This is a genomic window from Streptomyces sp. STAM6, assembly GCF_054963715.1.
In genome coordinates this window covers 55,949-111,456 of record NZ_JBUEFZ010000010.1, presented here as the reverse complement: position 1 = coordinate 111,456, position 55,508 = coordinate 55,949, and the positions used below count along the sequence as shown (strand labels likewise).

At 71.1% G+C, this 55,508-nt stretch carries 52 protein-coding genes, 1 tRNA gene, 2 pseudogenes and 1 riboswitch (1 of these 56 cut by a window edge); of the genes and pseudogenes, 36 read left to right on the top strand and 19 right to left on the bottom strand.

Annotation, left to right across the window (positions count from 1 at the left end; translation table 11 throughout):
- The 4 genes from ACY34K_RS15085 to ACY34K_RS15070 all read left to right on the top strand — a co-directional run.
- On the top strand, positions 1–1,599 hold the 3' portion of the coding sequence (locus ACY34K_RS15085) for an MFS transporter (protein WP_462747080.1). 15 nt of this gene lie to the left of the window's left edge; only the last 1,599 of its 1,614 coding nucleotides appear in the window; the start codon falls outside the window, past its left edge; the stop codon is at positions 1,597–1,599.
- Between the two features lie 140 nt (positions 1,600–1,739).
- Positions 1,740–3,524 carry a DEAD/DEAH box helicase gene (locus ACY34K_RS15080; protein ID WP_462747078.1) on the top strand — a complete coding sequence of 595 codons (1,785 nt, stop codon included), beginning with the start codon at positions 1,740–1,742 and terminating at the stop codon, positions 3,522–3,524.
- A 683-nt stretch (positions 3,525–4,207) separates the two neighbouring features.
- Positions 4,208–4,849: an IclR family transcriptional regulator gene (locus ACY34K_RS15075; RefSeq protein ID WP_462747076.1), complete on the top strand. Its 642-nt coding sequence runs from the start codon at positions 4,208–4,210 to the stop codon at positions 4,847–4,849.
- 238 nt (positions 4,850–5,087) lie between these two features.
- The gene (locus ACY34K_RS15070) at positions 5,088–5,876 is read left to right on the top strand and encodes a YlbL family protein (RefSeq protein ID WP_462747074.1); all 789 of its coding nucleotides are present in this window, start codon (positions 5,088–5,090) and stop codon (positions 5,874–5,876) included.
- Here the strand turns inward: ACY34K_RS15070 and ACY34K_RS15065 are convergent.
- The 3 genes from ACY34K_RS15065 to ACY34K_RS15055 all read right to left on the bottom strand — a co-directional run bounded on the left by ACY34K_RS15065 (position 5,815) and on the right by ACY34K_RS15055 (position 8,490).
- Entirely contained in the window at positions 5,815–7,191 is a 1,377-nt protein-coding gene (locus ACY34K_RS15065; protein ID WP_462747072.1) for an MFS transporter, read from the bottom strand. The two genes, ACY34K_RS15070 and ACY34K_RS15065, sit on opposite strands and share 62 nt — an antisense overlap.
- Positions 7,192–7,249: 58 nt before the next feature.
- Positions 7,250–7,837 carry an ArsR/SmtB family transcription factor gene (locus ACY34K_RS15060; RefSeq protein WP_462747069.1) on the bottom strand — a complete coding sequence of 196 codons (588 nt, stop codon included), beginning with the start codon at positions 7,835–7,837 and terminating at the stop codon, positions 7,250–7,252.
- A gap of 173 nt (positions 7,838–8,010) precedes the next feature.
- A complete protein-coding gene (locus tag ACY34K_RS15055) occupies positions 8,011–8,490 on the bottom strand; it encodes an Lrp/AsnC family transcriptional regulator (RefSeq protein ID WP_462747067.1) in 480 nt (159 codons plus the stop codon).
- 121 nt (positions 8,491–8,611) lie between these two features.
- On the opposite strand from ACY34K_RS15055, the gene hppD reads away from it, so the two are divergent.
- Positions 8,612–9,757 (top strand): 4-hydroxyphenylpyruvate dioxygenase, encoded by a 1,146-nt coding sequence (hppD, locus tag ACY34K_RS15050; RefSeq protein WP_462747065.1) that lies wholly within the window; start codon positions 8,612–8,614, stop codon positions 9,755–9,757.
- 244 nt (positions 9,758–10,001) lie between these two features.
- On the opposite strand, the gene ACY34K_RS15045 is transcribed toward hppD, so the two are convergent.
- The gene (locus tag ACY34K_RS15045; protein ID WP_462747063.1) at positions 10,002–11,570 is read right to left on the bottom strand and encodes a tetratricopeptide repeat protein; all 1,569 of its coding nucleotides are present in this window, start codon (positions 11,568–11,570) and stop codon (positions 10,002–10,004) included.
- A gap of 98 nt (positions 11,571–11,668) precedes the next feature.
- On the opposite strand from ACY34K_RS15045, the pseudogene ACY34K_RS15040 reads away from it, so the two are divergent.
- Together ACY34K_RS15040 and ACY34K_RS15035 are read left to right on the top strand one after the other, a co-directional pair.
- Positions 11,669–13,033: pseudogene (locus ACY34K_RS15040) on the top strand (FAD-binding oxidoreductase); the annotation flags it as partial.
- Between the two features lie 94 nt (positions 13,034–13,127).
- Positions 13,128–13,508, top strand: coding sequence for a VOC family protein (locus ACY34K_RS15035; protein WP_462747061.1), 381 nt, complete (start codon positions 13,128–13,130; stop codon positions 13,506–13,508).
- Positions 13,509–13,511: 3 nt separating this feature from the next.
- Here ACY34K_RS15035 and ACY34K_RS15030 read toward each other — a convergent pair whose 3' ends face one another.
- Positions 13,512–14,009, bottom strand: coding sequence for an SsgA family sporulation/cell division regulator (locus ACY34K_RS15030; protein WP_462747060.1), 498 nt, complete (start codon positions 14,007–14,009; stop codon positions 13,512–13,514).
- A gap of 140 nt (positions 14,010–14,149) precedes the next feature.
- Complete coding sequence (locus ACY34K_RS15025) at positions 14,150–14,698, bottom strand: CchlQ (RefSeq protein ID WP_462747058.1); 549 nt, start codon at positions 14,696–14,698, stop codon at positions 14,150–14,152.
- Between the two features lie 260 nt (positions 14,699–14,958).
- Here ACY34K_RS15025 and ACY34K_RS15020 point away from each other — a divergent pair, with 260 nt between their 5' ends.
- Positions 14,959–16,356, top strand: a complete 1,398-nt coding sequence (locus tag ACY34K_RS15020; RefSeq protein WP_462747057.1) for an RDD family protein — start codon at positions 14,959–14,961, stop codon at positions 16,354–16,356.
- Between the two features lie 96 nt (positions 16,357–16,452).
- Positions 16,453–17,184 (top strand): RDD family protein, encoded by a 732-nt coding sequence (locus ACY34K_RS15015; RefSeq protein WP_462747056.1) that lies wholly within the window; start codon positions 16,453–16,455, stop codon positions 17,182–17,184.
- Here the strand turns inward: ACY34K_RS15015 and ACY34K_RS15010 are convergent.
- Complete coding sequence (locus ACY34K_RS15010; RefSeq protein WP_462747054.1) at positions 17,170–17,433, bottom strand: hypothetical protein; 264 nt, start codon at positions 17,431–17,433, stop codon at positions 17,170–17,172. The two genes, ACY34K_RS15015 and ACY34K_RS15010, sit on opposite strands and share 15 nt — an antisense overlap.
- A gap of 372 nt (positions 17,434–17,805) precedes the next feature.
- On the opposite strand from ACY34K_RS15010, the gene ACY34K_RS15005 reads away from it, so the two are divergent.
- The 3 genes and pseudogenes from ACY34K_RS15005 to ACY34K_RS14995 all read left to right on the top strand — a co-directional run.
- Positions 17,806–20,241, top strand: coding sequence for an immune inhibitor A domain-containing protein (locus ACY34K_RS15005; protein ID WP_462747052.1), 2,436 nt, complete (start codon positions 17,806–17,808; stop codon positions 20,239–20,241).
- Positions 20,242–20,479: 238 nt separating this feature from the next.
- The gene (locus ACY34K_RS15000) at positions 20,480–22,921 is read left to right on the top strand and encodes an immune inhibitor A domain-containing protein (RefSeq protein WP_462747051.1); all 2,442 of its coding nucleotides are present in this window, start codon (positions 20,480–20,482) and stop codon (positions 22,919–22,921) included.
- Positions 22,922–23,042: 121 nt separating this feature from the next.
- A pseudogene (locus ACY34K_RS14995) lies at positions 23,043–23,342 on the top strand (hypothetical protein); the annotation flags it as partial.
- Positions 23,343–23,685: 343 nt separating this feature from the next.
- On the opposite strand, the gene ACY34K_RS14990 reads toward ACY34K_RS14995, so the two are convergent.
- Positions 23,686–24,273, bottom strand: a complete 588-nt coding sequence (locus tag ACY34K_RS14990) for an isochorismatase family protein (protein ID WP_462747049.1) — start codon at positions 24,271–24,273, stop codon at positions 23,686–23,688.
- Positions 24,274–24,427: 154 nt separating this feature from the next.
- Positions 24,428–25,756, bottom strand: a complete 1,329-nt coding sequence (locus ACY34K_RS14985) for a nicotinate phosphoribosyltransferase (protein ID WP_462747046.1) — start codon at positions 25,754–25,756, stop codon at positions 24,428–24,430.
- Positions 25,757–25,839: 83 nt separating this feature from the next.
- Here ACY34K_RS14985 and clpS point away from each other — a divergent pair, with 83 nt between their 5' ends.
- The 7 genes from clpS to ACY34K_RS14950 all read left to right on the top strand — a co-directional run bounded on the left by clpS (position 25,840) and on the right by ACY34K_RS14950 (position 30,627).
- Complete coding sequence (clpS, locus tag ACY34K_RS14980) at positions 25,840–26,154, top strand: ATP-dependent Clp protease adapter ClpS (RefSeq protein ID WP_462747044.1); 315 nt, start codon at positions 25,840–25,842, stop codon at positions 26,152–26,154.
- Positions 26,154–26,732 carry a DUF2017 domain-containing protein gene (locus ACY34K_RS14975; RefSeq protein ID WP_462747042.1) on the top strand — a complete coding sequence of 193 codons (579 nt, stop codon included), beginning with the start codon at positions 26,154–26,156 and terminating at the stop codon, positions 26,730–26,732. The genes clpS and ACY34K_RS14975 overlap by 1 nt, the downstream gene beginning before the upstream one ends.
- Before the next feature lie 316 nt (positions 26,733–27,048).
- Positions 27,049–28,482: an amino acid permease gene (locus ACY34K_RS14970; protein WP_462747040.1), complete on the top strand. Its 1,434-nt coding sequence runs from the start codon at positions 27,049–27,051 to the stop codon at positions 28,480–28,482.
- Positions 28,483–28,606: 124 nt separating this feature from the next.
- A complete protein-coding gene (locus tag ACY34K_RS14965; RefSeq protein ID WP_462747038.1) occupies positions 28,607–29,029 on the top strand; it encodes a M67 family metallopeptidase in 423 nt (140 codons plus the stop codon).
- A gap of 120 nt (positions 29,030–29,149) precedes the next feature.
- Positions 29,150–29,266 (top strand): putative leader peptide, encoded by a 117-nt coding sequence (locus ACY34K_RS14960; RefSeq protein ID WP_462747036.1) that lies wholly within the window; start codon positions 29,150–29,152, stop codon positions 29,264–29,266.
- 132 nt (positions 29,267–29,398) lie between these two features.
- Entirely contained in the window at positions 29,399–29,677 is a 279-nt protein-coding gene (locus ACY34K_RS14955) for a MoaD/ThiS family protein (RefSeq protein WP_462747034.1), read from the top strand.
- On the top strand, positions 29,677–30,627 hold the full coding sequence (locus tag ACY34K_RS14950; protein WP_462747033.1) for a PLP-dependent cysteine synthase family protein: 951 nt from the start codon (positions 29,677–29,679) through the stop codon (positions 30,625–30,627). Before ACY34K_RS14955 ends, ACY34K_RS14950 begins: the two co-directional genes overlap by 1 nt.
- A 113-nt stretch (positions 30,628–30,740) precedes the next feature.
- Here the strand turns inward: ACY34K_RS14950 and ACY34K_RS14945 are convergent, their stop codons facing one another.
- Positions 30,741–31,205 (bottom strand): type II toxin-antitoxin system PemK/MazF family toxin, encoded by a 465-nt coding sequence (locus tag ACY34K_RS14945; RefSeq protein ID WP_462747032.1) that lies wholly within the window; start codon positions 31,203–31,205, stop codon positions 30,741–30,743.
- 176 nt (positions 31,206–31,381) lie between these two features.
- Here ACY34K_RS14945 and ACY34K_RS14940 point away from each other — a divergent pair, with 176 nt between their 5' ends.
- Positions 31,382–32,134, top strand: coding sequence for an MBL fold metallo-hydrolase (locus ACY34K_RS14940; protein WP_462747030.1), 753 nt, complete (start codon positions 31,382–31,384; stop codon positions 32,132–32,134).
- A 50-nt stretch (positions 32,135–32,184) separates the two neighbouring features.
- Here the strand turns inward: ACY34K_RS14940 and ACY34K_RS14935 are convergent, their stop codons facing one another.
- Both ACY34K_RS14935 and ACY34K_RS14930 read right to left on the bottom strand, forming a co-directional pair.
- The gene (locus tag ACY34K_RS14935) at positions 32,185–33,450 is read right to left on the bottom strand and encodes a PTS transporter subunit EIIC (protein WP_462747028.1); all 1,266 of its coding nucleotides are present in this window, start codon (positions 33,448–33,450) and stop codon (positions 32,185–32,187) included.
- A gap of 207 nt (positions 33,451–33,657) precedes the next feature.
- A complete protein-coding gene (locus tag ACY34K_RS14930; RefSeq protein ID WP_462747026.1) occupies positions 33,658–34,947 on the bottom strand; it encodes a PTS transporter subunit EIIC in 1,290 nt (429 codons plus the stop codon).
- 178 nt (positions 34,948–35,125) lie between these two features.
- On the opposite strand from ACY34K_RS14930, the gene ACY34K_RS14925 reads away from it, so the two are divergent.
- From ACY34K_RS14925 to rdgB, 4 genes are all read left to right on the top strand, one after another.
- Positions 35,126–35,359, top strand: coding sequence for a glucose PTS transporter subunit EIIB (locus tag ACY34K_RS14925; protein ID WP_054220943.1), 234 nt, complete (start codon positions 35,126–35,128; stop codon positions 35,357–35,359).
- Positions 35,360–35,432: 73 nt separating this feature from the next.
- Complete coding sequence (gene rph, locus ACY34K_RS14920) at positions 35,433–36,164, top strand: ribonuclease PH (RefSeq protein ID WP_462747025.1); 732 nt, start codon at positions 35,433–35,435, stop codon at positions 36,162–36,164.
- An 88-nt stretch (positions 36,165–36,252) separates the two neighbouring features.
- Positions 36,253–36,633, top strand: coding sequence for a hypothetical protein (locus tag ACY34K_RS14915; RefSeq protein WP_462747024.1), 381 nt, complete (start codon positions 36,253–36,255; stop codon positions 36,631–36,633).
- 8 nt (positions 36,634–36,641) lie between these two features.
- Entirely contained in the window at positions 36,642–37,244 is a 603-nt protein-coding gene (gene rdgB, locus ACY34K_RS14910; RefSeq protein WP_462747022.1) for an RdgB/HAM1 family non-canonical purine NTP pyrophosphatase, read from the top strand.
- A gap of 53 nt (positions 37,245–37,297) precedes the next feature.
- Here the strand turns inward: rdgB and ACY34K_RS14905 are convergent.
- Positions 37,298–37,381 (bottom strand) — tRNA-Leu (locus ACY34K_RS14905).
- Positions 37,382–37,417: 36 nt separating this feature from the next.
- A complete protein-coding gene (gene bcp / locus ACY34K_RS14900) occupies positions 37,418–37,885 on the bottom strand; it encodes a thioredoxin-dependent thiol peroxidase (protein ID WP_462747019.1) in 468 nt (155 codons plus the stop codon).
- 122 nt (positions 37,886–38,007) lie between these two features.
- Between bcp and ACY34K_RS14895 the strand changes: the two genes are divergently transcribed.
- The 3 genes from ACY34K_RS14895 to ACY34K_RS14885 all read left to right on the top strand — a co-directional run bounded on the left by ACY34K_RS14895 (position 38,008) and on the right by ACY34K_RS14885 (position 39,197).
- Positions 38,008–38,328, top strand: coding sequence for a DUF3618 domain-containing protein (locus ACY34K_RS14895; RefSeq protein WP_462747016.1), 321 nt, complete (start codon positions 38,008–38,010; stop codon positions 38,326–38,328).
- A 53-nt stretch (positions 38,329–38,381) separates the two neighbouring features.
- Positions 38,382–38,720, top strand: a complete 339-nt coding sequence (locus ACY34K_RS14890) for a GroES family chaperonin (RefSeq protein WP_462747014.1) — start codon at positions 38,382–38,384, stop codon at positions 38,718–38,720.
- A 45-nt stretch (positions 38,721–38,765) separates the two neighbouring features.
- Positions 38,766–38,838: riboswitch (guanidine-III (ykkC-III) riboswitch) on the top strand.
- A gap of 38 nt (positions 38,839–38,876) precedes the next feature.
- Positions 38,877–39,197, top strand: coding sequence for a DMT family transporter (locus ACY34K_RS14885; protein ID WP_462747013.1), 321 nt, complete (start codon positions 38,877–38,879; stop codon positions 39,195–39,197).
- A gap of 46 nt (positions 39,198–39,243) precedes the next feature.
- On the opposite strand, the gene ACY34K_RS14880 is transcribed toward ACY34K_RS14885, so the two are convergent.
- The gene (locus ACY34K_RS14880; protein ID WP_462747011.1) at positions 39,244–41,622 is read right to left on the bottom strand and encodes a transglycosylase domain-containing protein; all 2,379 of its coding nucleotides are present in this window, start codon (positions 41,620–41,622) and stop codon (positions 39,244–39,246) included.
- Between the two features lie 191 nt (positions 41,623–41,813).
- Between ACY34K_RS14880 and ACY34K_RS14875 the strand changes: the two genes are divergently transcribed.
- The 4 genes from ACY34K_RS14875 to ACY34K_RS14860 all read left to right on the top strand — a co-directional run bounded on the left by ACY34K_RS14875 (position 41,814) and on the right by ACY34K_RS14860 (position 45,210).
- Positions 41,814–42,614, top strand: a complete 801-nt coding sequence (locus ACY34K_RS14875; RefSeq protein ID WP_462747010.1) for an ABC transporter permease — start codon at positions 41,814–41,816, stop codon at positions 42,612–42,614.
- Between the two features lie 31 nt (positions 42,615–42,645).
- Complete coding sequence (locus ACY34K_RS14870) at positions 42,646–43,410, top strand: ABC transporter permease (protein ID WP_462747218.1); 765 nt, start codon at positions 42,646–42,648, stop codon at positions 43,408–43,410.
- A gap of 6 nt (positions 43,411–43,416) precedes the next feature.
- Positions 43,417–44,391: an ABC transporter ATP-binding protein gene (locus ACY34K_RS14865; protein WP_462747009.1), complete on the top strand. Its 975-nt coding sequence runs from the start codon at positions 43,417–43,419 to the stop codon at positions 44,389–44,391.
- A gap of 159 nt (positions 44,392–44,550) precedes the next feature.
- The gene (locus ACY34K_RS14860) at positions 44,551–45,210 is read left to right on the top strand and encodes a DUF1707 SHOCT-like domain-containing protein (RefSeq protein WP_462747008.1); all 660 of its coding nucleotides are present in this window, start codon (positions 44,551–44,553) and stop codon (positions 45,208–45,210) included.
- Between the two features lie 96 nt (positions 45,211–45,306).
- Here the strand turns inward: ACY34K_RS14860 and ACY34K_RS14855 are convergent, their stop codons facing one another.
- Positions 45,307–46,632, bottom strand: a complete 1,326-nt coding sequence (locus tag ACY34K_RS14855) for an SGNH/GDSL hydrolase family protein (RefSeq protein ID WP_462747006.1) — start codon at positions 46,630–46,632, stop codon at positions 45,307–45,309.
- A gap of 124 nt (positions 46,633–46,756) precedes the next feature.
- On the opposite strand from ACY34K_RS14855, the gene ACY34K_RS14850 reads away from it, so the two are divergent.
- Positions 46,757–48,094, top strand: a complete 1,338-nt coding sequence (locus ACY34K_RS14850) for a DUF445 domain-containing protein (protein WP_462747005.1) — start codon at positions 46,757–46,759, stop codon at positions 48,092–48,094.
- 279 nt (positions 48,095–48,373) lie between these two features.
- Here the strand turns inward: ACY34K_RS14850 and ACY34K_RS14845 are convergent, their stop codons facing one another.
- Positions 48,374–48,676: a hypothetical protein gene (locus ACY34K_RS14845; RefSeq protein ID WP_462747003.1), complete on the bottom strand. Its 303-nt coding sequence runs from the start codon at positions 48,674–48,676 to the stop codon at positions 48,374–48,376.
- Positions 48,677–48,984: 308 nt separating this feature from the next.
- Between ACY34K_RS14845 and ACY34K_RS14840 the strand changes: the two genes are divergently transcribed.
- Genes ACY34K_RS14840 through ACY34K_RS14830 form a run of 3 tightly spaced genes read left to right on the top strand, consistent with a single transcriptional unit; the run spans position 48,985 to position 53,449 of the window.
- Positions 48,985–51,459 carry a hypothetical protein gene (locus ACY34K_RS14840; RefSeq protein ID WP_462747000.1) on the top strand — a complete coding sequence of 825 codons (2,475 nt, stop codon included), beginning with the start codon at positions 48,985–48,987 and terminating at the stop codon, positions 51,457–51,459.
- Entirely contained in the window at positions 51,456–52,448 is a 993-nt protein-coding gene (locus ACY34K_RS14835) for a phosphotransferase family protein (protein ID WP_462746998.1), read from the top strand. Before ACY34K_RS14840 ends, ACY34K_RS14835 begins: the two co-directional genes overlap by 4 nt.
- Before the next feature lie 2 nt (positions 52,449–52,450).
- Positions 52,451–53,449 (top strand): aminoglycoside phosphotransferase family protein, encoded by a 999-nt coding sequence (locus ACY34K_RS14830; protein WP_462746996.1) that lies wholly within the window; start codon positions 52,451–52,453, stop codon positions 53,447–53,449.
- 8 nt (positions 53,450–53,457) lie between these two features.
- On the opposite strand, the gene ACY34K_RS14825 is transcribed toward ACY34K_RS14830, so the two are convergent.
- Positions 53,458–53,697: a hypothetical protein gene (locus tag ACY34K_RS14825; RefSeq protein ID WP_462746993.1), complete on the bottom strand. Its 240-nt coding sequence runs from the start codon at positions 53,695–53,697 to the stop codon at positions 53,458–53,460.
- A gap of 138 nt (positions 53,698–53,835) precedes the next feature.
- Here ACY34K_RS14825 and ACY34K_RS14820 point away from each other — a divergent pair, with 138 nt between their 5' ends.
- Positions 53,836–54,525 (top strand): hypothetical protein, encoded by a 690-nt coding sequence (locus tag ACY34K_RS14820; RefSeq protein WP_462746990.1) that lies wholly within the window; start codon positions 53,836–53,838, stop codon positions 54,523–54,525.
- 512 nt (positions 54,526–55,037) lie between these two features.
- On the opposite strand, the gene ACY34K_RS14815 is transcribed toward ACY34K_RS14820, so the two are convergent.
- The gene (locus ACY34K_RS14815) at positions 55,038–55,493 is read right to left on the bottom strand and encodes an excalibur calcium-binding domain-containing protein (RefSeq protein ID WP_462746988.1); all 456 of its coding nucleotides are present in this window, start codon (positions 55,491–55,493) and stop codon (positions 55,038–55,040) included.
- Positions 55,494–55,508: the final 15 nt, after the last annotated feature.

The window sequence follows — 55,508 nt, the reverse complement described above, 5'->3', positions numbered from 1 at the left end:
CCCAGCGATCCGGCCGGCAGAACCTCCCCGGCCGGTGCCCCCCCGACCGACCCGGCCCCCCTGACCGACCCGGCCCCCCCGACCGACCCGGTCACGACCGCCGACCCGGTCACGACGACCCACTCGGTCACGACCACCGACCCGGGCGCGACCCCCCACCCGGCCACCGCCGGCGCCCCGCGCGCCCCGCGCGCCGGTGGCGTCCTCGACCGCGAGCACCGCGCGCTGAGCGTCGGCATCGTCTCCGTCGTCCTCCTCATCGCCTTCGAGGCGACCGCCGTCGGTACGGCCATGCCCGTCGCCGCGCGTGAGCTGCACGGTGTCGCGCTGTACGGGTTCGCCTTCTCCGCCTACTTCACCACCAGCCTTCCGGCGATGGTGCTGTCCGGGCAGTGGTCGGACCGGGCCGGGCCCCTCGCCCCGCTCACCACCGGCATCTCCGCGTTCGGCGCGGGTCTGCTGCTGTCCGGCACGGCGGGCACGATGTGGCTCTTCATCCTCGGCCGGGCCGTCCAGGGCCTGGGCGGGGGACTGGTGATCGTGGCGCTGTACGTGGTCGTCAGCCGCGCCTACGCGGAACACCTGCGGCCCGCGATCATGGCGGCGTTCGCCGCGAGCTGGGTCGTCCCGTCGGTCGTCGGGCCGCTCGCCGCGGGGACGGTGACCGAACAGCTGGGCTGGCGGTGGGTGTTCGTCGGCATCCCGGCGCTCGTGGTGCTGCCGCTGGGGCTCGCCCTGCCGGCGATCCGGCGCATGGCGTCCGGGCCGGCCGGGCCGGACGCGCCCGCGGTGCCGTTCGACCGGGGCCGCGTCCGGCTCGCGCTGGGGATGTCGACGGGTGCCGGGCTGCTCCAGTACGCCGGCCAGGACCTGCGCTGGCTGTCACTGTTCCCCGCGGTCGCGGGCGCGGCGCTGCTGGTGCCCGCCGCCCGGGCGCTGCTGCCCCGCGGCACCCACCGGGCGGCGCGCGGCCTGCCGGCCGTGGTGCTGCTGCGCGGGGTGGCCGCGGGGTCGTTCATCGCCGCGGAGTCCTTCGTCCCGCTGATGCTGGTCACCCAGCGGGGGCTGAGCCCCACCCTGGCCGGTCTCTCGCTGGCGGTGGGCGGCGCGACCTGGGCGCTCGGCTCGTTCGTCCAGTCCCGGCCGCGGGTGGAGCCGTACCGCGAGCGGCTGATGGTGATCGGCATGCTGATGGTGGCGGCGGCCATCGTCACCGCGCCGACGGTGCTGATCCACCGGGTGCCGGTGTGGACCGTCGGGGTGGCGTGGGGCGTCGGCTGCCTCGGCATGGGCATGGTGATCTCGTCGACGAGCGTGCTGCTGTTGAAGCTGTCCGCGCCGCACGAGGCGGGCGCGAACTCCGCGGCGCTGCAGATCTCGGACGGCCTGTCGAACGTCCTGCTCCTCGCCGCGGGCGGCGCCGCCTTCGCCGCGCTGGGCGGCGGCGCGGTCGCGGGACACGCCGGAGCCGGACACGACGCGGCAGCCACGGCCGGCTCCCACCCGGTCGCGTTCGCGGCCGTCTTCCTGCCCATGGCGGTCGTGGCGCTGGTCGGCGCGTGGGTGGCGACGCGGCTGCGTGCCCCGGAGAAGTCCTGACGGGTCGTCAGTGTCCGGTGGTCCGGATGTGACCCGTGTCCCACTCCCCGAGGTCACGGCCTCGTCCGGACGGAGCCGCGCCGGGGCACCGGTAGGGTGGCCCGGTTGTCGTACGTAACCGAGAGCCCGAATCGGAGACCGTGACTACTACCGCCTCCCATCACCTCTCGCCCGCCTTTCCCGGCCGCGCCCCCTGGGGCACCGCCAACAAGCTGCGTGCTTGGCAGCAGGGCGCCATGGAGAAGTACATCCAGGAGCAGCCGCGCGACTTCCTCGCCGTGGCCACGCCGGGCGCCGGCAAGACGACCTTCGCGCTCACCCTGGCGTCCTGGCTGCTGCACCACCATGTCGTGCAGCAGGTCACCGTGGTCGCGCCGACCGAGCACCTGAAGAAGCAGTGGGCGGCCGCGGCGGCGCGGATAGGCATCAAGCTGGACCCGGACTACAGCGCGGGACCGCTGAGCAAGGAGTACCACGGGGTCGCGGTGACCTACGCGGGCGTCGGCGTACGGCCCATGCTGCACCGCAACCGCAGCGAGCAGCGCAAGACGCTGGTCATCCTCGACGAGATCCACCACGCCGGTGACTCCAAGTCCTGGGGCGAGGCGTGTCTGGAGGCGTTCGAGCCCGCGACCCGCCGGCTCGCCCTGACCGGCACGCCCTTCCGGTCCGATACGAACCCGATCCCCTTCGTCACGTACGAGGAGGGCAACGACGGCATCCGGCGGTCGTCGGCGGACTACACCTACGGCTACGGCAACGCCCTCGGTGACGGCGTCGTCCGGCCGGTCATCTTCCTCTCCTACAGCGGCAACATGCGCTGGCGCACCAAGGCCGGCGACGAGGTGGCCGCCAGGCTCGGCGAGCCGATGACCAAGGACGCGATCTCGCAGGCCTGGCGCACGGCGCTCGACCCGCGCGGCGACTGGATGCCGAACGTGCTCCGCGCGGCCGACCAGCGGCTGACCGAGGTCAGGAAGGGCATCCCGGACGCGGGCGGCCTGGTGATCGCCTCCGACCAGGACTCGGCGCGCGCCTACGCCAAGCTCATCCGCGAGATCACCGGGACGAAGGCGACCGTCGTGCTCTCCGACGACGCGGGCGCCTCGAAGCGGATCGACGAGTTCAGCGAGGGCGACGACCGCTGGATGGTCGCGGTCCGCATGGTGTCCGAGGGGGTCGACGTACCGCGCCTGGCGGTCGGTGTGTACGCCACGACGATCTCGACGCCGCTGTTCTTCGCGCAGGCGGTCGGGCGTTTCGTGCGGTCGCGCCGGCGCGGCGAGACCGCGTCCGTCTTCCTCCCCACCATCCCCACCCTCCTCACCTTCGCCAACGAGATGGAGGTCGAGCGCGACCACGCCCTCGACAAGCCGAAGAAGGAGGGCGAGGAGGACCCGTACGCCGAGTCCGAGAAGGAGATGGACGAGGCGAACAAGCAGCAGGACGAGGACACCGGCGAGCAGGACATGCTGCCCTTCGAGGCACTGGAGTCCGACGCGGTCTTCGACCGGGTGCTTTACGACGGCGCCGAGTTCGGCATGCAGGCCCACCCCGGCAGCGCGGAGGAGCAGGACTACCTCGGCATTCCCGGGCTGCTGGAGCCGGACCAGGTGCAGCTGCTGCTGCGCAAGCGGCAGGCCCGGCAGATCGCGCACAGCAGGCAGAAGCCCGCGGAGGAGGCGGACCTGCTGGAGCTGCCGGCCGAGCGGCGGCCGGTCGTCTCCCACAAGGAACTGCTGGAGCTGCGCAAGCAGCTGAACACGATGGTCGGCGCCTACGTCCACCAGAGCGGCAAGCCGCACGGCGTCATCCACACCGAGCTGCGACGGGTGTGCGGCGGGCCGCCGAGCGCCGAGGCCACGGCGGGCCAGATCCGGGAGCGGATCAAGAAGGTGCAGGAGTGGGCCACCCGCATGCGCTGACGAGGGCCGCGGTCGCGCCGCCGCGCGCCACGGGGCGGCACCGGGCGCGACCCGCGCCGCGGGAGCCACGGCCCGACCGCCCGCCCCGCGTGCGCGCCCATGGCCGCGGCTGACGCGGGCTGTCGTCCACGCGGGCCGCCGACGACCTGGACGCCGCCCCCGCCGCGGCCGCGGAGGACGCGGCAGTGGCCGGTCCCGCCGGCGCCCACGCGGGGCCGCCCGCCCCGGCGGAGCCGGCGGCGGCGAACGCGACGTGCCGTCGTCGCGACGTGCTTCCGTCGATGCGGGCCGGCTGACGCGGGCTGCCGTCGCCGTACGGGCCGGCGCCGATGCCGACCGCGTCGACAAGCGGCCGGGCTCGACCCGGTCGGAGTGAGGGGCGCACGGTCGGTGATCGCCCCTGGGCGAGCCGCGATCAAGCCGAGCCTGAAAGGCGGAAAAGCGGGCAATTTTGCTGTCCGTCGTGTCTTCACGCCCGGATTCTGGACGAGGTCTTCCGCTGAGCGGAGCCGCTCGCTACTGTCCCCGGCAATCGCAATGAAACGCCCCGTGGCAGCGCCGCCGCGGAGCGCAGCCGGTGCGCCATGGCCTGCCGGCGGCCTCTCCGTGCGTCGCCGATGGGACCGGTGCCGCATCCGCCGTTGAGAGTGTCCGCCGTCACTCACTCCGAAGGAGAGGGCGTCGTGACCGCGGAGACCTCCCAGACGCTCGACCGGGGACTACGGGTCCTCAAGCTGCTCGCCGACACCGACCACGGGCTGACCGTCACCGAGTTGTCCAACAAACTCGGCGTCAACCGCACCGTCGTCTACCGTCTGCTGGCCACACTCGAACAGCACGCCCTCGTCCGCCGTGACCTCGGCGGCCGGGCCCGTGTCGGGCTCGGTGTGCTGCGGCTCGGCCGTCAGGTCCACCCGCTGGTGCGGGAGGCGGCGCTGCCGGCGCTGCGCTCGCTCGCCGAGGACATAGGCGCCACCGCGCACCTCACCCTGGTCGACGGGGCGGAGGCGCTGGCCGTCGCGGTCGTCGAACCGACCTGGACCGACTACCACGTGGCCTATCGGGCCGGGTTCCGCCACCCCCTCGACCGGGGTGCGGCCGGACGCGCCATACTCGCCGCCCGCCAGGGCGCCCTGACCGACCCCGGGTACACCCTCACCCACGGCGAGCTGGAGGCCGGCGCCAGCGGTGCGGCCGCCCCGTTGCTGGGTGTCACCGGTGTGGAGGGCAGCGTGGGCGTGGTGATGCTGGCCGACGCCGTCCCCGAACGGGTCGGCCCCCGAGTGGTGGACGCGGCCCGCGAGGTGGCGGACGCCCTGCGCTGACGGCTTCGGGCGCCCGGGGGCGACGGTCCCCCGGCCGACCTGAGCCGACGACGGCTCCCGGGTGCCCTGAGCCGACGGTCCCCAGGCCGACCCGGGCCGACGACGGCTCCCGCGTGCCCCGGAGGGCCCGGGAGCGCCCGCGCACCCTCGCAGACCGCCGGGACGTCCGGGGTGTGCGGCCAGTGGCCGGATCCGGGCGCGGGGCGGGGTGCGGGCGGCGGGTCGGTAGATTGGGTGGGTGCTCTCCAGTCTCTCGCGTCCCCGTGCACTCGCCCTCTGCGGCCTGCCCGTCCTCGCGCTGCTCGGCGTCGCCGCGTTCGCGCCGCTGCCGTTCACCATCGCGCGGCCCGGGTCGACCGCGAACGTGCTCGGCGCCGAGAAGGGCCGGGAGGTGATCAGCATCAGCGGTGTGCCCGTCCGGAAGCCCAAGGGCGAACTGCTGATGACGACCATCATGGCGACCGGCCCACGGGTCGACGTCGATCTCGGCGAGGTCGTCGACGGCTGGTTCCGCGGTGACCGGGCCGTGCTGCCGCGCAGCTCCGTCTACCCTCCCGGCAAGTCCGACGCCGAGATCGAGAAGCGCAACCTCAATCAGATGGCCCAGTCGCAGAACAGCGCCATCACCGCCGCCCTCGGCTACCTCGGCAAGAGCGAGAAGGACGTCAAGATCGACCTGAGCCTCCCCGACGTCGGCGGGCCCAGTGCCGGGCTCTTCTTCTCCCTCGGGATCATCGACAAGATCGACGGGAACGGCGCCGGCGGCGATCTCACCGCCGGCCACACCGTCGCCGGTACGGGAACGATCAGCGCCGACGGCAGGATCGGCGAGGTCGGTGGGGTGTCCCTCAAGACGCAGGCCGCCCGCCGGGACGGCGCGACGTTCTTCCTCGTGCCCAGGGGCGAGTGCTCCGAGGCCCGGTCCGAGCTGCCCGACGGGCTGCGGCTCATCCCGGTCTCCACGCTCAAGGACGCGGTGTCGTCACTCCGGGCGCTGGGGCAGGGCACGAAGGTGCCGAGCTGCTGACCGCCGCCGTCCCCGCCCCGTCCGGGCCGTCGGTCCGGCCGTCCCCGGTCCCGTCCGGGTCGCCGGTCCCGTCCGGTGAGCGGTCCATCTCCCGCCAGCACGGGAAGACGACGGGCGTCAGGGTCGCCAGGAAGTAGACCCCGCCGATCACCAGGAGTGTGGGCACGAGCCCGGCGTTCTCGACGAGGTAGCCGGCCCCGACGCCACCGAGCGGCGTGGTCATCAGCACCCCCGCCGTGGTCACTCCGGCCACCCGGCTGCGGAGTTCGTCGGGGACGCGCTCGTAGATGATCGTGGTGAGGATCGGGTTCAGCGTGCCGACCCCGAGGCCGCCGACCGCCGCCGTGACCACCAGCGGCCAGACGCCGTCCGTGAAGGCCGCCACCACGTACGGCGGCGAGCCGCCCAAGAGGAAGCCCACCGTGTACACCACCCGCCGGGGGACGCGGTGCCCCACGGCCGCGTACAGCAGGGCGCCGAGCAGGGCGCAGCCGCCGAACACGGCGACGATCAGGCCGATGGCGGTCGCGCCACCCAGGTTCTCCCGGGCGTGCACCGGCAGCAGCACCGCACTCCAGCCCTGGTTCAGGCCGTTGGTGAGCATCACCATCAGCGTGATCGCGAGCAGCAGCCGGCTGCGGAGCACGAAGGTGTACCCCTCCCGCAGGTCGGCGCGGTAGCCCGCCAGGGAGACCGGTGCGGCGCCGCGCCGCGGCTCGGCCGCCGGCACACCGCGCACGCCGGCGAGGACCAGGAGGGCGGAGAGCCCGAACGTCGCGGCGTCCAGCAGCAGCACCGTCTCGGCGCCGACGAGCGCGATGAGGACACCGGCCAGGGCCGCTCCGGTCATCCGGGCGCCACGCGAGACCGCGTCGAACAGGCTCGCCGCCCGGGCCAGGGTGGTCCCCGCCCGTTCGGCGAGGTCGGGCACGAGGACGTGGCGGGCCGTCTCGCCGGGCCCGTGGAAGAGGCCGGTGACGCCCATCAGCGCGCACAGGGCCCAGAACGGCAGCCGCCCGGCGTGGTGCAGCAGCGGGATCGCGGCCAGCGCCACTGCGCAGACCAGGTCGGAGGCGACACTGATGCGGCGGCGGCCGATCCGGTCGATGACCGGTCCGCCGACGATCGCGGAGACCACCACGGGCAGGGTGGCGCAGAACGCGACCAGGCCGGCCCTGGCGGGGCTGCCCGTGGTCTGCAGCGCGAACCAGGGGACGCCGATGAGAGTGAGCGCGTTGCCGCTGATCGATATCGCGTTGGCCGCCAGCACGGTGCTGAGCGGACCGCGGCCCCGGGGGCCGCTCGGCGTGCTCACGCGGCACCCTCCGGAGGTAACCGCCGGGCTGTGTCGTGGTCGGGCACCGGAAGTCCTTTCAGTCGCCGCTGCGCTGGGGGAAGGCGTGCAGGTGGAGGCGTACGGTCTCGGCGCCCTCGCCCGGCTCGACCCCGACGTAGCCGTTGATCACGGCGTGCACCTTCTGGTTGAGCTCGTGGAGCTGCTGCGGGTTCAGCCGCAGCCGGTAGTCGCTCAGATCCGCGTTCCTGGTCCATTCCGCGGGCCACTCGCGCATCGCCGCGACCCAGCCGCTCAGCTCGCGGGCGTGCTGGCCGGCGACCTCGTGGAGGACGGTGTTCAGCGCGCCGCGCGTCTCGGGGTCCTCCTCGTCGTGCAGCGCCTCGTCGAAGTACAGGCCGCCCACGGCGGCCTTCCACCAGCGTTCGCGGCCCTTGCCGCGGTCGGGGTCGTCCTCGACGAAGCCGTAGGCCGCGAGCTGGCGCAGGTGGTAGCTGGTGGCGCCGCTCGACTCGCCCAGCACGTCGGCCAGTTGGGACGCGGTGGCCGGGCCGTGCCGGCGCAGGGCGTTCAGCAGGCGCATGCGCAGGGGGTGGGCGAGACCCCGCAGGGAGCGGGGGTCCACCAGACGGACGGGGAAGTCGCTCGGCTCCTCGGATTCGGGCATGCCCCGACCGTAGACTTGCAAAGGACACGTTGCAAGGCTTTCTTTGCAACGTGTCCTTTGTATTCTTGCCGAATGCTGTCCGGTGACCCCGCACCGTCGGCATCCGGTCGTCAGCCGGCCGGCGGGTCGTCACCGGTCGGCATCAGGTCGGCATCAGGTCGGCAGCCGGCCGGTCAGCGGGGCCGGGGGTCCGAGGCGGCCTGCTCCACCAGCGGGATCAACCGCAGCGGCACGGGGTTCTCCATCACGATCGCCGTGGACGCCCGCACGATGCCCTCGAAGCCCACGACCCGGTCGATCACCCGCTGAAGGTCCGCGTTGGAGCGGGCCACCAGCCGGCACAGCATGTCCCCGTGCCCGGTCGTGGTGTGCAGTTCCAGCACCTCCGGCACGCCCGCCAGGTGCGCCCGCACGTCCTGGCCCTGGCCCTGCTTGATCTCCAGCGTCGCGAACGCGGTGACCGGATAGCCGAGAGCGGCCGGATCGACCTCCGGGCCGAAGCCGCGGATGACGCCGTTCGACTGCAGCCGGTCGAGGCGTGCCTGGACCGTGCCACGGGCCACCCCCAGCCGGCGCGAGGCCTCCAGCACACCGATCCGCGGCTCGCGCGCCAGCAGCGCGATGAGCCGGCCGTCCAGATGATCGATCGCCATGGCCGCCTCCGAGTGGTCATCCTGTACAGATCGCCCGGACATTTTGCCCAGCCACTGTGCACCCTGACCAGTGGATGCACGAACTATTGCGCACCTTGTGGAACGGAGAGAACCTGCCGCCATGACAGAGACCATCTCCCACACGCCCGACACCGCCCGGCAGGCCGACCCCTTCCCGGTGAAGGGAATGGACGCGGTCGTCTTCGCCGTCGGCAACGCCAAGCAGGCCGCTCACTACTACTCCACCGCCTTCGGCATGAAGCTCGTGGCCTACTCCGGACCGGAGAACGGCAGCCGCGAGACCGCCAGCTACGTGCTGACGAACGGCGCCGCGCGCTTCGTGTTCACCTCCGTCATCAAGGCCTCCACCGACTGGGGCCGCTTCCTCGCCGAGCACGTCGCCGAGCACGGTGACGGCGTGGTGGACCTCGCCATCGAGGTGCCGGACGCCCGCAAGGCGTACGCGTACGCCGTCGAGCACGGCGCGACCGGGATCACCGAGCCGTACGAGGTCAAGGACGACCACGGGGTTGTCGTCCTCGCCGCCATCGCCACCTACGGCAAGACCCGCCACACGCTCGTCGAGCGCAAGGACTACGACGGCCCGTACCTGCCCGGGTTCGTGCCCGCCAACCCGATCGTCGAGCCGCCGGCCAAGCGCACCTTCCAGGCCATCGACCACTGCGTCGGCAACGTCGAGCTCGGCAGGATGAACGACTGGGTGGCCTTCTACAACAAGGTCATGGGCTTCACCAACATGAAGGAGTTCGTCGGCGACGACATCGCCACCGAGTACTCCGCCCTCATGTCGAAGGTCGTCGCCGACGGCACCCTGAAGGTGAAGTTCCCGATCAACGAGCCGGCGATCGCGAAGAAGAAGTCGCAGATCGACGAGTACCTGGAGTTCTACGGCGGCGCCGGCGTCCAGCACATCGCGCTCGCCACGAACGACATCGTGCACACCGTGCGCACCATGCGCGCCGCGGGTGTCCAGTTCCTCGACACCCCCGACTCGTACTACGACACCCTCGGCGAGTGGGCCGGCGAGACCCGCGTGCCCGTCGAGACCCTGCGCGAGCTGAAGATCCTCGTCGACCGCGACGAGGACGGCTACCTGCTGCAGATCTTCACCAAGCCGGTCCAGGACCGCCCGACCGTCTTCTTCGAGATGATCGAGCGCCACGGCTCCATGGGCTTCGGCAAGGGCAACTTCAAGGCCCTCTTCGAGGCGATCGAGCGCGAGCAGGCCAAGCGCGGCAACCTGTAACAACCGCACCGCACTTGTGGCCCCACGGACCCTGACCCGTGGGGCCACCCGCCGTTGGAGTGCCGATCACGGCCAGGATCAACGACGTCGGCGGGACGCGGGGCTTCGGCCCCCTCGACACCACCGACGACCACGAGCCCTTCCACGCCGACGGGGAGGCCCGGGCCCGAGGGCCCGGCCCGCGTACGCCGCTCACCGCCCGGTCGCACCGGCCCGCTCACGCCCGGTCGCACCGGCTGCCCGCTCACCGCCCGGCGGGCGGAGCGGCGCCGCGTCCGGCGGCCGCGTCCGAGCCGGTCGTGCGGGCCCGGTCCCGCTGCCGCGTCCCCTGTTGCTCGCGCCGCTGTTCCCGCGGCTGTGCCGCCCGCTGCTCCCGGGTGCCCGAGCCGGAGCTTTCCTCACGCGTGCCGCCCGACCGGCGCGGCTTCGTGCCGTAGACGTCCACCGGCCCGCCCTGCGGAGGCTCGCCCAGCGCGGTCAGCGCGTGCCTCGCCCGTGGCGCCAGCAGCGGCGAGAACTGCGGATTGATCCGCAGCGCCTCCTCGATGTGCCGGCGGGCAGCCCCGTACTGGCCCAGCTTCCGCTCGATCTCCCCGCGGTGGTACACGAACAGCGCGCTCCGCATGCCCTGCTCCGTCGCCTTTTTCGCGAACAGCAGCCCCTCCTGCGACTTGCCCGTCCGGTGCAGCGCCCACCCCAGGGCGTCCGCCACGTGCACCGAGCGGTGCCCCTTGACCCACTCGGCGAGCAGCCGCTTCACCGCGCCGGCCGGATCGGCGTGGTCCGTCTCGTAGCGGGCCAGCACCAGCGCCTCGTTCACCCCGTGCGTGCGCGCCTCCGCCGCCCGCGCCCGCACCACCGCGTACTGCGTCCGGGCATCGCCGTCCAGGCCCATCGACTCGTACAGCTCGCCCGCCTCCAGGGCGTACTCGGGCAGCGGCAGCGCCGCCAGCGCCTCACCGTATTCCCGCACCGCCTCGTCCTTCCGCCCCAGCGCCGCCAGTGCCCGCGCCCTCCCGGCCAGCGACGGCGGATGGTCCCGCACCACCTTCAGCGCCGCTCCGTAGTGGCGCAGCGCCTCCGCCGGTTCACCCCGCTCCCACGCCAGATCGCCCAGCCGCCCCAGGCACGCCGCCCGCTCCGCCGGGGTGGTCGCCAGCGCCACGGCGTCGAAGGCCCGTGCCGAGGCGTCCTCGCGCCAGCCGCGGTCCCGGTACACCTGGGCCGCCCGGAACAGCGCGGGCGCACCCGGACGCAGCTTCACCAGCTGGTCCATCGCCCTGCCCGCCGCCGCGTACTCACCGAGCCCGCTGTAGGCGTCGATCAGCAGCGCGTACGACTGCCAGCGCCGCGGCTGCTGTGTCCGCACCGCCTCGCCGTACCGCTTCGCCGTGGTGAAGTCGCCCCGCGCGTTCGCCAGCGTCCCCATGCCCAGCTGCGCGTCCACGTTCCCGCGGGCGGCCGGCAGGACCGCCAGGGACCGCTTCAGCGCCCGCTCGGCCCTCGGGTACGAGGCCGTGTCGCCCAGCCGGGCGCCCCGCTCCGTGTACGCCGCGCCCAGCACCGCCCACGACTCGTCGTCGCCCGGGTGCTTCCGCAGCCACTGCTCGCGGTCCCCGATCAGCGCGGTCAGCTCGGGCACCGACGCGTGCGCGCCCGCGCTCACCGCCGCTCTGGCCCGCGCCAGCGGGCCCGGCGAGGGCGGCGGCCCCTCCTCCGCCGGACCGCCCGGCCAGAACAGCAGCGCCGCACCGGCCAGCACCGCGCCCGCTCCCGCGATCAGCACCGTCTGAGTGACCCGTTCCGTCTTCATGCCGCTCACTCTGCGTCAACCGGGCGGGACACTCCCCGGACCCCAAGTCGATCGCCGGACGGGTTCACACCGATGGCCCCCGGTGCCAGGCTGGGATCATGGACGACCTCCTGGCACGACTCCGCGCGGGGCTTCCTGCCGAAGCCCTCCTCACCGACCCGGACATCACCACCTCCTACGCCCACGACATGGCGAGCTTCTGCCCGGCGGGCACCCCCGCCGTCGTCGTCCTGCCGCGCACCGTCGAGCAGGTCCAGCACGTCATGCGCACCGCGACCGAGCTGCGCGTCCCCGTCGTCCCCCAGGGCGCCCGCACCGGCCTGTCCGGCGCCGCCAACGCCTCCGACGGCTGCATCGTGCTCTCGCTCACCAAGATGGACCGCATCCTGGAAATCAGCCCGGTCGACCGGATCGCCGTCGTCGAGCCGGGCGTCGTCAACGCCGTGCTGTCCCGCGCGGTCGCCGAACACGGCCTGTACTACCCGCCGGACCCCTCCAGCTGGGAGATGTGCACCATCGGCGGGAACATCGGCACCGCCTCCGGCGGCCTGTGCTGCGTGAAGTACGGCGTGACCGCCGAATACGTGCTCGGCCTGGACGTCGTCCTCGCCGACGGCCGGCTGCTCTCCACCGGACGCCGCACCGCCAAGGGCGTCGCGGGCTACGACCTCACCCGGCTGTTCGTCGGTTCCGAGGGCAGCCTCGGCATCGTCGTACGCGCCGTCCTCGCCCTCAAGCCCCGGCCGCCCCAGCAGCTGGTGCTCGCCGCCGAGTTCCCCTCCGCCGCCACCGCCTGCGACGCCGTCTGCGCCATCATGGAGCGCGGCCACACCCCCTCCCTGCTGGAGCTCATGGACCGCACCACCGTCCGGGCGGTCAACCGGATGGGACAGATGGGCCTCCCCGACTCCACCGAGGCCCTGCTCCTCGCCGCCTTCGACACCCCCGACCCCACCGCGGACCTGGCCGCCGTCGGTGAGCTGTGCACCGCGGCCGGCGCCACCCAGGTCGTCCCGGCCGACGACGCCGCGGAATCCGAACTGCTCCTCAAGGCCCGCCGGATGTCCCTCACCGCACTGGAGGCCGTCAAGTCGGCCACGATGATCGACGACGTCTGCGTACCGCGCTCCCGGCTCGCCGCCATGCTCGACGGCACGGCCGCCATCGCCGACAAGTACGACCTCACCATCGGCGTATGCGCCCACGCGGGCGACGGCAACACCCACCCCGTCGTCTGCTTCGACCACACCGACCCCGACGAATCACGTCGCGCCCGCGAGTCATTCGACGAGATCATGGCGCTGGGCCTGGCGCTCGGCGGCACCATCACCGGCGAACACGGCGTCGGCGTACTGAAGAAGGAGTGGCTCGCCCGCGAACTCGGCCCCGTGGGCATCGAGTTGCAACGCGGGATCAAGCATGTCTTCGACCCCCTCGGCATCCTGAACCCCGGCAAGCTGTTCCAGACGGCCCCCAGGGCCACGGACCCGGGCCGGACGGCCGATGGTTCGGACGCCACGCCCCGCCCGGCGTGAAAGGACCGATGAAGGAGGAGCCGTGACCGCACGTCTTGACCACACCATCGTCCGCAGCAGCGACCGCTTCGCCTCCGCCCGCTGGCTCACCGAACTGATCGGCGAGCCGGACCCGAAGCCCTTCGGCCCCTTCGCGAGCGTCCCGCTCGCGGGCGGCGTCACCCTCGACTACATGGACGCCGGGTCCGACATCGTCTCGCAGCATCTCGCCTTCCTGGTCTCCGACGACGAGTTCGACACGATCTTCGGCCGTATACAGCAGCGCGAGCTTCCGTACTGGGCGGACCCGCACCACCACCAGCCCCAGCGGATCAACCACCTCCACGGGGGCCGTGGTGTGTACATCGACGATCCCGACGGCCACTCGATCGAATTCATCACCCACACGTACATGACCGACTGAGCCCTACGCGTTCCCGTCCTGTGCCTCACCGTCCGAGGGGTGCACGTCGCGCAGCCACAGCTCGTCCCGCACCCCGTGGGCGAAGGCCAGCAGTTCGGCCAGACCGTCGTCGACGCCGAGCCGCTCCGCCTCCGAGCCGGGCGGCACCACGCGCAGCGTCCGCTCCAGCCACGCCGTCACCTGCGTGGACGGAGCCTCCAGGAGCGCGTCGCCGTCCGGCGAGGAGAGCGCCATCAGGACGACCTCGCGCCCCTCGAGCTTCGTCGGCCAGACCCGGACGTCCCCGTGCCCGCTCGGACGGAAGACCCCCTCGACGAGCAGCTCGCGCGCGAAAGTCCAGTTCACCGGGTGGTCCGAGCCGATGTGAAAGGTGATGTGCACGGCGTACGGGTCGTTGGCGCGGTAGACCAGCCTGGCCGGCACCGGGACGCTCCGCTCGGGCGACAGCACCAGCCTGAGCTCCAGTTCACGCTCCACGACGATGTGCTCCACGGGATTCATGGGCCTGCTCCTTCCTCTCCGAAACGGGGCCTGGAGCGGCCCCGCACGGGTTAGAGAGGCGCTTCCCCCACCGTCATTACGCGGCTTTCACCGAGAACTTCTCATTACTTTCCGTGACACGGCGGGAACCGGACACGGCCTCACGGCCCGGCCGTGACCGCTCGCCGGCATACCGGGCACCGATCCGTGCCGTCCCACCCCTCCCAGCCGAACGCCGCGGGGGAGAGGGACTGCCCCTCCAGCTCCTCGCGCACCGCGACCCGGTACGCCCACACCGCACCGATGTAGGGGTGGTAGGCGTCGTGGAAGGCGGTCGACTTCAGCGAGGCACCGGCCGACACGACCCGCTGCAGGTCGCGGAGCCGCTCGAACATCACCTGGCCGGCGCCGGCGACCCCGTTGGTCGCCTCGAGGAACAGCCGCTCACGGGCCTCGTAGAGCCCCGCGTCGCCCAGGGCCGCGCGGCCGACCGACGCGACGTCCTCCCCGTCGGCCGGCTCCTGGGCGAGCCGCCGCAGCCGGGCGTGGCAGTCCCCGGCGGCGGAGATGAACGCGATGTACACCGCGCGCCTGCGGGCCCCGGCGGCGCCGTCGTCCTCGTGCCGGCGCCGCAGGTGGTCGGCGAGCACGGTCCCGGCGATGGCGATCGATCCACCGCTGACCGTCGCCACCAGCGTCCCCCAGTCCATGCCAGCTCCCCGCGGATTCCGACGATGATCGGACTACGGAGTTCGAATCTACAAGCGCCGGGGTGGCGAGGTCCTGCCTTTCGCTCGAACGCGGGCTTTCTCCCCGTCTCCTTCTTACGCCTCCGGCGTTCTTCGTTAGTGTCCTCCTTGGACAAGCGGAGGCCGGTCGAACGCCTCCTTGCCCGCGCCGGCGGGGAGGATCACCGACCCGGCGGAAGCGGCCGGGTCAACCATGCGGTGAACGAACGGAGTTTGGGGCAGTGGCTACTCCTCCTGGTGACAGCGGGAACGTACCCCGGGAAGGGTATTACCCCGATCCGTCCATTCCTGGATATATCCGGTACTGGAACGGTGCCGCCTGGGTGCCCGGAACGAGCCGGCCCGCGCCCGCGGACGGCGAGGCGATGCCGACACCGCCCGCCGGGGCGGCCCCCGCGCCTTCTCCGGCCCCCGCGCCCGCCCCGGCGCCGGCACCCGCAGTGGAGGAGACCGGCCCCGTCTTCTTCGACGAGGAGGAGGCGGCCGCCGAGGCGCGGCCCGAGCCCGCGACCGTCTGGCAGGCGGACGCCTCCCGGCAGAGCGGTTTCGGCGGCGACCGGGACCGGCGCGTGTCCTGGGGCTCCGAAGGGCCGGACCCGCGCACCCCGGCGGCCGACCCGCGTACCCCGGCGGCCGACCCGACGGGCGGCGCGCTGCCCGGCGTGCGGAAGGTCGAGCCGGACACGCGCGCGGCGAACGTGCCGGAAGGCACGATGACCATCCGCGCCCTGAAGCCGGAGACGCCCAGGGTGCCCACCCAGTCGCCGGCCCAGGCGCAGCCCCACGCGGCCCAGTCGCCGCGGGCCGACCGGCCCGCGGCCGCGGGCCAGGCCGCCACGGCCCCGGCCGCCCGTCCGCAGCCGTTCCCCGCCGCCCCGCAGCCGGGCGCCACCCGCCCGGCCGCCGCACCGGCCGCACCCGCGGGCCAGGCCGCACCCGCGGGCCAGGCCGCGCCCGCTCAGGCCGCGCCGGCGACCCCGGTGACGCCCGCCACCCAGGGGCCGGGCGGCGGCGCCGCCTCCTGGGCGCAGCAAGTCCACCAGCTGGCCCGTCCCGAGACGGACGGGCAGACGCCCGTCGTTCCCTGGAAGCCCCCGGTCAACGACCCGTTCCTGCAGGCCGCCCAGGCCCAGGCGGCCGCCCGCCCGGCCGGGCTCGGCAAGCGGCTGGCCGCCCGGCTGATCGACACCGTGGTCCTGGGGGCGGCCGTCGGCGGAGTCTCGTTCCCGTTCGTCACCAGGGCCGTCGACCACATCGACGGCAAGATCCAGCAGGCCAAGCAGTCCGGCGAGACGGTCACCGTCTGGCTGCTCGACGGCACCACCTCGATGTACTTCGGCATCGCGCTCGCCGCGCTGCTGGTGCTCGGCGCGCTGTACGAAGCGCTGCCCACGGCCAAGTGGGGTCGCACGCTCGGCAAGAAGCTGTGCGGCCTGGAGGTGCGTGACATCGAGGCGCACGAGCCGCCGTCCTTCGGCGCCGCGCTGCGCCGCTGGCTGGTCTACAGCGTGCTGGGGCTGCTGGTGCTCGGTGTCCTCAACGTCCTGTGGTGCCTGTTCGACCGCCCGTGGCGGCAGTGCTGGCACGACAAGGCGGCACACACCTTCGTGGCGGGGTGACCGCCCGCCGACCGGGCTGAGACTCCGTCAGACGGGTGTCCCCCGAACGGCGTGACAGCCGTTGCGGGCCCCTGCCGGCCGGGATGCACTGCCCACATGAGCAATGAACCGCCGTCGCCCGGTCAGCCCCCCGAGGACGATCCGTTCCGCAAGAAGCCGCAGGACGGGACGCCGCCCCCGACCCCGCCCCCGGGCGGCGGGCAGGCCGGCGGTCCGTACGACGGGGGCGGTCCTTACGGGAGCGGTGGCCCCTACGGCGGCGGCGGTCCGTACGAGGGCGGGCCCTACGGCGGCGGACCCCCGGGCGGGGGTTTCGGCGGGGGAGGGTTCGGTTACGGCGGGTCCGATCCCCTCGCGGGTATGCCGCCGCTCGCCGACACCGGCAAGCGGGTCCTCGCCAGGATCGTCGACTGGTTCATCATCATCGTGCCGCTCGCCCTCATCGGCATCCCGTTCGACATCTACACGCGGGTTTCGGACAGCTCCGACGTCGAGGACGTGTGGCGGACGAACGAGGGTGGCGACTGGGTCTTCCAGCTCATCTCGATCGTGGCGTACGTCGGCTACGACACCCTGATGACCCGGAAGAACGGGCAGACCGTCGGCAAGCGGCTGATGGGCCTCCGGGTCGCGATGCTCAACGACGGCAGTGTGCCCCCCACCAATGCCGCACTGCTTCGCGCCCTCGTGCTGTGGCTGCCGGCGCTGATCTGCTGTGCCTGCCTGTGGCCGTTGCTCCTGCTGATCCTGATCCTGACCGACAAGCCGTACAAGCAAGGCCTGCACGACAAGGCGGCGAAGACCGTCGTCGTGTCAACGACGCAGTGAGTGCGCCCGGCCGGATCCCGCGGAGCGGTCCGCCGCCGGGCCCGTGCGCGACGTCTCCGCCGATTTCGCCCGGGCGGCGCCGGGCAGCGGCACGGTCATCGCGACCAGCAGTCCGAGCAGGAGCGCCGCCACACCGATCAGTGCCACACCGAGGCCGGTGGTGGTGCGGGAGAGGAGCAGCATGGCGACGGTCGAGAAGACGACGGTGGCCGAACCGTAGGCGAGCTGTGCGGCAGTCGGACGCGGCATGACGGTTTCCGTCCTCGAAGCATCGGATGGTGGTGTCTCGCAACTCAGTCGCACTGCAAATGACTCTACGACGGTGAATGCCCGAGAGGAACCGGTAGTAAGCGTGACCTAACCCACGGTACCGGTGCATGGGGGGCGCACAGCATCACGGTCTATGCCAAATGGCCGGATCAGGGCCTCGGATGACGCGTTCCGCCGCCTGTTCCACGGCCTGCCCGCGGATCCGGGCGGCGGCGTCCGCGTATCGGACTGTCCCTCCTGCATAGTGCGCCACCCAGGTCGAGTCAAGGTCTGTCTTTTCATCTCAAACTCCGGTCGAATGGCGCCACTTGTGACGCGTGGCACATCACGTGCAGGGGAGGAGCAGAGCAAGTGCCTGGTAGGAAAAGCGTGTGGAGAGCGACGGCGGTGCTGGTGACGCTGGCCGCGACGGCGGCCACGGGGGCGGCTTCCGTCACCGCCCGGGCGGTCGAGCGGGCCCGGCCGGCCGCCGGTGGCGCCGCGGTGGTGCAGGCGGCCGCACACGACGACGCCGCCCACGGCAGCGCGGTGGGCAGGCACGACGGGCACGTCATCGACGGCCCCTTCAGCGCCCGGCAGGAGCAGCAGCGCGAGGCGGCCCTGGAGCAGGTGCTGACCGGCAGGGCGAAGGTCGAGCGGCGCGGCGGCTCCAAGGTCGTGAAGCTGGGTGACCGCAAGTACGTCGAGCTGGGCCGAGAGCGCACGGACAAGATCTTCACGATCCTGGTGGAGTTCGGCGACAAGGTCGACAGCACGACGATGTACGACCCGGACGGCAGCGGCCCCAAGCCGCCGATCGTGAAGTACGGCGGCACGCCCGGCCCGCTGCACAACCGGATCCCGGAGCCGGACCGTACGCAGGACAACTCCACCGACTGGCGCGCGGACTACAACCGCGAGCACTTCGAGAACCTGTACTTCGGCGAGGGCGAGGGGGTGGAGTCGCTCAAGACGTACTACGAGAAGACCTCCTCCGGTCGCTACTCCGTCGAGGGGGAGGTCTCCGACTGGGTCAAGGTCGAGTACAACGAGGCGCGCTACGGCTCCAACTACTGCGGTGGCAACAACTGCCCCAACGTGGAGGACCTCGTCTTCGACGGCGTGAAAGCCTGGGTCGCGCGGCAGAAGGCCGCGGGCCGGACGGACGCGCAGATCAAGGCCGAGGTGGCCCGGTTCGACGAGTGGGACCGCACGGACCACGACAACGACGGCGACTTCGAGGAGCCGGACGGCTACATCGACCACTTCCAGATCGTCCACGCCGGCGAGGACGGCTCGGCGGGAGGCGGCGCCCAGGGGCCGGACTCGCTGTGGGCCCACCGGGGCTACGCCTACGGCCGGGACGACGGCGACACCGGCCCGGCCGGGTTCAAGGCGGGCGGTGTGGCGATCGGCGACACCGGCGTCTGGGTCGGCGACTACACGATGCAGCCGGAGAACGGCGGCCTCGGCGTCTTCGCCCACGAGTACGCCCACGACCTCGGCCTGCCCGACCTGTACGACACCAACAACGTGCCGGGCGTGGAGAACTCGGTCGGCTTCTGGTCGCTGATGTCCGCCGGCTCCTGGCTGGGCACCGGCAAGGACTCGATCGGCGACCTGCCCGGCGACATGACCTCCTGGGACAAGCTCCAGCTGGGCTGGCTGAACTACGAGAAGGCCAAGGCGGCGACGGCGTCCACGCACACGCTCGGCGTCGCCGAGTACAACACCAAGAACCCCCAGGCGCTGGTCGTCGAGCTGCCGAAGAAGACCGTCACGACCCCGGTCGTGAAGCCCGCGGAGGGCACCCGGCAGTGGTGGAGCGACTACGGCGACAACCTCTCCAACACCCTGTCGCGCACGGTCGACCTCACCGGCAGGACCAGGGCGTCGCTGGAGCTGGACGGCTGGTGGGACATCGAGAAGGACTACGACTACCTGTACGCGCAGGTCTCCACGGACGACGGCGCGAGCTGGCAGACCGTCGACGGTACGGCCGACGGCGAAACCATCACGCGCGACGGCGGTGACAAGCCGGCGCTGACGGGCGTCTCGGAGAAGTACCGGAAACTGGTGTACCCGCTGGACGCGTACGCCGGGAAGAAGATCGGGCTCCGCTTCCGCTACAAGACGGACGGCGGTGTGGCAGGCAAGGGCTTCGCGGCGGACAACATCACCCTGAAGGCCGACGGCACGGTGCTCTTCTCGGACACCGCCGAGGCCGACGCCGACGGCTGGGCGGCACGCGGCTTCCACCGGGTCGGTGAGTCCGTCACCGGTGACTTCCCGCAGTTCTACCTCGCCGAGAACCGCCAGTACGTCAGCTACGACACGACGTTGAAGGCCGGCCCGTACAACTTCGGCTTCACCAAGCCGAAGGACAACTGGGTGGAGCACTACGCCTACCGGCCCGGCCTGATGATCTGGCAGTGGGACACCTCCCAGCGCAACAACAACGTCACCGAGCATCCGGGCGAGGGGCTCCTGCTCCCGGTGGACGCCCACGCCGCACCCATGAAGTGGGCGGACGGAACACTGATGTCCAACAAGATCACCCCGTACGACGCGGCGTTCGGACGGTACCCGACACCGGGGTTCACCCTGCACAAGCAGGACGTACCGACCCACATCAAGGCGCAGCCGGGCAACCCCGTCTTCGACGACCACAAGGGCGTCTACTGGTACGCGGAGAACAAGTACGGCAGTGTCCGGACCGTGGACACGAACACCCGGATCTCAATTGTCGGACAGCCGCCCGGCGGCTCGACGATCACCGTCAAGGTGGGTCCCTCGGTCCGTCGATGACCGCGTGACCTGCGCTGTTGTGGCGCGAACGGCCGCCGCCCGCACCGGGGGCGGCGGTCCGTTCATGTGTCCGTAATGCGGATCGGGCTGTTCACATAGGGGCTTGGCCTGTTCAAGTCAAGATCTGTCTTTTCGCGCGTAACTCCGGTCGAATGTCGTCACTTGTGGCGCGATACCGCACGCGGATAACACTTCGACCCCCCATCCGCGGTTCGCGGTGCGCGGGGAGGATTTTCAAGTGACCAGCAATCGACGGGCGTTCAGAGCGTCCGCGGTGGTCGTGGCGCTGGCTGCCACAGCGGCGACCGCCTCGGCCCTCACGACGGCACAGGCCGACAACCGCCCCACTGCAGGAGTCGAGCGCCATGATCCGGCGCCCGGTGCCGTGGAGCACGACGGACACGAGCATGCCGCCAAGGTCGACCACGACCTCGACGGCCCGTTCAGCAAGCAGCAGGCCCAGCAGCGCGAAGCCGCGCTGGAGCAGGTCCTGTCGGGCGAGACCAAGGTGGAGCGCAGGGGTGCCTCCAAGGTCGTCAAGCTCGACGACAAGAAGTACGTCGAACTGGGCCGGGAGAAGACCGACAAGATCTTCACCATCCTGGTCGAGTTCGGTGACAAGGTCGACAACACCACGCTGATCGACCGCGCGGACGACGACACCACCGAGCTGAAGCCGAAGTTCGGTGGCACCGCCGGCCCGCTGCACAACCAGATAGCCGAGCCGGACCGTTCGAAGGACAACTCGACGGCCTGGCAGAAGGACTTCAACCAGCAGCACTTCCAGGACCTGTACTTCGGCACCGGCAAGGACAAGAAGACCGGGCAGAAGAAGCAGTCCCTCAAGACCTACTACGAGAAGACGTCCTCCGGCCGGTACTCGGTCGACGGCGCCGTCTCCGACTGGGTCAAGGTCGAGTACAACGAGGCCCGCTACGGCTCCAACTACTGCGGCAACAGCAACTGCGCCAATGTGTGGGACGCCGTCCGCGACGGCGTGACCGCCTGGACCGCGCAGCAGAAGGCCGCGGGCAAGACGGACGAGCAGATCAAGGCCCAGCTGGCGCAGTACGACCAGTGGGACCGGTACGACTTCGACGCCGACGGCAACTTCAACGAGGCCGACGGCTACATCGACCACTTCCAGATCGTCCACGCCGGCGAGGACGAGTCCGCGGGCGGCGGCGCCCAGGCCAGCGACGCCCTGTGGGCCCACCGCTGGTACGCCTACGGCACCGACGCGGGCAAGACCGGTCCGGCGAACAACAAGGCCGGCGGCACCCAGATCGGCGACACCGGCATCTGGGTCGGCGACTACACGATGCAGCCGGAGAACGGCGGCCTCGGCGTCTTCGCCCACGAGTACGGCCACGACCTCGGCCTGCCGGACCTGTACGACACCTCCGGCAAGGCGGGCGCCGAGAACTCGACCGGCTTCTGGTCCCTGATGTCGTCCGGCTCCTGGCTGGGCACCGGCAAGGACTCGATCGGCGACCTGCCCGGCGACATGACCTCGTGGGACAAGCTCCAGCTCGGCTGGCTGAACTACGAGAAGGCCAAGGCCGCCACGAAGTCGAAGCACACCCTGGGCGTCTCGGAGTACAACACCAAGAACCCCCAGGCGCTCGTCGTCGAGCTGCCGAAGAAGAAGGTCACCACCCCGGTCGTCAAGCCGGCCGAGGGCTCCAAGCAGTGGTGGAGCGACATGGGTGACGACCTCAAGAACACCCTCACCCGCTCCGTCGACCTGACCGGCAAGGCCAAGGCCGAGCTGACGCTCGACGGCTGGTGGGACATCGAGCAGGACTACGACTACCTCTACACCGAGGTGTCCACCGACGGCGGCAAGCAGTGGACCGCCCTCGCCGGCACCGCCAACGGCAAGGCCATCCCGGCCGACGCCAGCGGCGCCCCGGCCCTGACCGGTGTCTCCGGTGCCTTCCAGAAGCTGGTCTTCCCGCTCGACGCCTACGCCGGCAAGAAGATCGACCTCCGCTTCCGCTACCAGACCGACGGCGGCGCGGGCGGCAAGGGCTTCGCGGCCGACGGCATCGCGCTGACCGCCGACGGCGCCCCGGTCTTCTCGGACAACGCCGAGGGCGACGACGCGGGCTGGACGGCGAAGGGCTTCTCGCGCATCGGCGAGTCCTTCACCAACGAGTACGAGCAGTACTACATCGCCGAGAACCGCCAGTACGTCAGCTACGACGCGACGCTGAAGGTCGGCCCGTACAACTTCGGCTTCGCGGCGCCGAAGGACGGCTGGGTGGAGCACTACCCGTACCAGACCGGTCTGCTGGTCTGGCAGTGGGACACCTCCCAGAAGGACAACAACACCGCCGTCCACCCGGGCCAGGGTCTGATCCTGCCGATCGACGCCCACCCGTCGCCCACCCACTGGACGGACGGCACGCTGACCCGGAACCGGATCCAGGCCTACGACTCGCCGTTCAGCCTGTACCGCACCAACGCCATCACGCTGCACAAGGCGGGCGTGCCGGTGAAGATCGCGTCGCAGGCCGGTGTCCCGGTCTTCGACGACAAGAAGGGCGTGTACTGGTACGAGTCGAACCCCCGTGCCGGCGTCAAGGTAACTGACACCAACACCAAGATCTCGATCGTCAAGCAGCCGAAGAACGGCCAGACGATCACGGTCCAGGTCGGCCCGTCGACGAAGTAATCGCATCGTCGCAGGTCAAAGCATGATCGGCCGTCGCCCTCTAGCGGGCGGCGGCCGATCGTGTTTAGGTGCGTCTTGACCGACCTTATTGACACCGCATCTCACGGGGGAGTGGTTCCGCATGCCTGGCGGAGGTTTCAGCAAATTGCCCGGAGGCAGCGTCGTGGTGGCGCTCAGCCTGCCCAGCCCGGTGGGCGACGGCGGCACCGTACGCGTCCTCGTCCATGCCGCGAACCGGGCCCGCGCCCTGACCAGGCTGCGGAACCTGGGGCTGCGCGCCGTCTATCTCCGGGGCAACACCCACCCGCCGACCCCGGACGAGATCACCGCGGTGCTGCACCACCCCGACGGGCTGCTCTGGCGCACGACACCGGAGTCCGACGCGGAGCTCTGGCACCCCATACGGGCCCTGCTCCGACCTCGGGGCGCCCAGGAGACCGCCCCTGCGCCCGCCGCCCGGGGAACGGGCTCGCAAGGCCCCACGGGGCCGCGGGAAGCCGGAGTGCCGGGGGCGAGGGGCGCCTAGGCGTATTTCGAAGGGAGCGTCCCGGCGCCGCGCTCGGCCCCGCGGCACGCGGGCCAGGGGCCGGCGCGCGCGAGACCGGCCCGGGCGCGTGGCCGGGGCACCGCACGGCCCGGGTGTGTGCGGGCCGGGGACGGCGGTCGGGGTCGGCCGGGCGTCCCGAGCGCGTGGCACGGGGCTCTGGGCCCGCCGGGGGCGAGCGGGTGCGGGGCCGGGAGCCGCACAGGGGCTCCGGAGTGCCTCAGACGACCGGCTTGCCCGTCAGCTCCACGCCCGCCCGGCGCAGCTCCTCCAGGGCCCGTTGTGTCGTCTCCTCGGCCACGCCCGCCGTCAGGTCCAGCAGCACCTGCGTCCTGAAGCCCTCACGGGCCGCGTCCAGGGCCGTGGCCCGCACGCAGTGGTCGGTGGCGATGCCCACCACGTCCACCTCGGTCACGTCCCGCTCCCGCAGCCACGCGGCGAGTGGGACCTCGTTCTCGTCGGTGCCCTCGAAGCCGCTGTACGCGGCCTCGTACGCCCCCTTGTCGAAGACCGCGTCGATCGCGCCCGAGGCGACGGCCGGCGCGAAGTTCGGGTGGAATCCCACGCCCTCCGTCCCGGCGACGCAGTGCGGCGGCCAGGAGTTCACGAAGTCCGGGTGCTCGGCGAAGTGGTCACCGGGATCGATGTGGTGGTCACGGGTCGCCACCACGTGCCGGTAGGCCGCCCCGGCGGCCTCTCCGATCAGGTCCGTGATGGCGGCGGCGACGTCCGCGCCCCCCGCCACCGCGAGGCTTCCGCCCTCGCAGAAGTCGTTCTGAACATCCACGACGATCAATGCGCGGTGCATGGCGGCAGTCCTTCGGTGGGGAGGCGGTCGGTGGTCGTCGGTCATGGGGCTGCGGGGGATGTCAACGAGCCTAGAGACTTCGCCCGCCCCGCGGGAGAGGGCCAGGGTCTCTCCCCGGCCCCGCGCCCAGGCCCGTGCCTCTCGGCTCCGCGGGTCAGAGGTACTCGGTCGTGATGACCGGCTCGCCCCGCGACAGCTGGACCGCCGACAGCGGGAGCCCCGCCCGCGCCGCGATGTGCCGCTCGCGGGCGGCCTCCAGCGGCTCACGCGCCACGATCTCTCCGCTCTTGACCAGCTCCACCAGCAACTGCCGGTCCACCAGCGCGTCCGGCACCGGCCCGGTGCCCACGACCTCGGCCTCGGCGACCCCCTCGGCGTCGACGCGGCGCGCCGCCCACTTGCGGCCGCCGATCGACGTCTTGCCGCCCTGGGCCCTCTTCGCCACCGGCTGCAGCGGCGCCCGCGCGTCCCCGGACCCGGCCCGGGCGACCAGCTTGTAGACCATCGAACAGGTCGGGTGGCCACTGCCGGTGACCAGCTGGGTGCCCACGCCGTAGGCGTCCACCGGCGCCGCCGCCAGCGACGCGATCGCGTACTCGTCCAGGTCCGAGGTGACGATGATCCGGGTGTCGCGCGCCCCCAGCTCGTCCAGTTGCTGCCGCACGCGGTGGGCCACCAGCAGCAGGTCGCCCGAGTCGATCCGGACCGCGCCCAGCTCCGGCCCGGCCACCTCCACGGCGGTGCGCACCGCTTCGGCGACGTCGTAGGTGTCGACCAGCAGCGTCGTACCGCGGCCGAGTGACTCCACCTGCGCCCGGAACGCGTCCCGCTCGGTGTCGTGCAGCAGTGTGAACGCGTGCGCGGACGTGCCCACCGTCGGGATGCCGTAGCGGAACCCGGCCGCCAGGTCCGAGGTGGAGGAGAAACCGCCGACGTACGCGGCGCGGGCCGCGGCCACCGCGGCCAGCTCGTGCGTACGCCGGGCGCCCATCTCGATCAGTCGCCGCCCGCCCGCCGCCGTGGACATCCGGGAGGCCGCCGCGGCGATGGCCGAGTCGTGGTTGAGGATCGACAGGATCACGGTCTCCAGCAGCACGCACTCGGCGAACGAGCCCTCGACGCGCAGGATCGGGGAGCCGGGGAAGTAGACCTCGCCCTCCGGGTAGCCCCAGATGTCGCCGCTGAAGCGGTACTCCGCCAGCCACGCGAGGGTCGGCTCGTCCACGATGCCCCGCTCGCGCAGGAAGCCGAGCACGCCCGCGTCGAAGCGGAAGTTCTCCACGGCGTCCAGGACGCGGCCGGTGCCGGCCACGACACCGTACCGCCGGCCCTCCGGCAGACGCCGGGTGAACACCTCGAAGACCGACCGCCGGTCGGCCGTTCCGCCTCGCAGAGCCGCCTGGAGCATCGTCAGCTCGTACTGGTCGGTGAAGAGTGCGGTAGACGGCACGTCCACCGGCAGCCCAAGGTCCGCAGCATTCATGGGAGGGATGCTACCCCGAATACTCGTCAGAGTGACGATTTCCCTGGACCCGGTTTGTGCGACCCCCCACCAGCAGTGGCAGCATGGGTCGAGTGAGTGTTGCTCCTACTGAGATCGAACGCACCGAAGCGGCCGAAGAGAGTTTCGCCGTAGTCGAACCCGATGTGCCGTGGGTGACGATCGTCCACAACGATCCGGTCAACCTCATGAGCTACGTGACCTATGTCTTCCAGGCGTACTTCGGCTACTCGAAGGACAAGGCGCACAAACTGATGCTGGACGTGCACCACAAGGGCCGGGCCGTGGTCTCCAGCGGCACCCGTGAGGAGATGGAGCGCGACGTGCAGGCGATGCACGGATACGGACTGTGGGCCACACTCTCCCAGGACCGCGGCTGATGAGCGGGCACTTCGAGGCGCTGCCCGGCGGTGGCGCGGCCGTCCCGCTGGACGACGTCGAGATCTCCATCCTCCGCTCCCTCGCGGTCCAGCTGCTGGAGCTGATCGGACCCGGCGACGAGCCGGCCCAGGGTGAGGACCCGCTGGCCGCCCTCTTCAAGGAGGGCCCGAGCGAGCCGCCGTCCGACCCGGCGCTGGCGCGGCTCTTCCCGAACGCGTACGGGGACGGCGACGAGGAGCTGCGAGCCGCGTCGGCGGAGTTCCGCCGGTTCACCGAGACCGATCTGCGCAGCCGCAAGCGGAACGATGCCCTCGCCGTCGTGCGGAACCTCGACGCCCTGTCGCCGGCCGAGGACGGCAGCGCGCTGCTGGAGCTCACCCCCGACGACTCGCGGCACTGGCTCGGGGCCCTCAACGATCTCCGGCTGACCATCGGCACCCGGCTGGAGGTCAGCGACGAGGACGAGAGCGACGCCCTCTACCGGCTGCCCGACTCCGACCCGCGCAAGCCCATGGTGATGGCCTACCTCTGGCTGGGTGCCCTGCAGGAGACGCTCGTCGAGACCCTGATGCCCTGAGGTCGTCCCCGCGACGCGGAACGTTCGCTCAGCGGACACTCAAATCCGTATAACGATCAGATCACCAAGACGCCCCTCTTTGATGCGAAGAGGGGCGTTTGTCTGCTTCTTCCAGTGGCCTGCGCCACATCCGGGGCCGCCGATCACTGTTGCGAGCGTGATAAATCTTCACGACCGCCCGGGGACGCCACCCCTGTATCCCGGGTGCGCTCGGCCGGCAGACCGCCGGTGGCACTCCATCCACATCCGGGGGGATCAGGGCCTGGTCCGCAGTCGGCAATCGGCGCGGGTCAGCATGGAGAAAGGCGCATCAACCATGACCTCGGTGCAGGTCGACAAGCAGCACGACGGCAGTGAGGCCGCTACGGGCGCGGACGGCGAGGGTTATCACCGCGCACTCGGCGCCCGCCAGATCCAGATGATCGCGATCGGCGGCGCCATCGGCACCGGCCTCTTCCTGGGCGCGGGCAAGGCCATCTCCAAGGCCGGCCCCAGCCTCATCCTGGCCTACGCCATCGCGGGCCTCGTCATCTTCTTCATCATGCGGGCGCTGGGCGAGCTGCTCATGTACCGCCCCGTCTCGGGTTCCTTCTCGGACTACGCCCGTGAGTTCCTCGGCCCGTTCTGGGGCTACGTCACCGGCTGGACGTACTGGCTCTTCTGGGTCGTCACCGGTATCACCGAGGTCACCGCGGCCGCGCAGTACATGGCGTACTGGACCCACGACAGCTTCCCGCAGTGGGCCTACGCCCTGATCTTCACGGTCATCCTGTACGGCGCCAACCTGATCTCCGTGAAGCTCTTCGGTGAGCTGGAGTTCTGGTTCTCCATGGTCAAGGTCACCGCCATCGTCGGCATGATCCTCATCTGCGCCGGCATCCTCACCATCGGCTTCTCGGACGCCGCCGCGACGGCGAGCGTCTCGAACCTCTGGAACGACGGCGGCTTCTTCCCCAAGGGCATCGGCGGCACGCTGATGACGCTGCAGATCGTGATGTTCGCCTTCCTCGCCGTCGAGCTGGTCGGTGTCACCGCGGGCGAGTCCAAGGACCCCGAGAAGACCCTGCCGAAGGCCATCAACACCGTCCCGTGGCGGATCGCCGTCTTCTACGTCGGCGCGCTGATCATGATCCTGTCGGTCGTGCCGTGGACCCACTTCCAGCCCGGCGTGTCTCCCTTCGTCGCCGCCTTCGAGCGGATGGGCCTCGGTATCGGTGCCGCGATCGTGAACTTCGTGGTCCTCACCGCCGCCCTGTCGTCCTGCAACTCGGGCATGTACTCCACCGGCCGCATGCTGCGCGACCTCGCGCTCAACGGCCAGGGCCCGAAGTTCTTCACCAAGCTCACGAAGAACGGCACCCCGCTGATCGGCACCACCTTCTCGGCCTCGCTGATGCTGGTGGGCGTCTGGATCAACTACGTGGCGCCCGGCAAGGCCTTCGACTACGTCGTCTCCTTCGCCACCATCTCCGGCATGTGGGCCTGGATCATGATCCTGGTCTGCCAGATCCGCTACCGCGCCAAGGCGGAACGCGGCGAGCTGCCCGGCTCCGCGTTCAAGGCCCCCGGCGCCCCCTTCACCAGCTGGTTCGCCCTGCTCTTCATCGGCATGGTCATCGTGATGATGGGCGCCGACAAGGACGCCCGCGTCTCGCTGTACTGCGCGCCGCTGTGGGGCCTGATCCTCGGTGTCTCCTACCTGGTGCTCAAGAGCCGCAACCCGGAGAACGCGTCCTTCGCGAAGCGCTGACCCGGGGCTCCGGACCCGTGCCGGACGCTCATCCGGACCCGATCCGGACCGGCTGAGTCCAGTATTCGGGCCCGTCCGTACCACCCCTCGGTACGGACGGGCCCGTCTGCTTATCCTGATGCGCATGCTGACCATCACACGGGCCCTGTACGACCAGATCGTCGCGCACGCACGCGCCGACCACCCGGACGAGGCCTGCGGCGTGGTCGCGGGCCCCGCCGGCACCGGACGCCCCGAGCGCTTCATCCCGATGCTCAACGCCGCACGCTCGCCCACGTTCTACGAGTTCGACTCGGGTGACCTGCTCAAGCTCTACCGGGACATGGACGACCGGGACGAGGAGCCCGTCATCGTCTACCACTCCCACACCGCCACCGAGGCGTACCCGTCCCGCACGGACGTCTCCTACGCGAACGAGCCCGACGCGCACTACGTACTGGTCTCCACGGCCGACACCGACGACGCCGGCCCCTTCCAGTTCCGCTCGTTCCGGATCGTCGATGGCGAGATCACCGAGGAAGAAGTCCAGGTCGTCGACGCGTACTGAGCGCCCGGAGGCCCGCGGCGGCCCCCGGCGCGGCGCACGCGATCCGCATGCTGAGCGGAACGCGTCCGTCATGTGAGATCACACTCCGGACCCCGGACCGGGAATCGATACGATGACCGCATGGTTTCCATCGACGTGAGCGAACAGACGCCGGGCACGCCCATGCTCGTCGCGCGGCTGCACGTCGATCTGTGCCGCCTCGCCAGCGCCATGTGTCCGCGCTGTGCCGCCCCCTGAGCGCACGCCCGACCACGCACCGCCGCACCGCCGCGCGCCGTCCCGCGCGCAAGGCCCGCACGCACGTCACACGCTTCTTCGCCGTTCCGCTACCGCCCTACGCTCTCCGCCCTTCCGACAGGAGCCCACGCCATGGCCATCGAGGTCCGCATCCCGACCATCCTCCGCACCTACACCGACGGCGCCAAGGCCGTCGAGGGCAGCGGTGAGACCCTCGCCGACCTCTTCGCCGACCTCGAGACCCGGCACGCGGGCATCCACGCCCGCATCGTCGACGGCGGCGAGCTCCGCCGCTTCGTGAACGTCTACCTGAACGACGAGGACGTCCGCTTCCTGGACGGCATCTCCACCAAGCTGGCCGACGGCGACAACGTCACGATCCTTCCGGCCGTGGCCGGCGGCATGCGCTGATGCGCTACGACTCGCCCCTCGCCGCTGTCGGCAACACCCCGCTCGTCCGCCTGCCGAGGCTGTCGCCCTCGGAGGACGTACGCATCTGGGCCAAGCTGGAGGACCGCAACCCGACCGGCTCGGTCAAGGACCGCCCGGCCCTGTACATGATCGAGCAGGCGGAGAAGGACGGCCGGCTCGTGCCCGGCTGCACCATCCTCGAGCCGACCAGCGGCAACACCGGGATCTCGCTGGCCATGGCGGCGAAACTCAAGGGCTACCGCATCGTCTGCGTCATGCCCGAGAACACCTCCCGGGAGCGGCGCGACCTGCTCGCCATGTGGGGCGCCGAGATCATCCCGTCGCCCGCGGCGGGCGGCTCCAACACGGCGGTGCGGGTCGCCAAGGAACTGGCCGCCGAGCACCCCGACTGGGTGATGCTGTACCAGTACGGCAACCCCGACAACGCGGGCGCCCACTACGCGACCACCGGCCCCGAGATCCTCGCCGACCTGCCGTCCGTCACCCACTTCGTGGCCGGCCTCGGCACCACGGGGACACTCATGGGCGTGGGACGTTACCTCCGCGAGCACAAGCCCGACGTGAAGATCGTCGCCGCCGAGCCGCGGTACGACGACCTCGTGTACGGCCTGCGGAACCTCGACGAGGGGTTCGTCCCCGAGCTGTACGACGCCTCCGTGCTGACGACCCGCTTCTCCGTCGGCTCGGCGGACGCGGTCACCCGCACCCGGGAGCTGCTCCAGCAGGAGGGCATCTTCGCCGGCGTCTCGACCGGGGCGGCGCTGCACGCGGCGATCGGGGTCGGGAAGAAGGCGCTGAAGGCCGGCGAGAGCGCGGACATCGTGTTCGTCGTCGCCGACGGGGGCTGGAAGTACCTGTCGACGGGCGTCTACACCGCCGCCACGACGGAAGAGGCCATCGAAACACTCCAAGGCCAACTCTGGGCCTGACGGCAGGATGCGCCGCCCCTGCGAGTGCGGCCACCTCCGGTGAGGTCCGGGGCGGAGCCCCGGTTCGGGGTGGGCCGCACCGAGGGGTGCGGGGCGTGGGGGCGGAGCCCCCGCTAGGTGGTCAGGTGGCGCACGCGGTCCCAGACCGCCGGATCAAGCTGCCCCCCTCGCCGCCGAAACCGCCACACCGGCACCTCCCGCAGCTCCCCCGTCTCCAGAAAGCTCGCCCGCCCCCGCGCATCCCCCACCGCGCCCGGCTGCAGCGCGATCACTCCCGGCCGGACGTCGCGGTACTTGCTGGTGATCTTCGCGACGACCGCGGTGTCACCGCGTACCGTGAGAACGAGGCACGGCCGGTCCTTCGAGCCGGGTCCGTCCTCGTACGGCACGTCGGCCCACCAGATCTCGCCCGGCCGCGGGCGGTGGGCCGGACGGGTGGCGGGGCGGCCCGGCGGTCGCGTGCGGCCACCCGGACGGCGGCCGCCCGGTCGAGTGCCGCGCCCCAGTCCGTCGGAGAGGGCCACCACCAGCGCGATCACCACCACGGCGCCGAGCGCCAGCCACCAGGACGTGTCCATGAGACAGGACGCTACAAGACCGGAGGGCCGCCCGAACGCGTGACAGAGCAGGTGAGTTCCTTCACAGAGGGACACCGCGGAGGCGCGAACCGCCCGGCCGCGCTTTACGCTCGGTAAACCGCACGACCTCCCCCCGTCAGCGCACTCCCGCTCCCGTCCACGGAGGTTCACGCTCCATGAAGCTCACCGTCGTCGGCTGCTCCGGGTCGTTCCCGTCCGCGGAATCGGCCTGTTCGAGCTACCTCGTAGAGGCCGACGGCTTCCGGCTGCTCCTCGACATGGGCAACGGCGCCCTCGGCGAGCTGCAGCGCCACATCGGTCTGTACGACCTGGACGCGATCTTCCTCAGCCACCTGCACGCCGATCACTGCATCGACATGTGCGGCTACTTCGTGGCGCGCTACTACCGCCACGAGGGCGGTCGGTGCCCCGCCATCCCGGTGTACGCGCCGGACGGAGCCGAGCAGCGCCTGACGACGGCTTACGCGGACACGCCGTCCGACAAGTCGATGAGCGAGGTCTTCGACTTCCACACGCTGAAGCCCGGGGTGTTCGACATCGGCCCGTTCCAGGTCCGCACCGAGCGGGTGTGCCACCCGGTCGAGGCCTTCGGGATCCGGATCGAGCACGGCGGGAAGTCGATCACGTACTCGGGTGACACGGGCGTCTGCGACGAGCTGGACACGCTGGCGGCCGGCACGGACCTCTTCCTGTGCGAGGCGTCCTTCACGTACGGCAAGGAGGACATCCCGGCGCTGCACCTCAACGGCCGGGAGGCGGGTGCCCACGCGGCCCGGGCGAACGCGGGGCGGCTGGTCCTCACCCACATCCCGCCGTGGACGGACGGCGAGCGGAACCTGGCCGACGCGAGGGCGGTCTACGACGGGCCGTCGGAGCTGGCGTACGCGGGCGCGGTCTACGAGGTCTGAGACGCGAGAAGGGCCCCCGGAGCGTTCCGGGGGCCCTTCTCCGTGTGCGCTTACTTCGCTTCGGCCTTCTGGAGCTCGGCGAGCTCCTCGTCGGACTCACGGCCCGGCGTGGGGAGGTTGAACTTGGTGATCGCGAAGCGGAAGACCGCGTAGTAGACGGCCGCGAAGCAGAGGCCGACCAGGGCCAGGCCCCACGGGTTGGACGCGATGCCCAGGTTGAGGACGAAGTCCACGGCGCCGGCGGAGAAGCCGAAGCCGTCCTTCATGCCGAGCGCCCAGGTCAGCGCCATGGAGACACCGGTCAGGACCGCGTGGATCGCGTACAGCACCGGCGCGATGAACATGAAGGTGAACTCGATCGGCTCGGTCACACCGGTGACGAACGAGGTCAGGGCGAGGGAGAACATCATGCCGCCGACGACCTTGCGGCGCTCGGGGCGGGCGCAGTGGACGATCGCGAGGCACGCGGCGGGGAGGGCGAACATCATGATCGGGAAGAAGCCCGTCATGAACTGTCCGGCACTCGGGTCACCGGCGAGGAAGCGGGCGATGTCGCCGCTCTTGCCCTCGTACGAACCGGCCTGGAACCACGGGAAGGAGTTCAGCAGGTGGTGCATGCCGACCGGGATCAGCGCGCGGTTGGCGACACCGAAGATGCCGGCGCCGACGGAGCCGGAGTTGACGAGGCTCTCACCGAACCAGTGGATGCCCGCGCCGAGCCACGGCCAGATCAGGCCGAACACGATGCCGGTGAGCAGACCGGCGAAGGCGGAGAGGATGGGGACGAGGCGGCGGCCACCGAAGAAGCCCGCCCAGTCCGGCAGCTTGGTGCGGTAGAAACGCTGGTAGAGCAGCGCCACGATGATGCCCATGACCACGCCGCCGAGGACCTTGGCGTCGACGGCCTGTTCGACCATGACGATCTTGCCGTCGACGATGGCTTCCTTCTTGGGCAGGCTGCTGTCCGTGAAGGTGCCGAGGACGCTCTTGAAGACCAGGTAACCGGCCACGGCGGCGAGCGCGGTGGAGCCGTCCGACTTCTTGGCGAAGCCGATCGCGATGCCGACGGCGAACAGCAGCGCCATGTTGTCGAGCAGGGCGCCACCACCGGCGGCCATGTACCCTGCGATCTTGGTGATGATGGTCGGGAACGAATCCCTGCCGAGCATGTCGGGCTGGCCGAATCGCACCAGCAGCGCGGCAGCCGGCAGCACCGCGACCGGCAGCATGAGGCTGCGGCCGATGCGCTGCATGACAGCCATCGCGCCGGCGCCCTTCTTCTTCTCCGCCGCGGGGGCGGCGCTCGCCGTGGACATAGGTTCCTCCAGGTGGGCAAGGCGCCGCCCGGGGCCAGGAGCAAGGGGGACGGCGGCGTCTCAAGGAAGCGCGGCCAACGCCGCGTGGTCTACACCACTAACTGGTGTAGACCTGTTGTAGCACGGTGAGGGTTAGATAAGGAACTTGCGATTTGATAACGCCGAAGCGGCCCCGGACCGCCTCCGGGGCCGCTTCGGCGTTGTCACCTACGGCTTCGTCATGTCCGTCTCGACTTCTTCGGGCTCGCGCCCCGGGGTCGGGATGTCGAACCTGGTGATCGCGAAGCGGAAGATCGCGTAGTACACCACCGCGAAGGCGAGGCCGATCGGGATGATCAGCCAGGGTTTCGTCGCCAGGCCCCAGTTGATGACGTAGTCGATCAGGCCGGCCGAGAAGCTGAAGCCGTCCTTGACGCCGAAGGCCCAGGTCACGGCCATCGACACGCCGGTCAGCAGGGCGTGGATCGCGTAGAGGGCCGGTGCGACGAAGAGGAACGAGTACTCGATCGGTTCGGTGATGCCGGTGACGAACGAGGTCAGCGCGACGGAGAGCATCAGGCCGCCGACCTCCTTGCGGCGGTGCGGCTTCGCGCAGTGCGTGATGGCGAGGGCCGCCGCCGGCAGGGCGAACATCATGATCGGGAAGAAGCCGGTGGTGAACTGGCCCGCTTCGGGGTCGCCCGACAGGAACATGGTGATGTCGCCGTGGACCACCGTGCCGTCCGGCTTGGTGTAGCTGCCGAACTGGAACCAGACGGGCACGTTGAGGAACTGGTGCAGGCCGATCACCAGCAGTGCCCGGTTCGCGACGCCGAAGATGCCCGAGCCCCAGGCCCCGAGATCCACCAGCCAGTCGCTGAAGTTCTCCAGGCCGTCGCCGATCGGCGGCCACACGAACAGGCAGATCACGGCGAAGGCGATCCCGACGAAGGACATGATGATCGGGACGAGGCGGCGGCCGTTGAAGAAGCCGAGCCAGTCGACCAGCTTCACCCGGTGGTAGCGCTGCCAGAACCAGGCGGCGAGCAGGCCCATCACGATGCCGCCGAAGACTCCCGGGTTCTCGAAGGTGTCCGCGACGAAGGTGTCGTCCGGCGCCAGACAGCCGCCGTTGACGTCCGTGGTGCCCTGCGGGCAGTCCACCGGAAAGGCCCTCAGAACACCCCGGTACACCAGGAAACCGGCCACGGCGGCCAGTGCGGTGGAGCCGTCCGACTTCTTGGCCATGCCGATCGCCACGCCCACGCAGAACAGCAGGGGCAGCCCGAGGTCGGCGTCCAGCAGCGCGCCGCCCGCGCCGGCCATCACCCTCGCGACGTCGTCCCAGCCCAGTCCGTCCGCGCCGAACACATCGGGCTGGCCCAGCCGGTTGATGATGCCCGCCGCCGGCAGTACCGCGATCGGCAACTGGAGGCTCCGGCCCATCTTCTGCAGAGCCTGGTACACACCGCTCCCGCGCTTCGGCCTCTGCGCGGCGGCCTCACTTTCCGAGCTCATCCTGGCCCCTTTGGGGAGACTGGTGTAGACCAGTTGCGATAGAGTGGGGATTGGTGATCGTCATCCTTCGGTACAAGCCGGTAATGCGCCCGCGAAGTTGGGCCAACCGTGCGTTACCGTGACGAAATACCTAGTGGGCCGAGCAGCGCTCAGTGCTCTTCAACGCAGGGAGAAAGACATGGCCACCAAGGCTGAGAAGATCGTCGCCGGGCTCGGCGGTATCGACAACATCGAAGAGGTCGAGGGCTGCATCACCCGCCTGCGCACCGAGGTGGCCGACCCGTCCCTGGTCGACGAAGCCGCGCTGAAGGCCGCCGGCGCCCACGGGGTCGTGAAGATGGGCACGGCCATCCAGGTCGTCATCGGCACCGACGCCGACCCGATCGCCGCCGACATCGAGGACATGATGTGAGCTGACGCTCACCGCCGCGGGCCCGTTCCGGAACCGGAACGGGCCCGCCCGCGCGTACGACTAGGCTTTTCACATGTCTCGAATCGACGGCCGTACGCCCGAACAGCTCCGCCCGGTCACCCTCGAACGCGGATGGAGCAAGCACGCCGAGGGCTCCGTCCTCATCTCCTTCGGCGACACCAAGGTCTTCTGCACCGCCTCCGTGACGGAAGGCGTACCGCGCTGGCGCAAGGGCAGCGGCGAAGGCTGGGTCACCGGCGAGTACTCCATGCTGCCGCGCTCCACCAACACACGCGGCGACCGTGAATCCGTCCGCGGCAAGATCGGCGGCCGCACCCACGAGATCTCCCGCCTCATCGGCCGTTCCCTGCGCGCCGTCATCGACTACAAGGCCCTCGGCGAGAACACCATCGTCCTGGACTGCGACGTCCTCCAGGCCGACGGCGGCACCCGCACCGCCGCCATCACCGGCGCCTACGTCGCCCTCGCCGACGCCGTCGCCTGGGCCCAGAAGAACAAGCTCGTCAAGGCCGGCCGCAAGCCGCTCACCGGCACCGTCTCCGCCGTGTCCGTGGGCATCGTGGACGGCACGCCGCTGCTGGACCTCTGCTACGAGGAGGACGTCCGCGCCGAGACCGACATGAACGTCGTCTGCACCGGCGACGGCCGCTTCGTCGAGGTCCAGGGCACCGCCGAGGCCGAGCCCTTCGACCGCAAGGAGCTCAACGCGCTCCTCGACCTCGCCACCGGAGGCTGCGCCGACCTCGCCGCCCTCCAGCGCGAGGCACTCGACCTCAGGCTGTAGCAACCGAAGACGTTCGACGAGGCGTCTGCATCAGTACGGGCGTACGGGCCGACCGTTCGCCCGTCCGTATCTGGGGAGGACCCGTTCCATGCGCCGTACCACCGCTCTCGCCGCCGCGACCGCAGTACTCGCCCTCACGGGAGTGGTCGGCTGCGGGGCCCTCGACAAGGCCCTCGACTGCGTGCAGACCGCCGAGTCCATCGCCACCAGCGTGGACAAGCTCTCGACCGCCGTCTCCAGCGCCGCCGACGACCCCACCAAGCTGAACGAGGCGCTCGACGAGATCGACAAGGAGCTGGGCTCCCTCAAGGACACGACGGACAACGCCGACCTGTCCAAGGCCGTCGACGACCTCAACAAGGGCGTCGACAGCGTCCGCGCCGCCGTGAAGAACGGCGACACCACGCCGGACATCAAGCCGGTCACCGACGCCGCCACCGAGATCGGCAAGGTCTGCACTCCCGGATAATCGGGGGCATGACGCGCCTGATCCTCGCCACCCGCAACGCCGGGAAGATCAACGAACTCCACGCCATCCTCGCCGACGCCGGTCTCAGCCACGACCTCGTCGGCGCGGACGCCTACCCGGACGTCCCCGACGTCAAGGAGACCGGAGTCACCTTCGCCGAGAACGCCCTGCTCAAGGCACACGCCCTCGCGAAGGCCACCGGTCTGCCCGCCGTCGCCGACGACTCGGGCCTCTGCGTCGACGTCCTCGGCGGCGCCCCCGGCATCTTCTCCGCCCGCTGGGCCGGCACCCACGGCGACGACAAGGCCAACCTGGAGCTGCTGCTGGCCCAGCTCGTCGACATCGACACCCCCCACCGGGGCGCCCACTTCGCGTGCGCCGCCGCCCTCGCGCTCCCCGACGGCACGGAACGCGTCGTCGAGGGCCGCCTCCGCGGCACCCTGCGCCGCTCACCGCACGGCACCAACGGCTTCGGCTACGACCCGATCCTCCAGCCCGACGGCGAGACCCGCACCTGTGCGGAGATGGCCCCGGCGGAGAAGAACGCGATCAGCCACCGCGGCCAGGCCTTCCGCGCCCTGGCACCGGTCATCCGCGAACTCCTCGGCTGACGGCCGCGGACACGGCGAAGGGCCGCCCCGAAGAGGGCGGCCCCGACGCACGGTGCGGCCGGAGGGACTCGAACCCTCACGGGTGTTACCCCACTGGGACCTAAACCCAGCGTGACTGCCAATTCCACCACGGCCGCATGTCGCCCGGTCATGCTACTGGCCGGGCGTCGGCCTCAGATGCCGAGATCCTTGATGATCTTCGCCACGTGGCCGGTCGCCTTCACGTTGTACAGCGCGCGCTCGACCTTGCCGTCCTCGTCCACGACGACCGTCGAGCGGATCACGCCGGTCACCGTCTTGCCGTACAGCTTCTTCTCGCCGAAGGCGCCGTACGCCTCCAGGACCGCCTTCGACGGATCGCCGACCAGGGTGACCTTCAGATCCTCCTTCTCGCGGAATTTCGCCAGCTTCTCCGGCTTGTCCGGCGAGACACCGATCACGTCGTACCCCGCGCCCGCCAGCAGCTCCAGGTTGTCCGTGAAGTCGCAGGCCTGCTTGGTGCAGCCGGGCGTCAGGGCGGCCGGGTAGAAGTAGACGATGACCTTGCGGCCCTTGTGGTCCGCCAGGGACACGTCCTTGCCGTCCGCGTCGGGCAGGGTGAAGGCGGGGGCGGTGTCGCCCGGCTGCAGTCGCTCGCTCATGGCTCTCCTCACAAGGTGGTCGTACGAGTCCAGAGCCTAATGGGGGTCGGAGACAGTGGGCCGGGCCCCGAGCTGACAGACTGTCCATCACGGACCCACGACCAGACCACGGAGGCAGCGCGGTGTCGGATGCCAGGACCCCTGCGCAGATCGAGGCGGACATCGTCCGCCGGCGCGAGCAGCTCGCCGTCACTCTCGACGAGATCGGCGTGCGCATGCACCCCAAGACGATCATCGGGGACGCGAAGGCCAAGGTGGCGTCGACCGTCGACCAGACCGCCGGGCGGGCCTTCGTCGCCGTGAACCGGGTCGTGTCGGACGTGCGGACGCGCTTCGTGTCCGAGGACGGCACGCCGCGGCTGGAGCGCGTGGTCCCGGTGGCGCTGGTCGCGGTCGGCGTCATCGGCCTGCTCGCCCTCTCGTCCCGCCGCCGCAGGCCCTGAGGACTCTCGACCCTCTGGCTGCCACGGCGCGCCGCGGCAGGTAGGTTTTTGGCGTGAGCGAGAACACCCACGACAAGCTGCCCATCCGGATGCTGCACGATCGCGTGCTGGTCCGGTCCGACACACCCGAGGGCGAGAGGCGCTCGGGCGGCGGCATCCTGATCCCGGCGACCGCTGCCGTCGGCCGCCGGCTGGCCTGGGCCGAGGTGGTCGCGGTCGGCCAGAACGTCCGGACCGTGGAGACCGGGGACCGGGTGCTGTACGACCCCGAGGACCGCGCCGAGGTCGAGGTGCGCGGTGTGGCGTACGTACTGATGCGGGAACGCGATCTGCACGCGGTCGCCGCCGACCGGTTCGAAGGGTCCGAGGACTCGACGGGCCTGTACCTGTAAGCGTGGGGCGCAAGGGCCTGGTGACGGTCGTCACCAGGCCCTTGCGCATGGCCTTGCTATGTTGGAGGGACCCCCGACGAGACGCGCCGTACCGGGTTGAACGCAAAGACGACGCACCCGCAGTTCGTACGTGTTCCGCGTCTCGGAGGTGCCGTCATGGCCTGGGTTCTGCTCGTCGTCGCCGGTCTGCTCGAAGTGGGCTGGTCGATCGGGATGAAGTTCACCGACGGATTCACCCGGCTCTGGCCCAGTGTGCTGACGGGCGCCGGGATCGTCGCCAGCATGCTGCTGCTGTCCCGGGCCGCCAAGACCCTGCCGATCGGCACCGCGTACGGCGTGTGGGTCGGGATCGGCGCCGCCGGAGCCGCGGTGGTCGGCATGGTGGCCCTGGGGGAGCCTGCGACCGCCGCCCGGATCTTCTTCGTCTGTCTGCTGCTGGTCGCCGTCGTGGGCCTGAAGGCGACCTCCGGGCACTGACCCGGGAGCCGTCAGGCCGGTCGCTGCCGGCCGGGCCCGCCGCCGGTTACCCCGTCCGGGTGCCGCCGACGGCGGCACCCGGAACCCCCGGCACCGCGGGGACATCCGGCACCGCGGGGACGTCCGGCACCCCGGGAACGCCCGGCATGCCGGGAACACCGGGAACCCCGGGAAAGCCGGGGACCGCGGCGGCCGGGCCCTGCGCGCCGGGCGGACCGCCGGCTCCGCCCGGGCCGCCTCGACCGCCCGGGCCGTCCCCGTCACCGGGGCCCTCACCGTCCCCTTCGCCCGGGCCCTCACCCTCGCGGCCGTCCGGACGGCCCCAGGCCCGGCCGTCGGCCGACTCCGGCTCCGTCCCCTCCGGCTGCCCGGACTCCGGCGGCCACGGCTCCTCGATCAGCTCGGCGCCCTCCGCCAGCACCAGGTCGAAGTCCCGGTGCGCGGTGCCCTCCAGGGCCGTGCGGGTGTACTGCGCCCAGATCTCCGCGGGCGCCCCGCCCCCGTTGATCCGCACCTGCCCCAGCGCCCCGTACAGCGGCATCTGCCCGCCCGTCTTCGGGTCCTGGCCCATCACCGCGACCACGGTCGCCAGGTCCGGGGTGTAGCCCGCGAACCAGGCCGCCTTGTCGTCCTCGGCCGTGCCGGTCTTGCCGGCCGCGGCCCGCCCGGCCCCCTGCGCGGCGGTGCCGGTGCCGCCCTCGACGACGCTGCGGAGCATCGCGGTCGTGGTGTCGGCGGCCTCCCGGCTGATCACCTGCTCGCTCCCGGAGACCGGCAGCTCGATGACGGTGCCGCCCTTCTCGACCTTCTCGACCAGCGTGTACGTGCCGTGCTTGCCGTGGTTGGCGAGGGTCGCGTACGCCTCCGCCATGTCGAGGACGCTGGCGGTCGCCGGGCCGAGCGCGATGGACGGCGACGGGTTGAGATCGGGGGTGTCCGTCGGCAGGCCCAGTTCGATCGCGGTCTGCTCGACCTTCGCCGGACCGACGTCGACGGCCAGCTGCGCGTACACCGCGTTGACGGACTTGTCGGTGGCGGACCGGACCGTGAGCGGGCCGTACGACACGTCGTCCTCGTTCGCCGGGGCGTACTCCGCGCCGCTCCAGCCCTGCACCGGCCGCAGGTTGGTGCCGTCGTAGAGGGTGTTGGGGGTGATCGGCTCGCCGTCCTGCGTGCGGGAGCCGTGGTCGACGGCGGCGGCGAACACGAACGGCTTGAAGGTGGAGCCCACCTGATAGTCGCGGCGGGTGGCGTTGTTGACGTACTGCTTGGTGTAGTCGATGCCGCCGTACATGGCGACGACCTTGCCGGTGGCGGGGTCGATGGACGCGCCGCCGACCCGGACGTAGCGGTCGACCTCGTTGCCGCTGTCCAGCCGGGAGGTGACCTGGTCCGTGACGGCCTGCGCGAAGGCGTCCTGCTTCTGCGGATCCAGCGTGGTGGTGATCTTGTAGCCGCCGGTGGCGAGGCTCTTCTTGTCGACGACCCCGTGGTCGCTCAGGTAGTCCTCGACCGCGTGGACGATGTAGCCGCGCTGGCCCGCCAGACCGGTGGCGGCCCGCGCCTTCTGCGGCGAGGGGAAGACCGTCGCGGCGCGGGCGGTGGGGGAGAGCCACCTCTCCTTGACCATCGCGTCGAGGACGTAGTTCCAGCGGCGCAGCGCCTGGAGCCGGTTCCCCGGGTGGCTGGCGATGTCGTACGCGCTGGGCGCGTTGAGCAGCGACGCGAGGTAGGCGCCCTCGGCGGCGTCCAGCTCCTGGACGTCCTTGCCGTAGTAGGCGCGGGCGGCGGCCTGGATGCCGTAGGCGTTGCGGCCGTAGTAGCTGGTGTTGAGATAGCCCTCGAAGATCTGGTCCTTGCTCTTCTGCCGGCCCAGTTTGATCGAGATGAAGAACTCCTTCACCTTGCGGGTGACGGTCCTTTCCTGGCCCAGGTAGTAGTTCTTGACGAACTGCTGGGTGATGGTGGAACCGCCCTGGGTGCCCTTGCCGGTGACGGTGTTCCAGGCCGCGCGGATCATCGCCTCGGGGTCGACGGCGGACTCGGTGTAGAAGTCGCGGTCCTCGGCGGCCAGTACGGCGCGCTGGACGACGCGGGGGATCTCGCCCAGCCGGACGTTCTCGCGGTTGACGTCACCGTCGCGGGCGATCTGGGTGCCGTCGCTGTAGAGGTACACGTTCGACTGGGCGGTGGCGGTGGCGTTGGCGGCCGGGATGTCGACGAGGTGGTACCCGGCGAAGAACCCGCCGATCACCAGCAGGGCGAGGAAGAGGAACGTCCCGAGGGCCGCCCGCCACGTCGGGACGAGTCTGCGCCAGCCGGTGCGCCTGCGCCGGGTCCGGCGCTTCGGGGGTTTCCTCCCGGGCGGCCCGACGACGGTCGGGTCGCGGGGCTCCCAGGCCTGCTGCGGTGGCTCGTCGCTCATGGTCTCCGACCCGTTCGGTGGCTTATGTGCCGATTTGCATAGGTTCCCTCATAGTGCACCGCGCACCGGCGCTTCCCCGGCAGCGGCGGCCGAGTGCAGCCGAAAAGCGGTCGCGAGGCCACATATCCGGCGGCTAGGCTCGACCGCTTTGGTGCGTGCCGGGTGGTCCGGACACGGAGGGGAGAGCAGCGATGCGGCTGTACGCGGCCGTGGCGGTCGGCGGGTTCCGGCGCTATGCGACGTACCGGGTGGCGACCGCGGCAGGGGTGTTCACCAACACCGTCTTCGGTTTCATCCTGGCCTACACCTACATCGCCCTCTGGGACGAGCGGCCGCACCTCGGCGGCTACGACATGGCAGAGGCCCTGGCGTTCGTGTGGATCGGTCAGGCCCTGCTGACGGTCTGCGGCCTGATGGGCGGCGGATTCGAGGACGAGCTCATCGAGCGGATCAAGACGGGCGACATCGCCGTCGACCTGTACCGGCCGGCCGATCTGCAGCTGTGGTGGCTGGCGGTCGCCATGGGGCGCGCCGGGTTCCAGCTGATCGGCCGGGGCGTCGTACCGATGGTGATCGGCGCGCTCGCCTTCGACATCGCCCTGCCCGAGCGGCCGCTGACCTGGCTCGCCTTCCTGGTCTCCGTCGCGCTGGGCGCGGTCGTCAGCTTCGGGGTCTGGTTCCTGGTCGCGCTGAGCGCGTTCTGGCTGATGGACGGGGCGGGCATGGTCCAGGTCGCCTGGCTGTCCGGGCTGTTCTTCTCCGGAAGCCTGCTGCCGCTGACCGTCTTCCCGGGCGTGCTGGGCGAAGTGGCCCGCGCGCTGCCCTGGTCGTCGCTGCTGCAGGTGCCGGCGGACGTGTTCCTCGAGAAGCGCACGGGACGGGAGCTGATGGAGACGTACGCCTTCCAGGCGGGCTGGGCGCTGGTACTGCTGGCGGCCGGGCGGGCCCTGCAGTCGGCGGCGACACGACGGGTGGTGGTCCAGGGTGGGTGAGGGACTGCGCGCGTACGGGCTGATCGCGGCCATGTGGATGCGCTCGACGATGACGTACCGCTTCTCGTTCGCGATGACGCTGCTGTCGAACTTCCTGACGACCGCCTTCGACTTCGTCGTCATCCTGCTGATGTTCAGTCATGTCCGGGGCCTCGGCGGGTTCTCGTTCCCCGAGGTGGCCTTCCTCTACGGGACGGTCAGCACCGCCTTCGGGCTCGCCGACCTCGCTCTCGGCCAGGTGGGACGGCTCGGCAAACGGGTGCGGGACGGCACGCTCGACACGATGCTGGTCCGGCCGGCGCCGGTGCTGGCCCAGGTCGCGGCGGACCGGTTCGCGCTCCGGCGGCTCGGCCGGTCGACCCAGGGGCTGATCGTGCTGATCTGGTCGCTGACGCTGGTCGACGTGGCGTGGACGCCGGTGAAGGCGGCCCTCGTGCCGCTGATGGTGCTGGGCGGCATGCTGATCTTCTCGGCGGTGATGGTCGCCGGAGCGGCCTTCCAGTTCTTCGCGCAGGACGGCGCCGAGGTGACGAACTCCTTCACCTACGGCGGCAACACCCTGCTGCAGTACCCGCCGACCGTCTTCGCCACCGAGCTGGTGCGCGGCGTGGTCTACATCCTGCCGCTGGCCTTCGTGAACTGGGTGCCGGCCCTCTATGTGCTGGGCCGGGAGCTGCCGGCGGGCCTGCCCTGGTGGGCGGCCTTCCTCTCACCGGTGGTGGCCGCGGTCTGCCTGGTCCCGGCCGGGCTGGCATGGCGGGTGGGACTTCGTTCGTACCGAAGCACAGGGAGCTGAGCACACATGGATCTGATCGAGGACTTCATCGAGCTGGAGGACGTCCAGAAGGTCTTCGACGTCCGCCGGAAAGTCGGCTTCCTCCGGCGCGAGAAGCGGGAGGTGCGGGCGGTCGACGGAATCAGTTTCCGGGTGTCCCGCGGCGAGATGGTGGGCTACATCGGGCCCAACGGCGCCGGCAAGTCCACCACCATCAAGATGCTGACCGGCATCCTCACCCCGAGCGGCGGCCGCCTGCGGGTGGCGGGCATCGACCCCTCGCGCGACCGCACCCGGCTGGCGCGCCGGATCGGCGTGGTCTTCGGGCAGCGCACCACGCTGTGGTGGGACCTCCCGCTGCGCGACTCCTACCGCCTGGTCCACCGGATGTACCGGATCCCGGACGCCCGCTTCCGCGAGAACCTCGACCGCTGCGTCGAACTCCTCGACCTCGGTGAGCTGATGGACGTGCCGGTCCGTCAGCTCTCCCTGGGCCAGCGCATGCGCGGCGACATCGCCGCCGCCCTGCTGCACGACCCGGAGGTGCTCTACCTCGACGAGCCGACGATCGGCCTGGACGTCGTCTCCAAGGCGAAGGTCCGCGGCTTCCTGCGGGACCTGAACGCCGAGCGCGGTACGACGGTGCTGCTCACCACGCACGACCTGACCGACATCGAGCAGCTGTGCAAGCGTGTGATGGTCATCGACCACGGCCGGCTGATGTACGACGGTGCCCTCGGCGGCCTGCACGAGGTGGGCGACAGCGAGCGGACCCTCGTGGTCGACCTGGAGCGGGAACTGCCCCCGATCGAGGCGGACGGCGCCCGCGTGGTCAAGGTCGAGGGCCCCCGCCAGTGGCTCGCCTTCCCCTCGGCCCGTTCGGCTGCCCCCCTGGTGGCGCGGATCGCGGCGGAGTACCCCCTGGTGGACCTGTCGGTGCGCGAGCCGGACATCGAGACGGTGATCGCGAAGATGTACGAGGAGAGGGCGGTGGCGCCGTAGCGGGTGCGGGCCGTGGCGCCCGCGGTCGTGCGGGTGGGGTGGCGGCTCGAGCCAGGGCTGTGCGGGTGGGGTGGCGGCTCGTGTCATGGCTGCGCGGGCAGGGCGGACGGGCCGTGTCGCGGCTGTGTGGGGAGCGCGGTCGCACATTAGTCTGTTGGTATGACGAGCGAGCTCCCCGAGATGCGGGCGTCGGACGCGGAACGCGAACGGATCGCGGAACGACTGCGGGACGCGGTCGCCGAGGGCAGGCTCGACATGGCGGAGTTCGAGGAACGGCTCGACCTCGTGTACAAGGCCCGCACCCACGGCGAGTTGGTACCGCTCGTCCGCGATCTGCCGGCCCCCTCCGCGGGGTCCGCGGGTTCCGCCGCGTCCCTGGCATCCGTGGCGGACGCCGGCTGGCCCTCCCGCGTCGGAAAACCGGCCACCTCCAAGGGTGCCTTCGCCTTCTGGAGCGGCTTCCGGCGGCGCGGCAGGTGGACGATCGCCCGGGACTTCAAGGCCTTCGTGCTGCAGGGCGGCGGCGACATCGACCTGCGCGAGGCCGACTTCGAGGACCGCGAGATCGTCATCCGCTGCTTCGCCGTGATGGGCGGCATCCAAGTGATCGTCCCGCCCGACCTGCACGTCGACGTCCGCGGCTTCGGCCTCATGGGCGGCTTCGACGACCGCGGCTCGGGCGAGGGCACCCCCGGCTCGCCGAGGGTGACCGTCACCGGATTCGCGCTGATGGGCGGGGTCGGTGTGGAGCGCAAGCTGCGCCGGGCCGAGAAGCAGCGGCTGAAGGAGGAGCAGCGGCGCAAGGAGCTCGGCGGGTAACGCCTCCGTCCGGCGTCGCGTCCCCGGAGTCGGGGTGGCGGACGGGGCCGGGGCCGGGACCGGGGCCCGGACCGCCGGGACGTCGCGTGCGCCGCGTCAGGCCGGTTGGGGCGGGCCGCCCTCCAGGGCCGCGAGGTCCACGTACGTGCCCATGCGCCGGTAGCCGGCGTCGTTCGGGTGCAGCCCGTCACCGGAGTCGTACGCGGGCAGCAGCCGGCTCGGGGCGTACGGGTCGCGCAGCGCCCGGTCGAAGTCCACGACCTCGTCGAACACCCCGCCCGCGCGGATGATCGCGTTGACCTGCTCCCGTACCGCCTCCAGGCGGGGCGAGTGGCGCCGGTGCGCGCCGAACGGCATCAGCGTCGAGCCGACCACCCGCAGCCCGCGCGCGTGCGCCCGCCGGGTGAGCTCCCGCAGACCGTCGGTGATACGGCCGGGATCGGTCTCGTGCGGGCGGCGGAGGATGTCGTTGATGCCGAGGCTGACGACGACCGTCCTGGCGCCCGCACGGCCGAGAGCGTCGCGGTCGAAACGGGCCAGCCCGCCGGGGCCGCGGCCCTTGCCGCCGCGCAGGACGCAGTTGCCGCCGATGCCCTGGTTGAGGACGGCGTAACCGCGGCCGCGCAGCCGGTCGGCCAGGACGTCCGGCCAGCGGCGGTTGGCGTCCGAGGTGGAGCCCACGCCGTCGGCTATCGAGTCGCCGAAGACCACCACGGCCCCGCGGGCCCCGCCGCCCATCACATCGACGCCGGCCAGGTGCCGCCAGCCCGTGGTCCGGGTGGTGTACGCGCCGGCGCCCTCCTCCCGCGTCCGGTCGCCGGCGGCGGCGTACGAGGTCTGGCGGGCGATCGGGTGCAGGGTCGCCGTCTGCCCGGCCGGGACGTGCAGCGTGACCAGCAGATCGCCGTCGTACGGGACCGGCAGCGCTACCGGGTCGCTCACCGTCTCGGCACCGGGCGGGACACTGACGTACTCCCGGCCGGCGAAGGTCACCCGCCGCAGGGTGCCGGGCACGGCGGCCGCGCCCGTCCGCCGCACCGCCATCGAGGCATCGGCGATCCTCAGCGGTCGCTGCCCGAAGAGATTGGTGAGGGTGATCCGGGCATGGGTGCCGCCGACGCTGGTGTGAACGACGTTGCGCAGCGACACGCCGCCGTTGCCGTTGGCGTCCCCGGCCGCCGGGCCGCCCCCGGGCCGGGCCGCGGGCGCGGGCATGGCCCCCGGTACGAGGGCCGCCGCAGGTTCCACGGCCGCCGCCGACCAGGTCCCCGTCCACACGGCACCGGCCGCGACGGCCTGCGCGGGCCGGGCCGCCGGGCCGCCCTTCGTTCCCGCGCGGACCGTCACGAAGATCGCCGAGCACACCAGCCCGGCCAGCGCCAGCACCGCACCCAGCACGGCATGTCCACGACGTACGCTCATGGCGCTCATCATCCGGCACGGCCTGTCCGCCGCGCCCACCGGGAACTCGGAGTGCGCCCCGGGAGTACGTGAGGTAGGGACTACGTACGTGCGTACGCGACGGCTACGCGGACGGGTGGAGCGGATGAACCGTACGAAAACCGATGACACGGCCCCGGTGCCGGGCGCGGCCCCGTCGCCCGTCGCCTCGCGGCTGGCCGCCTTCTCCTATACGGCCGCCGACGAGGAGAAGCGCCGGGGCGTGCGCAGGATGAAGGCCACGGCGACCGGCCTCCTGCTGCTGGTGGCCCTGGTCTACGTGCTCGCCACCTGGGCGCGCAACGAGGGCGTGGACGGCTGGCCCGGCTATGTCGCGGCCGCCGCCGAGGCCGGCATGGTCGGCGCGCTCGCGGACTGGTTCGCCGTCACGGCGCTGTTCCGCCGCCCGCTCGGCCTGCCGATCCCGCACACCGCCATCATTCCGACCAAGAAGGACCAGCTGGGCGCCTCGCTCGGCTCCTTCGTCGGGGAGAACTTCCTCTCCTCCGAGGTCGTACGCGCCCGGCTGCACGCCCTGTCCATCGGCGGCCGCCTCGGCGCCTGGCTCGCCGAACCCGCACACGCCGACCGCGTCACCGCCGAACTCGCCACCGCCCTGCGCGGCGCCCTCACCGTCCTGCGCGACGCCGACGTCCAGGCCGTCGTCGGCGAGGCCATCACCCGGCGGGCCGACGCGGCCGAGGTCGCTCCCGGCATCGGCCAGACCCTGGAGAAGATCGTCGCCGACGGAGCCCACCGCAGGGCCGTCGACCTGATCTGCAACCGCGCCCACGACTGGCTCGTCCTGCACGGCGACTCCGTCATGGAAGCGGTGCAGGGCGGTGCCCCCGGCTGGACGCCGCGCTTCGTCGACCGGCGGGTCGGCGAGCGCGTCTACAAGGAGCTGCTGCGGTTCGTCACCGAGATGCGCGACATGCCGGGCCATCCGGCGCGCGGCGCGATCGACCGCTTCCTCACCGACTTCGCGGCCGACCTCCAGGCCGACACCGACACACGCACCCGCGTGGAGCGCATCAAGTCCGACCTGCTGGCCCGCCCCGAGATCCAGGACATCATCGCCTCGGCCTGGGCATCCGTACGCGGCATGATCATCTCTGCGGCGGAGGACGAACGCAGCCAACTGCGCCTGCGCGCCCGCGCCTCCCTGATCTCCCTCGGCACCCGCCTGACGACGGACAGCCGCCTCCAGGCGAAGGTGGACGGGTGGGTCGAGGACGCGGCGGTCTACGTGGTGACGACGTACCGCGCCGAGATCACCTCGCTGATCAGCGAGACGGTGGCGAGCTGGGACGCCGACCAGACGTCGAGGAAGATCGAGGCGCACATCGGCCGCGACCTCCAGTTCATCCGCATCAACGGCACGGTCGTCGGCGCGCTGGCGGGCCTGCTGATCTACACGATCTCCCACGCGGTGGGTGCGTAACCCGCCCTTCCCGGCTGCCGGGTCCCGAGCGCGCCCGGGGGCCGGGCCCGGGGGGCTCCGGGGGACGGCCCCTGGGGACGGTCCGGGAGACGGGGCCAGTGGATGGGCCCGGTGGATGGGCCCGGGCGGAGGACCGGTCCCTGCCCGACCGGCCCCCCACCCAGCCACTGTGGGGAGGTGCCCTGTAGTACGCAGGGGGCGCCGGTCTTGTTCAACGCCTCGGGCAAGTCCTCGACATCCCCCGCTCCAGCGGCCTCGCCGCCCGGTACCGGCCTGGCCTCAGCCGCGTTCGCGCGTCACGGCCCACGAGGCGGCGGCCATGGCACCGGCCACGGAGAACACCGCCGGCCAGGCACCGACCTTCTTGGCCAGCGGATGCGAGCCGGCGAACGCGGCCACGTACGCGGCGGTGAGCCCGGCCGCGGCCTTCCCCCCACTGCGCTGCTGCCACTCCCGCGCGGCCACGGCCCCCGCCGCCGCGAGGGCGACCCCGCCGAGCGGCCGCTTCTTCGTCCACCGGGCGACGGCGTACCCGCCGACGAGCCCACCCGCCGCTATGGCTGCTGCCGGGATCCTGGCCATGCTGTCCTGCCTTTCGAGCGCTTGGAGTTGTCGCCCCGAGGCTAACCCGACGAACGCCCCCGCCCTCGGCGGCCCACCGGCCCCCGCGTGGCACGGCCGACCGGGGTGCCGCCGGGGCGACCGGTGGGTGAGGAAGGGACAGCTTTCCGCAGCATCACGCAGCTGATGAGCCTTCATGGCGATCGGGCTCCGCACTGTCGAGTCCGATTAACTGCGGTGCCCCGCGGCGTCGCTGTGGGTAACCTCCCCTCCGTAGCGTTCGGGAACCGGGGGGAGCCGCTGTGCCCATCAGGCCGCGATATCGGCGTGTGTCGGCCCTGCAGCGGCAGTTCTTCAATCGCGAGGGACTGCTTGCCATGTACGACGAGGAATTACGGGGGATCGCCGACAGGCTGAGGATCGTGAACGTCGTCGGTGTCGGTGGCATCGGTAAGTCCCGTCTGCTCGAAGAGCTGCGCAACCGCACACCCGACACGTGCCGTACGGCCCGGCTGGACCTGCAGTTGCCGACGCTGAGACAGCAGGAGGACGCCCTGGCCGTCCTCCGGATGGAGTTCGGGGCACAGGGCGTCAAGTTCGACCGCTTCGACATCGCCTACGCCGTCCTATGGCAGCGCGTCCATCCACAGCTTCAGATGGACCGCAAGACCACACCCTTCGCCGAAGACAGCGAAGTGCTGTCGAAGATCCTCGACGATGCCATGGGACTGCCGGTCTTCGGGACGGCTGCCGGACTCATTCGGCTCACCGGCCGGGCGATGACCAACCGTCGGCGCAGGCAGCGAATCGAGGCCGACCCGACACTCCAGGAACTCGACAGCCTGTCGAACGCCGATCTGGGACACGCAGTCTCGTACCTGTTCGCCGAGGAGATGCGGGAGTCGGCCGAGGAGCGGCCGTACGTACTCTTCGTGGACGCCTACGAGGCCATGGTGCCCACACCCCTGCCCGGCGGACGCACCTACGGTACGGACGCGTGGCTGCGCGATCTGCTCGGACAGCTCCGGGGCGGGCTGACCGTGCTGGCGAGCCGCGAACCACTCCCGTGGTCCGCTTACGACAAGGACTGGGAGACAGTGATCCGGGAGGCCCGGATCGACGGACTCCCGATGGACGCACGCCTCGACCTGCTGGCCCAGGCGGGCATCACCGAGTTGCCCAGACAGCGCACCATCGCCGAGGCCAGCGCCGGCGTGCCCTTCTACCTCCACCTGGCCGTGGACACGCACGCACAGAATCCCTCCAGGGCGCAGGACGCGGGCACGGGAGAGGAGATCGTCCAGCGATTCCTCCAGCACGTGGCCCCAGACGAGGTCCGGATCCTGGAGCTGCTCAGCGTCGCCCGCACCTTCGACCTGGGGATGTTCAGGGCGATCGGGCGGACGTTCGACCTGCCGACGAATCTGCTGACCTGGGAATCACTCACCGCCTACTCATTCGCCTACCCACTGCCGGACGGGTGGTACCGGCTGCACCAGCTGATGATCGCCGCCCTCCGGCACCACCTTTCGCCCACCGTCAAACGGCAGGTCCACGCCGTGCTGCGGCAGTACTGGGAACAGCTGGCGGACCGGATGGAGGGCGGGACCGAACCGTCAGTAGTCGCCCGCTCGTCTCCTCTTCGCGAAGCCGTCCATCACGGCCTGCACGCGGAGAACATCTCCCCGGAGCGGATCCAGAAGCACGCCGACCGCGCGGTCATGATGAGCGGCAGGCAGGCCGCCGACGGAATGGTCAAGGACATCCGGCACTATCTCGCGGCCCCACCGGAAACCGAGTACGCCGCAGCCGCCCTGTCCGGACTGCGTGACGCCGCCGACTGTCTGGAGGCCGAGGCGAAGCTGGAACTGGGTGACGCCGGCGCGGTCATCACCATGACTCCCGCCCTAGACATGCCCGTTCGCTCGGTGATCTCGGCCCGGCTCGCCCTCGCCGGGGCGAACGCGCGCCGCATCGCCGGTGAGAGCAGCCATGCGGCGAGCATTTTCGAGCGTGTCTGGGAGGAACATGACGGCGAGGCCCGCACTTCCGCCGGACTGTGCGTCGCGGACATCCGGATGTGGCAGGGCGACTTCGCGGGAGCCTTCGCACTGGCGGAACAGGTCCACGCTCTTTGTGAACCGCACGAGCGGGTCATCCGGGGTGACCTCAAGCGACTGATGCATCTGGGTCACCGTTTCCTCATGGACTTCACCACCGCCGCCGACCTCCTGGCACAGGCCGAGGAGGAGTACCTCGCGGTGGGCGCCGTCGTGGGTCTAGCGAACATCAGGACCAACAGAGCCGAGCTACTGGCCCTGGTGGACCCCGACGCGGCCGTGGCGGAGGCCGGTGCCGCACTGGAGGTCCAGCAGGATCTCGGTGCCCAGCACGAGATCGGCAAGGTGTACACCGCGATGGCGGTCGCCCACATGCGGCTGGGCCAGCTGGAACGCGCGGAGGTGTCCTTCCGCAGCGCCAACGCCGCCCTCGACCGGGCCGGCTACCGATCGGGCCGGGCCCGCGCCGACATGTTCCGGGCCTTCCTGCTGTGGCGGCGGGGCAGGCGCGAGGCGACACGCGACCTGCTGGTGCATGCGGCACGGGAGTTCGAGGCCTGCCAGGTCTATCCTTCGCTGATCCTCGCTATCCACCGTGCCGCCGACCGGACCGGCCTCGTGACTCCCGAGCTCGAGGCGGTCGCCGAGCGCGCCCGCCCCTCACTGCGACCGCTCGGAGCGGTGGAAGACTTGAATCGTCGTACGGACGACCTGCTGACGACACTGCTCGAGGTGGCCCCGTGACCTGGCACATGCTGTACAAGCAGGCAGTGGAGTCGGACCATGCCGCTGCCGGTTACTACAACCGGAACGTGGGGGTGAGCACGCCCGACGGACGAGTGAATGTGCGCATCCCCTTGGCAGCCGCTGACGTCATGGACATACGGCTCTGGCGCGAGGAGGAGGTACTCGCCACCATCAGTCCCTATGTCGGCCAGGCCCCCGAGCTGCGTCATGTTTCGCACGATCCGCGGTTCCAGGTCCATCACTTCATCGAGGGCCGGGTCCTCGACAGTTTCTCCCCGCGGGGAAGTGCCGTTCCCAGCCATGTGATGTCCGATGTCGTGACCCTCATGCGACAACTGGTGGACATCCCCCAGGAAAAGGCTCCTCCGCTTCCGCCTCACTGGCCCGCCTCCGGCGACAGCGCCGGCTTCGGCCGGCTGCTGGCCGATCTCACCCGGCGGATCCACGCCATGTGCCAGGAGGAGTACGGGGAGGTCTTCACCGATTTCGGCATCCCGTCGGAGCCGCTGGCAGTCGTCGATGACGCGTGGGACGGGCTCACCTCCAGACCTTTCGCGATGCTGCATGCGGACCTCCATCGCAAGAACATGATCGTGCGCGAAGAGGACACCTGGTTCCTGGACTGGGAGCTGGCCCTGTGGGGCGACCCCATGTACGAGATCGCGATCCACTTTCACAAGATGGACTACCCGGACGAGCAGCGGGCGGAGGTCTTCCGGCTGTGGCGGGACAAGCTTCCCGCGCAGTCCACCGCAGGCCCGCGAGCCGACCTCGATCTCTACCGGGCCCACGAGCGCATCAAATCAGCGATCGTCGACACCGTCCGCTACTCCAAGCAGCTCGCCACCGCCTCACCCGCGGAGCGGGACTTCCTGGTGGGACGCCTGGCGAGGAAACTGAACGTCGCCCGACTGGTCTGGGGATCACCTCCCGACATGACCCCCGAACGGGTCGCCGCGGCCCTCGCGCCGTGGTCGGGGCGGTAACCATGGAACCCCTCGCCCTCTACGAGGAGGCCCGCGCACGCGGAGGCGCACAGTCGGGCCACTACAACCGCAACCTCCGTGTCGAGGCCGACAGCGGCCCGGTGGTCGTCCGGATGCGCTCCGCCGCGGCCGAGGCCATGGACCTCACCTTGTGGCCGGAGGCCGACGTGCTGGCGGCCGTTGGCCCACACGTACCCTCGGCCCCCCGTCTCGTGTACGCGGGCACCGACCCCGACTTCCAGATCCATGAATTCGTCGAAGGCCGTCGGGTCGACGAGATCTGCCCCGACGGCAAGCCGTTGCCGGAACCGGTGCTGGAGGGTATCCGTGCCCTCTTCGGCCAACTGCTGAGCCTGCCGGCCCGGGTCCTGCCGCCAGTACCCGACGACTGGCCCCGCGACGGAGACACGGCCGGCTTCGCCAAGCGCCTGCTGGAGCTCGTACGCGCCATCCGGCGGCGCGGAGATGACACGGTCAGCGGCCTGTACGAGGCCCTCGGCATCCCGCCGGACCCGTGCCTCCTGCTCCACGACGCGGCTTCGGACCTGGCGGAGCGGCGCTTCGCCCTCCTGCACGCGGACGTCCACCGCAAGAACATGATCCTCACACGGCAGGACCAGGTCGCCTTCCTCGACTGGGAACTGGCCCTGTGGGGAGACCCCGTTTACGACCTCGCCGACCACATCCACAAGATGTCCTACACACGCGCAGACCAGGCCACCGTCACGGCCGGCTGGCAGCGCTCCGCGTCGGACGAGCACCGGACGCGGTGGCACCACGGCCTCCGCTACTACCTCGCGTACGAACAGGTAAAGTCCGCGGTCGTGGACACGGTCCGCTGGGGACGACGCATCGCAGCGGCGGACGACGAGTCAACGAGGCACGCCCTGGCAGGAGAACTCGCCGACAAAATCACCGCGGCCAGGCCGCACTGGGATGCCCCTTCAACGCCGGCACCGTCACCGGGTGACGTCCTGCATGCGGTTGAGCACTGCCTCTGACGCTCGAACTACCGGGGCGGCCCGGGCCGCCGTCGCCGGGCACGGGCGTACACCCCGGCGCCCAGGGCCAGCGTGGTGCCGAGGACGAGGGCGCTGTACAGGCCGTCGGACATCGAGCCCGACACATCGTCAGGCAGCAGCATGGTCACCCCCATCACCAGCAGCGCCGCGCCGAAGGAGCACAGCAGACCGAGCGCCAGCCAGCGCACGAGACGGGCCTGCGGTGAGGTGAGGGGACGTCCTGCCATGAGCCGATCCACCTGACGTGACGAAGGGATCAACGGTGCGTAACAGCCCCGAGTGTGGCAGAAGCCTTCCTGCCACGACCGTGTAACCGTCCCCGGGCGAGCCGGTAAGGCATCGCCCGGCGCGGGCACAGGACGCCCATGCCCACCCTCCACGAGCCCCACCACTTCGCCGCCGACCCACTCGTCGTCGCCCAGGACGGCGTGGCCACCGTCCACCAGCTCCGCGTCCTGGGGTGCGCGTCGTCGGTCGTCTCCGGACGCTGCCGCCCCGGCGGGCCCTGGCAGCGGCTGCTGCCCCGAGTGATCCTCCTGCAGACCGCCCCCGCGTCCCCGCACCAACGACTGCGGGCGGCCCTCCTCTACGCCGGACCGGACGCCCTCCTCACCGGCCCAGCCGCACTCACCCTCCACGGCGTGCACGCCCTGCCGCCGCCGGCCACGCAGCCGCCGAAGGTCGACGTCCTGGTCCCGCACCGGCTGAACCCCCGCAGTCACGGCTATGTCTCCGTCCACCACACCCTGCGCCCGGCGCACCGTGTCCCGCGGCAGAACCTTGCCTGCGCCTCCCTCCCGCGCGCTGTGTCCGACACGATCCCCCGTCTGGACACCCAGGCCGCGGTCACCGCGCTGCTGAGAGCCGCCATCCAGCCCCACACGTACGACGAGGTCCTGGCGGACCTGGAGGCGGCGTCGCTGACGGGGGACGCGTGGGTGGCGGCGGCGCTGCGGGAGGTGGTGGGGCGGCAACGATCGATCCAGAGCGACCACGAGGTCCATCCTGGTGGAGTGACGCTTGGCGGCACCGATCCCCGGTCAATCAGCGGTTGACGCAGGTACGTTGACTCTGTGTCCCTACATGACCTGCTCATACGCATAGCGGAGACCTACGAACCCGAGGGCATGGCAAGGGCTGACAAGCCCGGTCACGCACTCTTGTGGGGGGTGAAGAATCGCGCCGACCTCCCCTGGCCACCCCGATGCCGCGCCGAAGGGTATGGCGGGCAAGGGAACGCGAGTCGCACACCGTGGATCGGCATCTTCGACCAGGCTTGTGGAGGGGAAGTCCGTGAAGGTCGGAAAGACGCGCCTAGCGGTCCGGGAGGCGGTGGCGCAACTCTTCGAGTATCGGCACTTTTATTACCGTGAGTCTGGGCGGCGGGATCCCCATCTCATCGCGCTATTCGACGACGAGATAGAACCCTACGTCGACTACCTGGAGTCTCTCGGTATCGCGGCCATGTGGGTGCGCCGCGGAGGGGGTTGGGGCGGGTCGCCTCTCGCTGCCCAGTGGCGACTCGTTCAGCCGACACATTGAGCGTGCCCCGGCCAACGGAGTCGCTTCACCTGCCCTCGCAGCCCACCCCGTCCCCGTCCCGGTCCAGGTGCCGGCCGTATCCCGCTTGGCCGCGGAAAACCGGGGCCGCGCCGGCTGAGCGGGCTTCGGTGCAGTTGCTGTAGTGGACGTCGGTGCCGCCGTCACCGCTGCCGGAGTCGGCGCCGCTGTCGGTGGTGGTGGCCTCGCGGGTGACCGTGGCCGTGGTGGTGACGGTTGCCGTGGTGGTGACCGTCGGGGCGGGCTCGGGAGCGGCCGGCGGGGGTGAGGTGACCGTGGCGGTGGTCGTCACCGTGATCGTCGGCGTCGGCTGCGCCGATGTGCTCGTGGCGTCCTCGGAGCCGAGCGCGCCGCAGCCCGCGCCGAGCAGCAGGAGGAGCAGGCCGCCGACCCAGACGCGCTTCATGCGGTGCAGCGGGCGTACGGGGCCGGGGGTGTCGGGCTGGTGGTACGCGTTCGTCATGGCACACGTCTCCCT

Bases quoted from the DNA above. Each gene is read 5' to 3' on its own strand.
- ACY34K_RS14990 (WP_462747049.1), bottom strand. From the start codon at position 24,273: ATGCACCGCGCATTGATCGTCGTGGATGTTCAGAACGACTTCTGCGAG.
- ACY34K_RS14845 (WP_462747003.1), bottom strand. From the start codon at position 48,676: ATGGCCAGGATCCCGGCAGCAGCCATAGCGGCGGGTGGGCTCGTCGGC.
- clpS (WP_462747044.1), top strand. From the start codon at position 25,840: ATGGGTCGAGTGAGTGTTGCTCCTACTGAGATCGAACGCACCGAAGCG.
- ACY34K_RS14815 (WP_462746988.1), bottom strand. From the start codon at position 55,493: ATGACGAACGCGTACCACCAGCCCGACACCCCCGGCCCCGTACGCCCG.
- ACY34K_RS14930 (WP_462747026.1), bottom strand. From the start codon at position 34,947: ATGAGCTCGGAAAGTGAGGCCGCCGCGCAGAGGCCGAAGCGCGGGAGC.
- ACY34K_RS14850 (WP_462747005.1), top strand. From the start codon at position 46,757: ATGAACCGTACGAAAACCGATGACACGGCCCCGGTGCCGGGCGCGGCC.
- hppD (WP_462747065.1), top strand. From the start codon at position 8,612: ATGACAGAGACCATCTCCCACACGCCCGACACCGCCCGGCAGGCCGAC.
- ACY34K_RS14940 (WP_462747030.1), top strand. From the start codon at position 31,382: ATGAAGCTCACCGTCGTCGGCTGCTCCGGGTCGTTCCCGTCCGCGGAA.
- ACY34K_RS14880 (WP_462747011.1), bottom strand. From the start codon at position 41,622: ATGAGCGACGAGCCACCGCAGCAGGCCTGGGAGCCCCGCGACCCGACC.
- ACY34K_RS14970 (WP_462747040.1), top strand. From the start codon at position 27,049: ATGACCTCGGTGCAGGTCGACAAGCAGCACGACGGCAGTGAGGCCGCT.
- ACY34K_RS15030 (WP_462747060.1), bottom strand. From the start codon at position 14,009: ATGAATCCCGTGGAGCACATCGTCGTGGAGCGTGAACTGGAGCTCAGG.
- ACY34K_RS15060 (WP_462747069.1), bottom strand. From the start codon at position 7,837: ATGCCCGAATCCGAGGAGCCGAGCGACTTCCCCGTCCGTCTGGTGGAC.
- ACY34K_RS15015 (WP_462747056.1), top strand. From the start codon at position 16,453: ATGAGCAATGAACCGCCGTCGCCCGGTCAGCCCCCCGAGGACGATCCG.
- ACY34K_RS14885 (WP_462747013.1), top strand. From the start codon at position 38,877: ATGGCCTGGGTTCTGCTCGTCGTCGCCGGTCTGCTCGAAGTGGGCTGG.
- ACY34K_RS14870 (WP_462747218.1), top strand. From the start codon at position 42,646: ATGTGGATGCGCTCGACGATGACGTACCGCTTCTCGTTCGCGATGACG.
- ACY34K_RS14830 (WP_462746996.1), top strand. From the start codon at position 52,451: ATGGAACCCCTCGCCCTCTACGAGGAGGCCCGCGCACGCGGAGGCGCA.
- bcp (WP_462747019.1), bottom strand. From the start codon at position 37,885: ATGAGCGAGCGACTGCAGCCGGGCGACACCGCCCCCGCCTTCACCCTG.
- ACY34K_RS14965 (WP_462747038.1), top strand. From the start codon at position 28,607: ATGCTGACCATCACACGGGCCCTGTACGACCAGATCGTCGCGCACGCA.
- ACY34K_RS14975 (WP_462747042.1), top strand. From the start codon at position 26,154: ATGAGCGGGCACTTCGAGGCGCTGCCCGGCGGTGGCGCGGCCGTCCCG.
- ACY34K_RS14915 (WP_462747024.1), top strand. From the start codon at position 36,253: ATGCGCCGTACCACCGCTCTCGCCGCCGCGACCGCAGTACTCGCCCTC.
- ACY34K_RS14985 (WP_462747046.1), bottom strand. From the start codon at position 25,756: ATGAATGCTGCGGACCTTGGGCTGCCGGTGGACGTGCCGTCTACCGCA.
- rdgB (WP_462747022.1), top strand. From the start codon at position 36,642: ATGACGCGCCTGATCCTCGCCACCCGCAACGCCGGGAAGATCAACGAA.
- ACY34K_RS14960 (WP_462747036.1), top strand. From the start codon at position 29,150: ATGGTTTCCATCGACGTGAGCGAACAGACGCCGGGCACGCCCATGCTC.
- ACY34K_RS14825 (WP_462746993.1), bottom strand. From the start codon at position 53,697: ATGGCAGGACGTCCCCTCACCTCACCGCAGGCCCGTCTCGTGCGCTGG.
- rph (WP_462747025.1), top strand. From the start codon at position 35,433: ATGTCTCGAATCGACGGCCGTACGCCCGAACAGCTCCGCCCGGTCACC.
- ACY34K_RS14925 (WP_054220943.1), top strand. From the start codon at position 35,126: ATGGCCACCAAGGCTGAGAAGATCGTCGCCGGGCTCGGCGGTATCGAC.
- ACY34K_RS14860 (WP_462747008.1), top strand. From the start codon at position 44,551: ATGACGAGCGAGCTCCCCGAGATGCGGGCGTCGGACGCGGAACGCGAA.
- ACY34K_RS14875 (WP_462747010.1), top strand. From the start codon at position 41,814: ATGCGGCTGTACGCGGCCGTGGCGGTCGGCGGGTTCCGGCGCTATGCG.
- ACY34K_RS14855 (WP_462747006.1), bottom strand. From the start codon at position 46,632: ATGAGCGTACGTCGTGGACATGCCGTGCTGGGTGCGGTGCTGGCGCTG.
- ACY34K_RS15045 (WP_462747063.1), bottom strand. From the start codon at position 11,570: ATGAAGACGGAACGGGTCACTCAGACGGTGCTGATCGCGGGAGCGGGC.
- ACY34K_RS15025 (WP_462747058.1), bottom strand. From the start codon at position 14,698: ATGGACTGGGGGACGCTGGTGGCGACGGTCAGCGGTGGATCGATCGCC.
- ACY34K_RS14950 (WP_462747033.1), top strand. From the start codon at position 29,677: ATGCGCTACGACTCGCCCCTCGCCGCTGTCGGCAACACCCCGCTCGTC.
- ACY34K_RS15055 (WP_462747067.1), bottom strand. From the start codon at position 8,490: ATGGCGATCGATCATCTGGACGGCCGGCTCATCGCGCTGCTGGCGCGC.
- ACY34K_RS14820 (WP_462746990.1), top strand. From the start codon at position 53,836: ATGCCCACCCTCCACGAGCCCCACCACTTCGCCGCCGACCCACTCGTC.
- ACY34K_RS14945 (WP_462747032.1), bottom strand. From the start codon at position 31,205: ATGGACACGTCCTGGTGGCTGGCGCTCGGCGCCGTGGTGGTGATCGCG.
- ACY34K_RS14935 (WP_462747028.1), bottom strand. From the start codon at position 33,450: ATGTCCACGGCGAGCGCCGCCCCCGCGGCGGAGAAGAAGAAGGGCGCC.
- ACY34K_RS15010 (WP_462747054.1), bottom strand. From the start codon at position 17,433: ATGCCGCGTCCGACTGCCGCACAGCTCGCCTACGGTTCGGCCACCGTC.
- ACY34K_RS14955 (WP_462747034.1), top strand. From the start codon at position 29,399: ATGGCCATCGAGGTCCGCATCCCGACCATCCTCCGCACCTACACCGAC.
- ACY34K_RS14865 (WP_462747009.1), top strand. From the start codon at position 43,417: ATGGATCTGATCGAGGACTTCATCGAGCTGGAGGACGTCCAGAAGGTC.